The organism is Actinomadura miaoliensis, from assembly GCF_039536785.1.
GTDB classification, from domain to species: domain Bacteria; phylum Actinomycetota; class Actinomycetes; order Streptosporangiales; family Streptosporangiaceae; genus Spirillospora; species Spirillospora miaoliensis.
Map to the genome: position 1 here is coordinate 115,344 of NZ_BAAAZG010000052.1, position 57,219 is coordinate 172,562.

Annotated in this window: 46 protein-coding genes, 1 tRNA gene and 1 pseudogene (2 of these 48 running past the window's edge); 23 read left to right on the plus strand and 25 right to left on the minus strand. The window is 72.3% G+C overall.

The genetic code is table 11. The features are described 5' to 3' along the window. Positions 1-1,506, minus strand: the 5' portion of a protein-coding gene (locus tag ABD811_RS33285) for a SpoIIE family protein phosphatase (protein WP_344955728.1). It extends 225 nt beyond the left edge of the window; 1,506 of the gene's 1,731 nt are visible here — the first part of the coding sequence; the start codon lies at positions 1,504-1,506; the stop codon falls past the left edge of the window. 396 nt (positions 1,507-1,902) lie between these two features. On the opposite strand from ABD811_RS33285, the gene ABD811_RS33290 reads away from it, so the two are divergent. Both ABD811_RS33290 and ABD811_RS33295 read left to right on the plus strand, forming a co-directional pair. Next, the gene (locus ABD811_RS33290) at positions 1,903-2,385 is read left to right on the plus strand and encodes a DUF5994 family protein (RefSeq protein ID WP_344955730.1); all 483 of its coding nucleotides are present in this window, start codon (positions 1,903-1,905) and stop codon (positions 2,383-2,385) included. A 680-nt stretch (positions 2,386-3,065) separates the two neighbouring features. Beyond that, positions 3,066-3,362, plus strand: coding sequence for a hypothetical protein (locus ABD811_RS33295; RefSeq protein ID WP_344955732.1), 297 nt, complete (start codon positions 3,066-3,068; stop codon positions 3,360-3,362). A 71-nt stretch (positions 3,363-3,433) separates the two neighbouring features. On the opposite strand, the gene ABD811_RS33300 is transcribed toward ABD811_RS33295, so the two are convergent. Further along, on the minus strand, positions 3,434-4,075 hold the full coding sequence (locus tag ABD811_RS33300) for a TetR/AcrR family transcriptional regulator C-terminal domain-containing protein (protein WP_344955734.1): 642 nt from the start codon (positions 4,073-4,075) through the stop codon (positions 3,434-3,436). 74 nt (positions 4,076-4,149) lie between these two features. Here ABD811_RS33300 and ABD811_RS33305 point away from each other — a divergent pair, with 74 nt between their 5' ends. Beyond that, on the plus strand, positions 4,150-5,553 hold the full coding sequence (locus ABD811_RS33305; RefSeq protein ID WP_344955736.1) for an FAD-dependent monooxygenase: 1,404 nt from the start codon (positions 4,150-4,152) through the stop codon (positions 5,551-5,553). A 211-nt stretch (positions 5,554-5,764) separates the two neighbouring features. Here ABD811_RS33305 and ABD811_RS33310 read toward each other — a convergent pair. Both ABD811_RS33310 and ABD811_RS33315 read right to left on the minus strand, forming a co-directional pair. Then, a tRNA-Glu gene (locus tag ABD811_RS33310) sits at positions 5,765-5,840 on the minus strand. 63 nt (positions 5,841-5,903) lie between these two features. Further along, positions 5,904-7,502, minus strand: a complete 1,599-nt coding sequence (locus ABD811_RS33315) for a metallophosphoesterase family protein (RefSeq protein ID WP_344955737.1) — start codon at positions 7,500-7,502, stop codon at positions 5,904-5,906. A gap of 34 nt (positions 7,503-7,536) precedes the next feature. On the opposite strand from ABD811_RS33315, the gene ABD811_RS33320 reads away from it, so the two are divergent. Together ABD811_RS33320 and ABD811_RS33325 are read left to right on the plus strand one after the other, a co-directional pair. Further along, a complete protein-coding gene (locus ABD811_RS33320) occupies positions 7,537-7,878 on the plus strand; it encodes a metallopeptidase family protein (RefSeq protein ID WP_344955739.1) in 342 nt (113 codons plus the stop codon). 115 nt (positions 7,879-7,993) lie between these two features. Continuing rightward, positions 7,994-9,418, plus strand: a complete 1,425-nt coding sequence (locus tag ABD811_RS33325; RefSeq protein WP_344955741.1) for an MFS transporter — start codon at positions 7,994-7,996, stop codon at positions 9,416-9,418. 25 nt (positions 9,419-9,443) lie between these two features. Here ABD811_RS33325 and ABD811_RS33330 read toward each other — a convergent pair whose 3' ends face one another. Both ABD811_RS33330 and ABD811_RS33335 read right to left on the minus strand, forming a co-directional pair. Further along, positions 9,444-9,758, minus strand: coding sequence for a PspC domain-containing protein (locus ABD811_RS33330; protein ID WP_344955743.1), 315 nt, complete (start codon positions 9,756-9,758; stop codon positions 9,444-9,446). Between the two features lie 77 nt (positions 9,759-9,835). Next, the gene (locus ABD811_RS33335) at positions 9,836-10,498 is read right to left on the minus strand and encodes a TetR/AcrR family transcriptional regulator (protein WP_344955745.1); all 663 of its coding nucleotides are present in this window, start codon (positions 10,496-10,498) and stop codon (positions 9,836-9,838) included. 67 nt (positions 10,499-10,565) lie between these two features. Here ABD811_RS33335 and ABD811_RS33340 point away from each other — a divergent pair, with 67 nt between their 5' ends. Both ABD811_RS33340 and ABD811_RS33345 read left to right on the plus strand, forming a co-directional pair. Next, positions 10,566-12,017, plus strand: a complete 1,452-nt coding sequence (locus tag ABD811_RS33340; RefSeq protein ID WP_344955746.1) for an MFS transporter — start codon at positions 10,566-10,568, stop codon at positions 12,015-12,017. A 180-nt stretch (positions 12,018-12,197) separates the two neighbouring features. Further along, complete coding sequence (locus ABD811_RS33345; protein WP_344955748.1) at positions 12,198-13,217, plus strand: aspartate-semialdehyde dehydrogenase; 1,020 nt, start codon at positions 12,198-12,200, stop codon at positions 13,215-13,217. Between the two features lie 66 nt (positions 13,218-13,283). Here ABD811_RS33345 and ABD811_RS33350 read toward each other — a convergent pair whose 3' ends face one another. The 5 genes from ABD811_RS33350 to ABD811_RS33370 form a co-directional block, all read right to left on the minus strand. Beyond that, on the minus strand, positions 13,284-13,505 hold the full coding sequence (locus ABD811_RS33350) for a DUF2277 domain-containing protein (RefSeq protein ID WP_344955750.1): 222 nt from the start codon (positions 13,503-13,505) through the stop codon (positions 13,284-13,286). A 107-nt stretch (positions 13,506-13,612) separates the two neighbouring features. Continuing rightward, the gene (locus ABD811_RS33355) at positions 13,613-14,581 is read right to left on the minus strand and encodes a M28 family metallopeptidase (RefSeq protein ID WP_344955751.1); all 969 of its coding nucleotides are present in this window, start codon (positions 14,579-14,581) and stop codon (positions 13,613-13,615) included. A gap of 92 nt (positions 14,582-14,673) precedes the next feature. Continuing rightward, positions 14,674-16,308 carry a M4 family metallopeptidase gene (locus ABD811_RS33360; protein ID WP_344955753.1) on the minus strand — a complete coding sequence of 545 codons (1,635 nt, stop codon included), beginning with the start codon at positions 16,306-16,308 and terminating at the stop codon, positions 14,674-14,676. 512 nt (positions 16,309-16,820) lie between these two features. Then, on the minus strand, positions 16,821-17,849 hold the full coding sequence (locus ABD811_RS33365) for an alpha/beta hydrolase (protein WP_344955755.1): 1,029 nt from the start codon (positions 17,847-17,849) through the stop codon (positions 16,821-16,823). Between the two features lie 61 nt (positions 17,850-17,910). Continuing rightward, positions 17,911-19,392, minus strand: coding sequence for an SDR family oxidoreductase (locus ABD811_RS33370; protein ID WP_344955757.1), 1,482 nt, complete (start codon positions 19,390-19,392; stop codon positions 17,911-17,913). 236 nt (positions 19,393-19,628) lie between these two features. On the opposite strand from ABD811_RS33370, the gene ABD811_RS33375 reads away from it, so the two are divergent. The 6 genes from ABD811_RS33375 to ABD811_RS33400 all read left to right on the plus strand — a co-directional run bounded on the left by ABD811_RS33375 (position 19,629) and on the right by ABD811_RS33400 (position 31,427). After that, the gene (locus ABD811_RS33375; RefSeq protein WP_344955758.1) at positions 19,629-20,303 is read left to right on the plus strand and encodes a vWA domain-containing protein; all 675 of its coding nucleotides are present in this window, start codon (positions 19,629-19,631) and stop codon (positions 20,301-20,303) included. A gap of 70 nt (positions 20,304-20,373) precedes the next feature. Then, entirely contained in the window at positions 20,374-21,750 is a 1,377-nt protein-coding gene (locus tag ABD811_RS33380; protein ID WP_344955760.1) for a protein kinase domain-containing protein, read from the plus strand. Continuing rightward, the gene (locus ABD811_RS33385) at positions 21,747-25,355 is read left to right on the plus strand and encodes a DEAD/DEAH box helicase (protein ID WP_344955762.1); all 3,609 of its coding nucleotides are present in this window, start codon (positions 21,747-21,749) and stop codon (positions 25,353-25,355) included. The genes ABD811_RS33380 and ABD811_RS33385 overlap by 4 nt, the downstream gene beginning before the upstream one ends. Further along, a complete protein-coding gene (locus ABD811_RS33390; RefSeq protein WP_344955763.1) occupies positions 25,333-26,898 on the plus strand; it encodes a hypothetical protein in 1,566 nt (521 codons plus the stop codon). Before ABD811_RS33385 ends, ABD811_RS33390 begins: the two co-directional genes overlap by 23 nt. 64 nt (positions 26,899-26,962) lie before the next feature. Continuing rightward, complete coding sequence (locus tag ABD811_RS33395; RefSeq protein ID WP_344955764.1) at positions 26,963-29,302, plus strand: hypothetical protein; 2,340 nt, start codon at positions 26,963-26,965, stop codon at positions 29,300-29,302. Between the two features lies 1 nt (position 29,303). Further along, positions 29,304-31,427 (plus strand): hypothetical protein, encoded by a 2,124-nt coding sequence (locus ABD811_RS33400; protein WP_344955766.1) that lies wholly within the window; start codon positions 29,304-29,306, stop codon positions 31,425-31,427. A 40-nt stretch (positions 31,428-31,467) separates the two neighbouring features. On the opposite strand, the gene ABD811_RS33405 is transcribed toward ABD811_RS33400, so the two are convergent. The 4 genes from ABD811_RS33405 to ABD811_RS33420 form a co-directional block, all read right to left on the minus strand. Beyond that, positions 31,468-32,079, minus strand: a complete 612-nt coding sequence (locus ABD811_RS33405; RefSeq protein ID WP_344955767.1) for a hypothetical protein — start codon at positions 32,077-32,079, stop codon at positions 31,468-31,470. Positions 32,080-32,100: 21 nt separating this feature from the next. Beyond that, a complete protein-coding gene (hisS, locus tag ABD811_RS33410; protein WP_344955768.1) occupies positions 32,101-33,423 on the minus strand; it encodes a histidine--tRNA ligase in 1,323 nt (440 codons plus the stop codon). 565 nt (positions 33,424-33,988) lie between these two features. Next, positions 33,989-34,828, minus strand: coding sequence for an alpha/beta fold hydrolase (locus tag ABD811_RS33415; RefSeq protein WP_344955770.1), 840 nt, complete (start codon positions 34,826-34,828; stop codon positions 33,989-33,991). Continuing rightward, the gene (locus ABD811_RS33420; protein ID WP_344955771.1) at positions 34,825-35,418 is read right to left on the minus strand and encodes a TetR/AcrR family transcriptional regulator; all 594 of its coding nucleotides are present in this window, start codon (positions 35,416-35,418) and stop codon (positions 34,825-34,827) included. The genes ABD811_RS33415 and ABD811_RS33420 overlap by 4 nt, the downstream gene beginning before the upstream one ends. A gap of 188 nt (positions 35,419-35,606) precedes the next feature. On the opposite strand from ABD811_RS33420, the gene ABD811_RS33425 reads away from it, so the two are divergent. After that, positions 35,607-36,920 carry a hypothetical protein gene (locus ABD811_RS33425; protein WP_344955772.1) on the plus strand — a complete coding sequence of 438 codons (1,314 nt, stop codon included), beginning with the start codon at positions 35,607-35,609 and terminating at the stop codon, positions 36,918-36,920. Positions 36,921-37,012: 92 nt separating this feature from the next. On the opposite strand, the pseudogene ABD811_RS33430 reads toward ABD811_RS33425, so the two are convergent. Then, positions 37,013-37,252: pseudogene (locus ABD811_RS33430) on the minus strand (NADP-dependent oxidoreductase); the annotation flags it as partial. Between the two features lie 211 nt (positions 37,253-37,463). Here ABD811_RS33430 and ABD811_RS33435 point away from each other — a divergent pair. Beyond that, a complete protein-coding gene (locus tag ABD811_RS33435; RefSeq protein WP_344955775.1) occupies positions 37,464-38,255 on the plus strand; it encodes a DUF1963 domain-containing protein in 792 nt (263 codons plus the stop codon). 424 nt (positions 38,256-38,679) lie between these two features. On the opposite strand, the gene ABD811_RS33440 is transcribed toward ABD811_RS33435, so the two are convergent. Beyond that, on the minus strand, positions 38,680-39,042 hold the full coding sequence (locus ABD811_RS33440) for a DUF4267 domain-containing protein (protein WP_344955776.1): 363 nt from the start codon (positions 39,040-39,042) through the stop codon (positions 38,680-38,682). 89 nt (positions 39,043-39,131) lie between these two features. Between ABD811_RS33440 and ABD811_RS33445 the strand changes: the two genes are divergently transcribed. After that, entirely contained in the window at positions 39,132-39,731 is a 600-nt protein-coding gene (locus ABD811_RS33445) for a TetR/AcrR family transcriptional regulator (protein ID WP_344955778.1), read from the plus strand. 21 nt (positions 39,732-39,752) lie between these two features. Here the strand turns inward: ABD811_RS33445 and ABD811_RS33450 are convergent, their stop codons facing one another. Next, positions 39,753-40,460 carry a GNAT family N-acetyltransferase gene (locus ABD811_RS33450; protein ID WP_344955779.1) on the minus strand — a complete coding sequence of 236 codons (708 nt, stop codon included), beginning with the start codon at positions 40,458-40,460 and terminating at the stop codon, positions 39,753-39,755. Positions 40,461-40,543: 83 nt separating this feature from the next. Then, positions 40,544-41,233, minus strand: coding sequence for an AraC family transcriptional regulator (locus ABD811_RS33455; RefSeq protein WP_344955781.1), 690 nt, complete (start codon positions 41,231-41,233; stop codon positions 40,544-40,546). A 219-nt stretch (positions 41,234-41,452) separates the two neighbouring features. Between ABD811_RS33455 and ABD811_RS33460 the strand changes: the two genes are divergently transcribed. Next, positions 41,453-42,373: an alpha/beta fold hydrolase gene (locus ABD811_RS33460; protein WP_344955782.1), complete on the plus strand. Its 921-nt coding sequence runs from the start codon at positions 41,453-41,455 to the stop codon at positions 42,371-42,373. On the opposite strand, the gene ABD811_RS33465 is transcribed toward ABD811_RS33460, so the two are convergent. Next, on the minus strand, positions 42,363-44,717 hold the full coding sequence (locus ABD811_RS33465; RefSeq protein ID WP_344955784.1) for a hypothetical protein: 2,355 nt from the start codon (positions 44,715-44,717) through the stop codon (positions 42,363-42,365). The two genes, ABD811_RS33460 and ABD811_RS33465, sit on opposite strands and share 11 nt — an antisense overlap. A 34-nt stretch (positions 44,718-44,751) precedes the next feature. Next, positions 44,752-44,967 carry a hypothetical protein gene (locus tag ABD811_RS33470; RefSeq protein WP_344955786.1) on the minus strand — a complete coding sequence of 72 codons (216 nt, stop codon included), beginning with the start codon at positions 44,965-44,967 and terminating at the stop codon, positions 44,752-44,754. Positions 44,968-45,195: 228 nt separating this feature from the next. Between ABD811_RS33470 and ABD811_RS33475 the strand changes: the two genes are divergently transcribed. Both ABD811_RS33475 and ABD811_RS33480 read left to right on the plus strand, forming a co-directional pair. Next, positions 45,196-46,410 (plus strand): sensor histidine kinase, encoded by a 1,215-nt coding sequence (locus ABD811_RS33475; protein ID WP_344955788.1) that lies wholly within the window; start codon positions 45,196-45,198, stop codon positions 46,408-46,410. Further along, positions 46,398-47,057 carry a response regulator transcription factor gene (locus ABD811_RS33480; protein WP_344955791.1) on the plus strand — a complete coding sequence of 220 codons (660 nt, stop codon included), beginning with the start codon at positions 46,398-46,400 and terminating at the stop codon, positions 47,055-47,057. The genes ABD811_RS33475 and ABD811_RS33480 overlap by 13 nt, the downstream gene beginning before the upstream one ends. A 69-nt stretch (positions 47,058-47,126) precedes the next feature. Here ABD811_RS33480 and ABD811_RS33485 read toward each other — a convergent pair whose 3' ends face one another. The 4 genes from ABD811_RS33485 to ABD811_RS33500 form a co-directional block, all read right to left on the minus strand. After that, a complete protein-coding gene (locus ABD811_RS33485; RefSeq protein ID WP_344955793.1) occupies positions 47,127-48,371 on the minus strand; it encodes a serine hydrolase domain-containing protein in 1,245 nt (414 codons plus the stop codon). Between the two features lie 165 nt (positions 48,372-48,536). Further along, a complete protein-coding gene (gene dmpG, locus ABD811_RS33490; protein ID WP_344955794.1) occupies positions 48,537-49,574 on the minus strand; it encodes a 4-hydroxy-2-oxovalerate aldolase in 1,038 nt (345 codons plus the stop codon). Then, a complete protein-coding gene (locus ABD811_RS33495; protein ID WP_344955796.1) occupies positions 49,571-50,473 on the minus strand; it encodes an acetaldehyde dehydrogenase (acetylating) in 903 nt (300 codons plus the stop codon). The genes dmpG and ABD811_RS33495 overlap by 4 nt, the downstream gene beginning before the upstream one ends. Further along, entirely contained in the window at positions 50,467-51,255 is a 789-nt protein-coding gene (locus tag ABD811_RS33500; protein WP_344955798.1) for a 2-keto-4-pentenoate hydratase, read from the minus strand. The genes ABD811_RS33495 and ABD811_RS33500 overlap by 7 nt, the downstream gene beginning before the upstream one ends. A gap of 99 nt (positions 51,256-51,354) precedes the next feature. Between ABD811_RS33500 and ABD811_RS33505 the strand changes: the two genes are divergently transcribed. From ABD811_RS33505 to ABD811_RS33520, 4 genes are all read left to right on the plus strand, one after another. Continuing rightward, positions 51,355-52,113, plus strand: coding sequence for an IclR family transcriptional regulator (locus ABD811_RS33505; RefSeq protein ID WP_344955800.1), 759 nt, complete (start codon positions 51,355-51,357; stop codon positions 52,111-52,113). Positions 52,114-52,206: 93 nt separating this feature from the next. Continuing rightward, positions 52,207-55,587: a right-handed parallel beta-helix repeat-containing protein gene (locus ABD811_RS33510; RefSeq protein ID WP_344955801.1), complete on the plus strand. Its 3,381-nt coding sequence runs from the start codon at positions 52,207-52,209 to the stop codon at positions 55,585-55,587. Between the two features lie 135 nt (positions 55,588-55,722). Further along, positions 55,723-56,256, plus strand: coding sequence for a 2,4'-dihydroxyacetophenone dioxygenase family protein (locus ABD811_RS33515; protein WP_344955803.1), 534 nt, complete (start codon positions 55,723-55,725; stop codon positions 56,254-56,256). 13 nt (positions 56,257-56,269) lie between these two features. After that, a protein-coding gene (locus tag ABD811_RS33520; RefSeq protein ID WP_344955805.1) for an MFS transporter crosses the window boundary here: on the plus strand, positions 56,270-57,219 show its 5' portion. The gene runs 319 nt beyond the window's last position; the window shows 950 of its 1,269 coding nt (coding positions 1-950); it begins with the start codon at positions 56,270-56,272; the stop codon falls past the right edge of the window.

Sequence of the window (57,219 nt, forward strand, 5' to 3'; positions counted from 1 at the left end):
GGGCTCGGTGGCGTCCGGACGGCCGTCGCTGCCCAGGCCGGTCCCCAAGAGCAGACCCCGCCCCTGGTCGAGGTACTCGGCGCGTCCGTCTCGGGTGACCAGAAGGGGCGGCGGGTGGCCGGCGTTGGTCCAGCGCAAGCGCCACGGGCCGTTTTCGGGGCCTTCGACGCGGGCGAGGATCGCAGTGGCCATGGGGACGTCGGTGATGCTGGGAATGGCTTCGTCGAGGCGGTCGATGATGGCGCTCGGCGGGCCGGTGCGGTCCCAGGCCAGCGAGCGCAGCGTGCCGTGGAGCTGCGCCATGCCGGCGGCGGCGGTCAGGTCGTGGCCGACGACGTCGCCGATGACCAGCGCGGTGGCGCCGTCGCGCAGGAGGAAGGCGTCGTACCAGTCGCCGCCGACCTGGGAGCCGGCAGGGGCGGGCTGGTAGCGGGCGGACAGGCGCAACGGACCGGGCTGCGGCGGGGGCGCGAGCAGATTGCGCTGCATGGCCTCGGCGATCTCGCGTTGGCGACCGAAGACGCGGGCGTTGTCGATGGCGAGGCCGACGTGGCGGCCGATGTCGCGGGCCAGCGCCAGCTCCGTGGTGTCGAAGGGCCGGGCGGGGTCGGTACGGGCCAGCGTGAGGGCGCCGGTGATCTGCCGGGCGGTGCCCAGGGGCACGACGACGGCGGAGACGGCGCCCATCGCCTGGAGGAATCCGGCCTGGACGGCGGCCAGGGAGGAGTCGGGCGGTGCGGTGATCTCCTGCCGCCCCAGCACGGCGGACTCGCCGCTGTGCAGGACCCGCACAAGCGGGGAACGGGAGTGTTCGGCAGGTGGCGGCAGGGGGCCCTGCCACGCCTCCTGATCGAAGTCCCGGCCTTCGGGGCCGGTGACCGCCACCCTGCGGACCTGCCCGGATTCGATGCGCAGGTCCACGGCGGCCCAGTCGGCCAGGCGAGGCACCAGCAGGCGGCCCAGCCGGCTCAGGGCCTCCTCGGTGTGCAGGGGCTGGGTCAGAACCGAAGTGATCTCCGCGACCAGGGTCAACCGGCCGGTGCGATTCTCCAGGGCGAGCACGTGCGCCGCCCGGTCGGCGCGTGCCGCCTGGCTGGCGGTGATGTCGGCGAACAGGACGGTCATGCCCACCACGCGGCCGTCCTTGATCACGGGAGCGCCGGACCAGGTGACGGGGACCAGCCGTCCGTCACCGCGCGTGAAGCCGTCCGTCTCGGCGTGGGCGGCGGTGCCCTGGGACAGAGCCGTCAGGAGTGGGCACTGCACCCCGGGTGGCGTCGCTCCGTGGGCGCCGCGGTGCAGCAGGTCGTGGAAGTTCCGTCCCAACATCGCCGCCGCGGTGCGGCCCAGCAGTTCTTCCGCGGCGGGATTGACCGCCGCGATCCGGCCGGTCGAGTCCACCACCGCCAGACCCGCGCCCAGGTGGTCGAACACCTCCCGCCAGAACCCGGGCTCCGCCGCCCACCGCAGGCCCTCACCATGTCCACCGGCCGGACGCTCCGCCATGCCGTTCCCCCAGTCAGGTGACCGCGCCGGCTGATACCGGCCCGCACCAGGCGACGGAACAGCAGTCAGCGCCAGCGCAGATCCACCTACCCCGAGATTACGCCTGAGATCGCATCAGGTCTGCTGGGACGGGATGGCGGCCCGGACGGTCCGCCGCCAGCAGGGTGTTGGACGGGCTCTCAGCGCCCGGTCGCTTCCCCTTCGGCCTGACGGTCTCCTCGCCGGTGTCTCTCGGTCGCCTGGGAGGTGGTCAGGTGGCGGAGAAAGCGTTCGCTTTCCGGTGTCATGCGACGTAGGGTTGATTTACCAAGGGTTACTCGAGCGCTGGTAGTCGATGTCAGCGTCACCCAGGGCGATTGTCTATCCGGCTTTTTAGCCGAGGACGGGGCCGATGTCATGGCCCACGACATAAACGATTTCACCATTGCCCCCGAAGCTGATTCTTGGCCTCCTGAGGCGCGGTTGAGGCTGGCGGTGGGCGCTGAGCATCGCGGAGCTCTGGACGGTGGCTGGTGGCCGCGTTCACGTGACGCCCGTGCCGAACTGCCGGCACTGGTCGTCGGCCTGGCCGGGCACCTGGGCAGGGTGACGCATCTCGCCGTCGACACCGGCTACTGGGAGCACGTGCCGGGCGACATCACCGTCGCCGGGCGGAAGGTGAAGGTAGGCGGCCTTCCGGGGCTCGGCCATATGATCATTGTGATCCGGGGCCGGATGGACACCTTCCTGCTGCTGGTGGTGCCGCCCGAGGCGACGCAGGCACGCGCATATGCCGCGCTGAGCGGATCGGCCGCCGGGGCGGCCAGCGTCCGGCCCGAGGAGATCCTGGCCACCTGCGACATCTCCACCGCCCCGGCCGTCCAGGAGCCCGTCACTTAACGCGACGGCACCCACGCGCTGATCCGGACCTACGCAGCCCTGTCCGAATCACTCACGCAGCCGCTGCCACAGGCCCTGACACCAGGCCGGGCCTCTCAGTGACTGACGACGCCATGGCCTACTCACAAAGGACAAGAAGGGGCACCCGTCGCCGCTGGCGGCGAGCATCGCCACCTCACCAGAAAAGCGATAGGAGACCCAATAGGAGAACCAATTGGTATGGGTGTGTTTGACCAAGCTCTCAGGCTGCTCGTCTTGCCCGCCCCGCCGCAGCCCGGCGGCAAACCGTCCCCCGGCATACAGCATCAGAGCCCTACGGCACGCCGCGACCTGGCGCAGCCCCTGAGGCACCCTGCTGCCACCCCGACCGGCTGCCCCACTGGGCGCTGCGACGCGTCACCGGCTGCGCGGCCAGTGGACGGTGGGCGAAAGCCATCGACCAACTGGTCATGGCCCTGTACATGCACGACGCGCGGATCACCTCGACTGAACGCAGCGAACTGCACGCAGTGCTCCACGCCTTCGACATGGAAACCGACCGCGTCGGCACGCTGCCCTGCCGATGACCTAGGGGGCAGTGGCCCGATTTCTCCGCGAACGCCCACCGGGTGGCCGCGTTGACGACGCGGCGGGTGCGTGACCTGGCGGATTGCGGTTCCCGAACCTAGGAGATGATGGTCATGAGTGGAACGGCGACCGATGTGTGGATCGTGGCCCATGATGGTCGCGACATGGTTCGCGCCGATGCGATCGTCCTGATTCGCTTTGACGACACCGGTCGGCTGACCGCGCAGCTCCGGGACGAGGCGCGGGTCACCGTGGCGCTCCTGGAGGGGTCGGCTTCTGGCCGGCCGCCCGGTGATTTCCATCGTCAGCTGATTCGGACGATCTCAGAACTCGCGGCTTCCAGTGGCGCCCACCTCGTCCACGCGCAGAAGAACGACCGTGGCTGGCACTGGGTCAGCGAGACGCTGTAGAACGTGCGCCACTGACTCGCGCGCTACCTACTGCGCCATCACCACCCAATGCCGTTGGCTGACTTCTTGCGTTATCCGCTGACCTTCTGACGAACGGTCTCAAGACCCGCCAACACGATGTGCAGGCCGTACTCGAAATTGTCGTCGCTGTCGACGGCGGAGAGCTCCTTCGTCACGCTCGCCGTCAGGGGATACCGGGTTTCGTCGATGGTCATCTTCTGCGCATAGGGGTTGGGGCCTTCGTAATTCTCGCCCGTGCGCGCTTGTTGCTCAATCGTGAAGCCCACGACGTAGTGCAGGACGGCGGGGAACGCGCGGGCCGCCTCGGTGGTCGAGAAGCCGGCGTCGGTGAGCGTACGCAGAACCAGTTCGAACGTCCGCCCGATGGACGGACCCGTCGAGTAGGACCCGGCAGTGACCCTGGCGCCGTCGCGGTAGCGAAGCATCGCGTCGCGCATTCTGCGTGCGAGGCCGGCGATCCATTGCTGCCAGGTCTCGTTGCGACGGGGGCCTTCGACGCCGTCGGTCGCCTCGGCGATGATCAGCCCGGCCATCAGGTCGAGCAGTTCGTGCTTGTTCTTGACGTGCCAGTAGAGCGTGGGCGCCTGGACGTCCAGCTCCTTGGCGAGCACCCGCATGGTCAGGCCGTCGAGGCCGACGTCGTTCAGCAGCCGCAGGCCGGTCCGGGCGATCAGGTCGGGTGTGAGGGCCACGATTGACAGCCTAGCACCGTTAGAGCTTAATCTAACGTCGTTAGAGATCACTCTACCCTTGTTAGGGAGCGATCATGGAGGACGTAGTCATCGCCGGTGCCGGCCCCACCGGCCTGATGCTGGCGTGCGAGCTGCGGCTGGCCGGGGTGGACGTGCTGGTGGTCGAAAGGCTCACCGAGCCCACGCGTGACTCGAGGGCGGGCGGGCTGCATCCGCGGTCGCTGGAAGTGCTCGATCAGCGGGGGATGCTCGACCCGTTCCTGGCTGAGGGGCGTCCGCTGCCGGGTACGCGCTTCGCCGGACTGCCGCTCGACCTGTCGGGGCTGCCGACCCGGTATCCGTTCCTGCTGGTGATCGTTCAGCGCCGGATCGAGCGGCTGCTCGAGGCTCGCGCCCGGGAGTTGGGCGTTCGGATTCGCCGCGGGGTCGAGGTGACGGGCCTGCGCCCAGGGCCGACGTCGGCGGGTGCGGCGTCGCCGACCGCAGGGACGTTGGCAGCCGCGGAGTCGGTCGTGGTCGAGACCACGGCCGGGTCCGTGGAGACGCGTTATCTGGTCGGTTGCGACGGTGGCCGCAGCGTGGTGCGCCGGCTGGCGGGCATCGACTTTCCGGGCACACCGGCGACCATCACGTCGATCCTCGGGGACGTCGAACTCGCCGAACCGCCCGCGGAGCAGTTTCTGATCCAGCGAACGCCACGGGGGAACTTCTCGGTGCTCGGCTTCGAGGAGGGGTGGCGGCGGGTGATCGTGGAGGAGGCCGGCGCGACCGTCGCCGACTCGACGGCCATCGGCTTCGAAGATCTGCGGGCGATGCTCATTCGAGTGGCGGGCACCGATTTCGGCATGCACAGTCCACGGTGGATCTCGCGCTTCACCGACGTCGCGCGGCAGGCGGCGTGTTATCGCTCCGGGCGTGTGCTGCTGGCCGGGGACGCGGCGCACGTCCACTCGCCGGCCGGGGGTCAGGGGCTGAACACCGGGCTGCAGGACGCGTTCAATCTCGGCTGGAAGCTGGCGCTCGTCGTGCGAGGGAGTGCCGACGAGGAGTTGCTCGACACGTACCACGAAGAGCGGCACCCCGTGGGCGCCCGGGTGCTGTCGAACACGCGCGCGCAGAGCGCGTTGAGCGCCCCCGGCGCGCATGTGGATGCGCTTCGAGCGCACGTGGGCGACATGCTCGCGACACCGGACGCGAACCGGGAGATCGCCATGATGATCACAGGGCTGGACATCTCCTATGGACTCGGATCGCGCGTACCCGACCGGGAGCTGCCCGACGGGACGCGGCTGTTCGAGCACCTCCGCACGGGTCGCCCGATCTTGGCCGATGTCGCAGGCGAGCCTGTGGACAGCCGCCTTGTGAGCGAGCTCAAGGGATCCGGAGAACCGCTGCTGATCAGGCCCGACGGGTACCCGGCCTGGAAAGAGCCGCTCGGCCGTGAAGCCTTGTCCACAGCCCTGCGCCCCTGGCGTTGAGATCGTTCGATCAACTCGATCGGATACGAAGACGGGCTCTAGCCCCTCCCGAGTGCCGACGGCAGCTGGGACCATCCCCGCGTGTCGGCCATGATGCGGGCAATGGTGTCGTGCTCCCCGCGCACGCGGGGAGCACGACCACGTCGAGTCCCGCGGACGGATGACGGGCGAACGATCCTGAGGGTGGGTGCAGGTCTACCTGCGGTTTCTCTGGTACCCCCTACCGGATTCGAACCGGCGCTACCGCCTTGAAAGGGCGGCGTCCTAGGCCGCTAGACGAAGGGGGCCTCCGTGGCGGTGCCACTGGACTGCTCCAGCATAGGGGACAACCTCGCGGGACGCATAAGGGGTTATCCCCCTTGGCGGGACGGGCGGGGGGACAGGGGCGTTGTGGTGGGCCACTCGGAGGGCGGGAGGGACGGGAAGGACGGGGAGACGGTGGGCGTGGCGGGTGGTGAGGGGGAGATGGTGCGGTCGGGGCGGGGTTCCAGGTGGCGTTCGATCTGGGCGGAGGTGAGGCCCAGGCCGCCCAGGCGGAGGTCGTCCCAGCCCTGGAGGCGGTGGTCGGTGCGGCTGAAGTAGAGGATGGACAGCTCGATGGGGGTGGGTTGTTCCTTTTCGAGGCCGCGCATGCCGGCGCCGCCGGTGGAGCCTTGGACGAACAGGCGGGTGCCGGTGGGCAGGATGGTGGTGGAGCGCTGGTGGGTGTGGCCGGACAGGATGAGGGGGGTCGTCCCGGAGAAGCCCGCGGCCTCGTGGGGGTCGTGGACGATCGCCAGGTCGGGGACGGTGCCGGAGGCGCGGAGCTTGGCGGCGAGCTGGGCGCCGCGGGCGCGAAGTTGTTCGGCGCCGACGTCGTCGTCGCGGGTGGTCTTGTCGGGGGTGTAGCGGGGGTCGCCGACGCCGTAGACGCGCAGGCCCTCGATCTCCTGGACGGTGTCGTCGAGGACGACGGCGTTCTTCTGGCGGTCGACGGCGCGCTGGGTGCCGCGCGCGTCGTGGTTGCCGCGGATGAAGACGTACGGCACCTTGAGCGACTCGATCTCGTCGGCGAACCGGTCCTCGGGGCGGCTGCCGTGGTCGGTCAGGTCGCCGCTGTCGATGATCATGTTCACCTTGAACTGGGTGCTGACCGAGCGGATCACCGACCAGGCCGCCGGGTTGAGGTGGATGTCGGAGACGTGCAGGACGCGGATCGTCGAGGGGTCGGGCTCGTAGGTGGGGAGCGTCGAGGTGACGCTGTAGAGCTTGGAGACGTTGCCGACGAGGCGGGCGAGCTGGGCGCGGTAGGCCGAGAAGCGTTCGACGATGCTGCGGGCGTCCCCGACGACCTGGGGGGCGTTGGCCAGCAGGCCGGTGTAGCGGGGTTCGGCGATCGCCTGGGGGTTGAACGTCGTCCAGAACAGCAGGGCGAGGGAGACCAGGCCGGCGACGGCCGCTCCGGTGCCGAGCAGGGCGCGCCGCCAGGAGCGGAAGACCAGCAGGCCCGCGAGCAGGGCGACGACCACGGCGAGGGCGGTGGCGCGCAGCAGCAGGATCATGACGCCGTGCCGGAGCTGGTCGGTGATCTGGTCGGTGATGTCGGACAGGTCGCCGTTCCCCTCGATCAGCGACCGGGCCGATTCGGGGCGCAGGGCGGTGACGCGGGCCTCCAGCGCCACCGGGCCCCAGTGGGTGTCCAGGTGCAGCGCGCCCAGCGGCGGAATGCGGACGATCGTGCCGCCGCTCCAGGCGGGGCGCAGGGCCAGCGACACGTCGGTCGGGCCGACGGCGGTCTCGACCCGGCCGCCGAGCAGCAGGCCGACCAGGCCGCCGGCCAGCCCGACGAGCAGCACCGCGAGGAGGCGGGGCCAGCGGGACGCGGTGATCGCCGCCGGCACGCGGGACGCGCGGACACGGGACCAGGAGGAACGGAACGTCGACGAAACGGCGCGGAGGCGGTCCGGCACCGGGGGCTCCCTTCCGTCGAGCACAATGGGGGTTGTGATCGAGATGTCGCGAGAGGCGTTCGAGGACCTGGTGGGGGAGGCTCTCGACACCATCCCGGCCGAGCTCACCGGGGTCATGCGCAACGTCGTCATCGTCGTTGAGGACGACGCGCCCGAACCCGGCCTGCTCGGCCTGTACCAGGGCGTACCCCTGACGGAGCGGGGCGACTGGTACGGCGGTGTACTGCCCGATCACATTTCGATCTACCGCAACGAGATCCTCGCAATCTGTGAGACGCCCGACGATGTGGTCGACGAGGTGCGTATCACAGTGGTGCACGAGATCGCACACCACTTCGGGATCGACGACGAGCGGCTGCACGACCTCGGATACTGAGGTGGCCCGAGGGGCTTCTGAGGTGAAGTCTTTCTTCAATCGGGTACGGTAGGTCACATAACTGCCACGCAGCGTGAGTTAATAGGGGGGTTCTCCGAACCTTGCTGGAGCGTGTGTGGCGGAAAGGCAGAGCGGCCGGCATCGGCGTCCGCCGGAGGTGCAGGCCACCTACCGCGAGGTCTTCGCGGTCGGCGAGTTCCGTGCCCTGTGGCTCGCGCAGGCGTTGTCGTTCATCGGTGACCAGCTGGCACAGGTGGCCCTGGCGGTGCTCGTGTACGACCGCACCGGCTCGGCGCTGCTGACGGCGGTCACCTACGCGTTGACCTACCTGCCGCCCATCGTGGGCGGGCCGGTCCTGTCGGGGCTGGCCGACCTGTTCCCGCGCCGCACCGTCATGGTGGTGTGCGACCTGCTGCGCGCCGGGCTGGTGGCGTTGATGGCGCTGCAGTCCATGCCGTTCTGGACGCTGTGCGGGCTGGTGTGCCTGGTGGTGCTGCTGGGCGCGCCGTTCACCGCGGCGCGGGCGGCGCTGCTGCCGGACGTGCTGTCCGGCGACCGCTACGTCGCCGGGTCGGCGATCAACAACATCACCCACCAGGCCACGCAGATGCTCGGTTTCCTGGCCGGCGGCGCGATCGTCGCGGCCGTCGGGACCTACCAGGCGATGACGATCAACGCGGTGACCTTCGGGGCGTCCGCGGTGATCCTGGTGGTGGGGATGCGGGGGCGTCCGGCGCCGCGCCGGCGCGAGCGCGAGTCGCTGGCGCTGTGGCGCGGGACGCGGGACGGGGCGCGGCTGGTGTTCGGCGACACGACACTGCGTTCGCTGGTGTCGTTCGCGTGGCTGTGCGCGTTCTACGTCGTCCCCGAAGGGCTGGCCGCCCCGTACGCGGCGACGTTCGACGGCGGTGCGGTGACGGTGGGGCTGCTGATGTCGGCCATGCCGACGGGGATGGTCGCGGGGGCGTTCGTGTTCAGCCGGTGCGTGCGGCCGTCCAACCGCATCCGCGCCATGGGCTGGATGTCGATGCTGGCGTGCGCGCCCCTCATCGGGGCCGCCGTGCATCCGCCGCTGTGGGCGGTGGTGGCGCTGTGGGCGCTGGCGGGGGCGGGCAGCGCCTACCAGCTCGCCGCCAACGCGGCGTTCGTCGCGGCGGTGCCGCCGTCGGGGCGCGGCCAGGCGTTCGGGCTCGCGCAGTCGGGCATCCTGGCCGGGCAGGGCCTGGCGATCCTGATCGGCGGGGCGGCGGCGCAGTTCCTCGGCCCGCAGACGGTGGTGGCGCTGGCGGGCGCGCTCGGCCTGTCGGCGGCCACGATGCTGACGCTGGTGTGGAACCAGGTCCGGCCCGAGGTGATCGCGTCGATGCAGAGCCACGCCCCCGGCGCCGAACCGTCCGCCGGTGACGGCGCAGATCGTGCCAGGCCCGCCTCGGCGGCGCGCGCGGCGTCCAACGGCCGCGCGCAGTCCAACGGCCGTGCCCCGTCCGGCCCGGACGCCGCCGAGGGCGACCGCGCCGCCACCATCCACCCGGCTCCCTGACCGCCGTTCACGGGTCGGCGGGGCGTCAGGTGCGGGTGCGGGTCTTGTTGAGGGAGTCCTTGGCCTTCTGGACGGCGTCCTGGACGGCGGGGGACTCCTGGCCCTTCTTGATCAGGTCCTCGGCGAGGGAGGTGGGCGCGCCCTCCTCGGGGATGAGCAGCCACGCGATCGCGTACAGGAGGACCCCCGCGCCGCCGAAGACGGTGAACACCGCCAGTCCCACGCGGAGGATGTTGGGGTCGACGCCCAGGTAGCGGCCGGCGCCGGAGCAGACTCCGGCGATCATGCGGCCGTCGCGGGTGCGGCGCAGCCGCCGGTCCGTGCTCTTCTCCATGTCCATGCCTCGATCATGCCCAGTGCGCCGCGACCCTTACATAGGGATTTGCCCTGATTGACCCCTGAAGTGCCCCTGGGACGTCAGCGGTGGCCGCCGCGCCACCGCTCGGTGGCGACCCCGGACAGGACGACCTCCACGACGTCCTCGGCGAGCCGCGGCGTGATCGGCAGGTGGCCGAACAGCGCCCGGTAGTACGTGGTGGACGCCAGCATGTCGAGCAGCAGGTCGATGTCGGCGTCGGGACGGATGTCGCCGCGTTCGACGCCGCGCCGCAGGGCGGCGGCCGTGGTGGCGCGGCGCGGACGGAACAGCCGGGTGAAGAACGACTCGGCCAGCTCGGGGTCGTCCCCGAGGTCGGCGATCAGGCCGGGCAGGGTGCGGCGGACCACGGGGTCGCCGGTGAAGGCGTCGGTCAGCGTGCCGATGCCCTCGACCAGGTCGCAGTGCGTGCATCCGGTGTCGGGGGTGGGGGCGGTGCCCATCGTCATGGCGAGGGCGTCCACGATCAGGTGCCGGCGGGTGGGCCAGCGGCGCCGGATGGCGGGCTTGGTGGTGCCGGCGCGGGCGGCGACGCCTTCGAGGGTGAGCCCGGAGTAGCCCGTCTCGCGCAGCGTGTCCAGGGTGGCCCGGCGGACGGCGTCGTCGATGCGGGTGTCGCGCGGCCGTCCCGCACGTCGCGTGCGTTCCCCGCCTGTCGCGTCGGCCGCCGCGGAGGCGGTGGTGCGTCCCGAGCCCTTGACCATGGGGCCAGTCTAGGGGGATATTTCATTCCGATCCGGAACGGAACGTAATAACGGGAGGGGTGGAGGGATGGCCCGGCAGGTGGACGACGGCGTCTTCTCGGCGCGTCATCGGGCGCTGACCTCGGGCGTCGTGCTCTCGGTGGGACTTGTGGCGTTCGAGTCCCTGGGCGTGGCGACGGTGCTGCCCGAGATCGCGGGCAGGCTCGGCGGACTGGACGCCTACGGATGGGGTCTGTCGGCGCTGATGCTCGCGCAGATCCTCGGTGCGGTCGCCGCGGGACGGGACGCCGACCGGCGCGGTCCCGGACGGCCGCTGGCGCTCGGGCTGCTGGTGTTCGCGGCCGGGTGCGCGCTGGCCGGGGCCGCCGGATCGTGGCCGGTGTTCCTGCTGGGACGGTTCGCCCAGGGGCTGGGCGTGGGCGCCGTCATGGGCATGGCCTACGCGATGATCGGCCTGGCGTACCCCGAGCGCCTGCGCGCCCGCATGTTCGCCCTGCTCTCCTCGGCCTGGACCGTGCCCTCGCTCATCGGCCCGACGCTCGCCGCGGTGGTGGCGGACGGCGTCGGCTGGCGCGGCGTGTTCGTGCTGCTGCCGCCGCTGGTCGCCGTCGCCGCCGTCCTGACGCTGCCGGGCGCCCGCGCGCTGCGGCCCGCCGGAGGATCCCCGGCGGGGGAGGCCCCGGCGGACGAGGCCCCGGCGGGCGGCGTCGAACGGCCGTGGTGGAAGGGGCCAGTCGCCGCCAGTGTCCTGCTCACCGCCGGGACGGGCCTGTTCATCCAGGCGCTGCTGCTCGACCGGCCGGTGCCGCTCGTCGTGCTGGCCGTCCTCGGCCTGGCCGTCGCCGTGGTCGCGGTGAGGCGGGTCACCCCGGCGGGGACGCTCACCGCAAGGCGCGGCGTCGGCGCGGGCGTCGCGCTGCGGTTCCTGCTGTGCGGGGTGTACTTCGGCAGCGAGGCGTTCCTGCCGCTCGGCCTGACCGAGCTGCGGGGCGTCAGCGCCGCCGAGGCCGGGCTCGGGCTGTCGGCGGGGGCGCTCACCTGGGTGGCGGGTTCGGCGCTTCAGGCGGGACGGGACGGCGCCCGGCGCGGTGACCGCACGGCGAGCATGGTGCTGGGCTCGCTGGTGCTGCTGGCCGGGCTGGTGGTCATGGCTTTCGGCGTGCTCGCCGGGGCCGTCCCCGCGCTGACGGCCGTGGTGGGATGGGCGATCGGCGGTGTCGGCATGGGCGTGGCGTTCAACGCGGCCACCACCGAGACGACGGAGCGCACGCCCGCCGCCCGGCAGGGCGAGATCGGCGCCGCCCTGCAGCTCGCGCAGACCCTCGCCACCGCCGTGGTCAGCGGCATCGGCGGCGCGACGATAGCGATCGCGCATGCGCACGGCGGGCGGACGCACACCGCGCTGGTCGTCACGTTCGTCATCACCGGATGCCTCGCGGTGCTCGCGACCCTCCTGGCGTTCCGGCTCCGTCCGGCGGGCGGGACGGAGACCGTCTCGCTGGGGGCGGCCCTGGACTGAACGACCCCGTGGGAAGGGGGCACGCGGGCCTGGGCGTTATGGTCGTTTGTGCCCCCGCCGCCGACACCGGGGTCGGTGAAGCCCTGCTCAAGGGAACCGCGAAGGGTTATTCACTGGACGTTGGACGACCTCGTCGGCAGACTCGTTGCCGCAGGTCAAGCGATTAACAGAGGGAGCGGCATGAGAATCGGGATCGTCGGTGCCACCGGGCAGGTCGGGGGCGTCATGCTCAGGATCCTGGCCGAGCGCGGGTTCCCGGTGGACGAGCTGCGGCTGTTCGCCTCCGCCCGTTCGGCGGGGCGCACGATGGCGTGGCGGGACACCGAGGTGACGGTCGAGGACGCCGCCGCGGCAGACTACTCCGGGCTCGACATCGTCCTGTTCTCCGCCGGCAAGCAGACCTCCAGGGAGCTGGCGCCGCGCGTGGCCGAGGCCGGTGCGGTCGTCATCGACAACTCCTCGGCCTGGCGGATGGACCCGGACGTGCCGCTGGTCGTCTCCGAGGTCAACCCGCACGCCGCGGCGGCCCGTCCCAAGGGGATCATCGCCAACCCCAACTGCACGACCATGGCGGCGATGCCGGTGCTGCGGCCCCTGCACGAGGAGGCCGGGCTGACCGCGCTGGTCGTCTCCACCTACCAGGCGGTGTCCGGCAGCGGCCTGGCGGGCGTCGCCGAGCTGCACGAGCAGGCCCGCAAGGTGGTGGAGGGCGCCGACCGGCTCACCCACGACGGGGCGGCGGTCGAGTTCCCCGAGTCGCGGGTGTACGCGCGGCCCATCGCGTTCAACGTGCTGCCCATGGCCGGTTCGATCGTGGACGACGGCCTGGCGGAGACCGACGAGGAGCAGAAGCTCCGCAACGAGAGCCGCAAGATCCTGGAGATCCCGGACCTGAAGGTGTCGGGCACCTGCGTGCGCGTCCCGGTGTTCACCGGCCACTCCCTGCAGATCAACGCCCGGTTCGAGCGTCCGGTCACGCCCGAGCGGGCCCGCGAGCTGCTGGCCGGCGCGCCCGGCGTGGTGCTGTCGGACATCCCGACGCCGCTGCAGGCCGCCGGTCAGGACCCGACGTACGTGGGCCGCATCCGCCGCGACGAGACGGTGGACAACGGCCTGGCGCTGTTCTGCTCCGGCGACAACCTGCGCAAGGGCGCCGCGCTCAACGCCGTCCAGATCGCCGAGCTGGTCGCCGCCGAGTAACCGGGGTAACCCGAGCAACCCCAGTAACCCGGGTGACCGCGCCCGGCGCCGGCGCGACCACCGCCGTCAGGCGGGGCGGCGGGAGCCGCGCACCTCAAGGGTCGCCAGGAGGGCGGCCGTGCTCTGGGCGATCTCTTCGACGGCGCGTTCGAACGCCTCGGCGTTGTGGGACGCGGGCGCGCGGAATCCGGAGATCTTGCGCACGTACTGGAGCGCGGCCGCCCGGATGTCGTCGTCGGTGACCTCGTCGGCGTACGGCGGACGGAGCGTCTTGATGCTGCGGCACATGCGTCCATTGTCGCCCCGAGGTACGACAGCCGGTCACGACGGCAAGCGACGGGACGGCCCCGGCGAGCAGAGGGAGCGCCGGGGCCGTCCTGGGGCGGGGAGCGGGGTCAGGAGCCTCCGGCCAGGGTCCAGATGGCGTGGGCGATGGAGTCGGCGTTGCGGTCCAGCGCCGTGTCGTTGATGTTGCTGGTGGTGTCGCAGGAGCGGTGGTAGCAGCGGTCGAACGCCACCCCGGCCTGGCCGCCCCACAGCTGGGCCTGGGCGGAGGTCTTGATGCCCTCCGCGCCGGTGAACGTGCCGCCCGCCGGGATGCCGACCTGGATGAACGGGCCGTAGTCGGAGCGCCCGTCGAAGTCGGTGCCGCGCGTCGTGACGCCGATGCCGGTGAAGTATCCCTGGATGACGCGCTCGATCTCGGCGGAGCCCGCGGGGCCGGGGCCCGAGCCGACGCCGTCGGAGTTGTCGCCGTCGTAGACGAAGTATCCGGCGTTGGGCGAGCCGACCATGTCGTAGTTGAGGTAGCCCTTGATCCTGGAGCGTTCGGCGGACGTCAGGCTGTTGACGTAGTAGCGCGAGCCGACCAGCCCGCGCTCCTCGGCGCCCCACCAGCCGAAGCGCAGGTGCCGGGACGGCTGGTAGCCGCTGCGGGCGACGGTCAGCGCGGCCTCCAGGACGGCGGCCGAGCCGGAGCCGTTGTCGTTGATGCCGGGTCCGGCCGTCACGCTGTCCAGGTGGGCGCCGGCCATGAGGACCTCGTCGGCGTTGCCGCCCGGCCAGTCGGCGATCAGGTTGTAGCCGGTGGCGCCGCCGTAGCTGAACGGCTGGATGCGGGTCTGGAATCCGGCGGCGTCGAGCCGTGCCTTGACGTAGTCGAGGGACGCCCGGTATCCGGGACTGCCGTGGGCCCGGTTGCCGCCGTTGCTGGAGGCGATGCTCTGCAACTGGGTCAGGTGGGCCTTGACGTTGGTGAGCGAGATGTCGGGTGCGGCCGCCGCCGAGGCGGGGGCGGCGGGTGCGGCGGCGAGCGCCGCCGTCAGGGCGGCGGTGCCGGCCAGCGCGGCCAGGCGCGATCTCATGGGACTCCGCGATCTCATACGGCTCTCCGAGGGGGAAAGGATACGGTCGTGCGGGGCGCCCCGAGTGCCGCCCCGCACGACCGCCTGCGGGGTCAGCTGCAGGTGGTGGGCTCGTTGGCGGCCGCCGGGACGTTGACGGCGTTCCAGGCGTCGCGGGTGCGGGTGAAGTCGGTGCAGGTGGCCTTGCCGACCACGACCAGGTTGAGCACGGCCTGCAGGGACGCCCGCCGCGCCAGCGAGTGCGTCCAGGTGGAGGTCTTCAGGTTGAGCGTCTCCATGAAGATCCGTCCGGCCTTCTGCACGCCGACGCCGGTGACGGTGGCGCCGTTGCACGTCGGGCTGTTGGGACGGCCGTTGGCCGCGTCATTGGCGTTCGACCCCTCGGCCAGCAGGTAGAACCAGTGGTTCTGCACGCCCGCCGCCGCGTGCACCTCCATGCTGGGGACGCTGGAGCTGTAGCAGTTGGGGTGGCCCTTGGCCGACGGGTTGGTCATGTCGCGGATCGGGCCGCTGCCGACCAGGTCGACCTCCTCGCCGACCAGGTAGTCCGGCGGGTCGTAGTTGATCAGGGCGGTGGTGCCGGAGAACTGCTCGCCGACGCGCGGTTCCCGGAGGTACCACTCGGTGAGGGCGCCGAAGATGTCGCCGGTGGACTCGTTCAGCCCGCCCTTCTCGTTGCCGCCGCTGGAGCCGCCGGGCGTGGTCTGGAAGATGCCGTGCCCCAGTTCGTGCGCGACCACGTCGGTGGGCGTGGCCTGGCGGGTGCCGGCGTTGTTGCGGCCGAAGTTGGCGTAGCTGCCGTTCCAGAACGCGTTGGCCTGGTTCAGCCCGACCCGCATGGGCCAGCCGCTGCCGTTGCCGTTCAGCCCGTTGCGTTCCAGCCAGGCGCGCACCATGTCGGACTCGGCCGCGGCGGCGCGCATCGCGTCGACGCAGGCGGTCTCCAGGTTGGTGCCGGACGCGTTGCCCCACACGTCGTCGGTGCCCGAGTACACGGTGCCGCTCTGGTTGGCGCAGCTGATGCCGGGACGGGTGGAGTCCCGCATGGTGTACGTGGTGCCGGACTGGGTGCTGTTGATGCTGGTCGGGTTCTGGCTGCCGCCGTGGTAGTAGCTGCGGTCGTCGTCGGCGTCCTGGACCTCGTCCCACTGCTGGACGACCTTGCCGCTGGCCGCGTCGACGAGCACGTGCAGCCGGGAGGGCCGCTGCCGGTAGGAGCCGTCGACGACCGTCTCGTACACCAGGCGGCCCGAGCCCTCGGCGAGGACGGTCAGCCGCGGCTGCGACACCCCGGTCACCTTGGCGAGCCGTCCGCGTGCGATCGCGGCGGCGCGTTCGGCGGTCAGCTTCGGCGTGGTGGACACCGACAGCGTCCGGTTCTGGGCGACCGAGGTGCTGAGCACCCGGCCGGAGGCGTCGGTGGCGACGACGAAGTCACCGCCGACCACCGGCAAGCCGGCGTAGGTGCGTTCGTAGGCCACGTACTGCAGCCCGCCGGCGCCGCGCGTGACGCCGCGCCGGACGATCGTGTCCTTGGGGGACCGGTGCAGCCGTTCGGGGCCGGACGCCACCAGCCGGTCGGCGGACGCGGCGGCGGCCTGCGGGGACGGGGTGGGCGACGGGGGCGCGGACGCGGCGCGGGTCGTCGCGCCGGTGGCGGGCGCGGACATCGCCACGGCGAGACCGGCGGCGATCGCCGCGGTCCCGAGCGCGGACAGGCGTCTCACTGGGGGGCTCCTTCCAGTGCCGGACGCGGCGGCGCCGTGGAGGTCCTTGTGGGACGGCTCCGCGGCGGACGCGGCGGGCCCGGCGTTGACCGGGGAGGACGGCCCGCGTGGCTGGTGCGCGGATGCGGCGAGCGGGGGCACCGCATCCGCGAGCGTCCGTGGCGGGGGCACGGGGACGCTTGGCGCGGTGGTCGGCCCGCGCCGGGGGAGGTGAGGGCGCGGTGACGGGGACTCCGCGCCGTGGGGGACGGGGGGTGGTGCGCTCATCCGGATGAGCTGACCAGAAGTGCACCCCGGGCGGCGGACGAAGTCAATAAATCCAGATAAGACTGGAATTCAAGGCGTATGGAGTGAATATCCTGAAAATCCGCTATGAGCAGGTCGAACGCCGGGCCTTCACGCGGCCCCGCCCAGACCGGATTCACACGCCCGCGCCCGCCCGTTGTCTCTGCCCCGGGACAGGCCCCCGCCGCCGGTCCGCGCGGTGGGGGCCGTCCAGTGGCCGGTAGCGGTCAGGGGGCGATGCGCTGGCACAACCAGGCCAGCGCCAGCGGGTAGCGATAGTCGATGCCGCCGTGACCGGCGCCGAACAGCTCGAAGCGCACCACGTCCGGAGGGACGCCGATGTCGGTGAGGGCCTGGTGGAACGCCTGCGCGCCGACGTCCAGGTACCACTCGTCGCGGGTGCCGCCGTCGATCCAGATCGCCCGCTGGGACCGCAGCGCGTCGGCGTACCGGGGTGCCATCCGCACCGGGTCGTACACCAGCCACCGCTCCCACGGCTCGGCGCGCAGCACCCCGGTGACCGGGTCGAACGGCAGCTCGGGCGTGCCGTCCTCGCGGGCCGAGTAGCAGGCCGCCATGCCCAGGATGTTCAGCAGGTCCATGTCCTCGGGCTCGGTGAACGGAACCCGGGAACGGAAGGCCTCCCACCAGCGCATGATGTCGCCGTCGTATTTCCGCAGATGCCGCACGCATTTCGGGAATTCGGGGAGGTAGCAGTACTCGAAGAGCGCGTCGCCCGCGTGCGTGGCCAGCGCGCCGAACACGTCCGGCCGCAGCATCGGAGTGATCATCGCGCCGTAGCCGCCGCTGGACTTGCCGGTGATCGCCCGATGGTCGCGGTCGGCGAGCGTCCGGTACCGCGCGTCCACCCACGGGACGATCTCGTCGCACAGGTAGGAGTGGTAGCGGCCGGTGCCCGGCGAGTCCAGGTACTGGCTGCCGCCGTAGGCCGTCCAGGTGTCGACGTACACGACGATCGCGGGCGGCGCCTCGCCCCGCGCGAACACCGCGTCGGCCGTCTCGGGGAACGGCTGCCGGTACGGCGTGCGGTTGCGCCACATGCCGACGTGGCCGGTGAAACCCATGATCACGTAGACGGTGGGGTAGCGGCGGCCGTCGTCCTCGTCGTAGCCCGGCGGCACGTACACCCACAGGGGCCGCTCGTGCGGGTCGCCCAGCGGGTTGTCGCGCAGCAGCTCGCTGGTGACGACATGCTCGTCGATTCGTCCGGCGAGGTCGGCCGACCACGGCAGCATGAGCACCTCCTAGTGATCACACCGAAGGTAACCCATCCGGCGGCGGCCGAGGCGTGTCGCTCTAGGCGGGGAGGACGGGCACGGCCGGGTCTTCGGCGGCGTGGACGACGCCTCGGCACATGCCGCCGAAGACGAGCTCGTGGAACGGCCGGAACGCCCACCAGTAGGCGTGACCGGCCAGGCCGCGCGGGTGGAACAGCGCCCGCTGGGTGTAGATGGCGCGGCCGTCGCGCTCGCCCACGCCCAGTTCCAGCCACGCCAGGCCGGGCAGGCGCATCTCCGCGCGCAGCCGCAGCAGCCGTCCCGGTTCGATCTCCTCGACGCGCCAGAAGTCGACGCTCTCGCCGACGCGCAGCCGCCGGGGGTCGCGGCGGCCCCGGCGCAGGCCCACGCCCCCCACCAGCCGGTCGATGATTCCGCGCAGCCGCCAGGCGAGCGGGAAGGAGTACCAGCCGTGCTCCCCGCCGATGCCTTCGACGACCTCCCACAGCCGCTCGGCGGAGGCGCGCGTACGGCGGGTGCGTTCGTCCACGTACAGGCTGCCGCCCGCCCAGTCCGGGTCGGTGGGCAGCGGGTCGCTGGGCGCGCCGGGGACGGACGCCGACGACCAGCGGGTGGCGACGTCGGCGTCCCGGATGCGGCGCAGCGCCAGCCGCACCGACCGTTCGAACCCGGTCGGCCCGTCCGGCGGCGGCGGGACGTGACGCGCGATCTCCTGCTCGCGGCACACCACCTCGTTGCGGAGCGACTCGACCAGGGGCCGCGCAAGCCTCCCGGGGACGGGCGTGATCCCCCCGACCCACAGGCTCGACAACCACGGGCTCAGCACCGGCACCGGGATGATCACACGTGGCCGCAGCCCCGCCACGGCGGCGTAGCGGCGCATCATGTCCTGGTAGGTGAGCACGTCCGGGCCGCCGATGTCGAAGCCCCCCGACACCTCGGGCGGCAGGTCGGCGCAGGCGACCAGGTAGTACAGGACGTCGCGGACCGCGATCGGCTGGATGCGGGTGCGCACCCAGCGCGGCGTCACCATCACCGGGAGCCGCTCGGTCAGGTACCGCAGCATCTCGAACGACGCCGACCCCGACCCGATGATCACGGCGGCGCGCAGCCAGATCGTCGGGACGCCGCTGTCCAGCAGGATCCGCCCGACCTCGGCCCGGGACGCCAGGTGCGGCGACAGCCGGTCGGCGGGGGTCATGCCGCCCAGGTAGACCAGCCGGCCGACGCCCTGATCGCGCGCGGCGGCGGCGAACACGCTCGCGGCCCGCCGGTCGACCCCGGCGAACCCGCCCCCGCTGCCGATCGCGTGGATGAGGTAGTAGGCGACGTCGACGCCGTCCAGGGCCCGCGCGGTCGCCTCCGGATCGGTGGCGTCGGCCTCGGCGATCTCGACCCGTCCCGCCCACGGGTGGTCGCGCAGCCGCCGCGCCGAGCGCACCATGCACCGCACCCGGTGGCCGGAGTCCAGCAGCTCCGGCACCAGCCGTCCCCCGATGTAACCGCTGGCCCCCGTGACCAGGCACAACCGGTCGCCCAACGCAGCCCCTCCGATCGGCCGCCCCCTACCCGCCGTGGCGTCCGGCACGCTCGCGGCCGCCCGATTTTGCCGGACCTGGAGGCCCGGGACATCGCCTTTTCCCGCCGATTCAGTTGATCAACGGAAGCGTTGCGGCGTGTCCCAGGTCGGCACGTTTTTCTGCCGAATTATTGACACATGAAGTGATCAAGAGCACTCTGAAATGTTTCGCTGCGGGAACCGTGAAAGGGGAGCCGATGGCCGATCCCGTCGTGGCGCGTCCGGTCGCGCCGCCGCCCAGACCGCTGCCCGTGCTGATCCTCGCCGACGTCAGCGGCAGCATGGCGGAGGGAGGCAAGATCGACGTTCTCAACCGCAGCATCGCGACGATGATCCGGTCCTTCGCCGCCGAGGACACGCTGCGGGGCGAGATCGTGGTGGGCGTGGTGACGTTCGGGGGCGTCCAGGCGAGTCTGCACCAGCCCCTGGCCCCGGCGACCGAGGTCGTCTGGCAGGACATGCGGCCCTACGGCCGCACGCCCCTCGGGCAGGCGTTCGACCTGGTGGACCGGCTTCTGGCGGACGAGAGCGTCGTGCCCAGGCGCGCGTTCACCCCGTCGCTGGTGCTGGTGTCGGACGGGCTGCCCACCGACGAGTGGCGCGAACCGCTGGAGCGGCTGCTGGCCTCGCCGCGCGGCGGCAAGGCCGCCCGGCTGGCGGTCGGCGTCGGGCAGGACATGGACGAGGACGCCTTCGACGTGCTCAGAGCGTTCATCCACAATCCGGCCATTCCGCCGTTCCGCGCGGACGAGGCGCACCAGCTGAGCCGGTACTTCTCCTGGGTGACCCTCAGCGTCACCACGCGTGCCCGCAGCGCGCGTCCCAACGACGTCTCCATGTCGATGGACGAACTGGACGATCTCCTCGGCTGACGTTCCAACGGGCACGGGCACAGCGAACGGGGACGGCGGCACGGCGGGCACGGCAGGACGGCGGGGCATCATGACGGGCGCACCAGGCTGGGACGGTACGGGCAGGACCGTCCGGGACGAACACGCGCGGGCCATCAAGCTGACCCGGTTGCTGGGGGCGGGCGGGCAGGGGGAGGTCTGGGCCGCCGGTGACCGGCTGGCGGTGAAGCTGGTGACGGCGCGCACCCCCAGGGCGGCCGAACGGCTGCGGCGGCGGCTGCGCGTGGTGCGGCGCCTGGATCTGGACGGCATCGCCGTGTCCCGGCCGATCGCCATGCTCGCCGAGCCGGCCGTGGGCTACACCATGGAACTGCTGGACGACATGGTGGCGTTGCGGTCGCTGGCGGCCGCGCCCGCGCGGCAGGACCTCGGCGAGTGGTACGCCGCCACCGGCGGGCTGCGGCGCAGGCTGCGCCTGCTGGCCCGCGCCGCCGACGCGCTGGGCACGCTGCATGCGCGCGGCATCGTCTACGGCGACCCGTCGCCCGCCAACATCCTCGTCTCGGCGTCCGTCGAGAACGCCCAGATGATGCTGATCGACGTCGACAACCTCGTGGTCGAGTCGGTCGTCCCGGACGCCTCGCTGGTCACGCCCGGGTACGCCGCGCCCGAGCTGGTGACGGCGCGCATGGGGGTGTCGAGTCTCAGCGACGCCTATTCGCTCGCGGTGATGGTGTTCGAGACGCTGGCCCTCGTGCACCCCTTCCTCGGGGACGAGGTGGAGGAGGGCGAGCCGGAACTGCTCGATCAGGCCTTCTCCGGAGAGCTGCCCTGGATCGACGACCCCGACGACGACTCCAACCGCTCCAGCTACGGGGTGAACCGGCAGGCCGTCCTCACCACAGGGCTGCGCGGCCTGGCCGAGCGCACCTTCGGAGCGGGACGGCTCGACCCGGTGCAGCGGCCGACCGTGGCGGAGTGGCGCACCAAACTGCACGCGGCGGCCGACCTCACCATGAGCTGTCCGCAGTGCCCGCACACCTACCTGGCTGGGGCGCAGAACTGTCCGTGGTGCGGGGCGAAGGCGCCGGACCCGCTGATCGCCCTGGTGCACCTCGCCACTCCCGGCGAGACCGCCCTGGCCTCGGCAGGGGAGGGGCTCGCGGTTCCGCGCGGCAGGTGGCTGTGCGTGACCGCCCGCACGGCGAGGCTGGCCGCCGGGTCCGACCGGCCGGTGGCGTGGCTCCTGTGGGAGCCGGGCGCGCGGCTGGTCACCCGCAACGCCGACGCCGAGCCGCTGTGGCTGACGCCCGCCGGGGGCGGGACGCCGGTGGTCGTGGAGCCCGGACGGGAGCTCGCGGTGCCCGCCTACGCGGACGTCCCCGCGTGGGATCTGCACTTCGGGCACGAGTCGCAGCTGCACCGGGTGCTCCGGTTCCGCATCGTCAAGGGGAGGCAGCGTCCATGAGCACGCGGTCCGGAAACCCGCCGTCCCGTCCGCGCGGAGGCGGAGGGGCAGGCCGGCCCGGCGGGCAGCGCGGCGGGCAGAGCGGCGGACAGGGCGGCGGGCGGCGCGGCTCCCGGCAGCAGGGCCGGTCCGCCGGATCGCCCGGAGGCCGTCGCGGTGACGAGATCACCGATCCGCTCCCAGGGCCGTCGACGTTCGTATGGGTGACCTGGAACGCCAATCCCGACTCCTTCCAGCGCCCCCAAGGAAGCCTGCAGGAGGTGCAACTCGCCGGGTTGCCGTCCGGGCAGGTGGTGGCCAGGACGGGCGGCAGCCACGCGACCGTGACGCCCGAGACCGACGAGGACGGCGAGCGGCTGCGGCACGCCATGGCCAGCCGCTCCCGCGTCGCCGTCCTGTCGACCGTCCAGATCGTCGAGTCGGGCGGGCGGCGGTCCCTGCGCCTGGGCCTCAGCCTGTACGTCTACGAGCAGGCCGAGCCGATGGCCGCGCAGTCGATCGGCGTCGGCGACCGGGTGCTGGCCACCGTCGGCAAGATGAGGTCCAGGCTCCGCGACGACCCCGACCGGATCCTGCGCTGGCTGCGCGACCGCCTGCTGCTGCCGCCGCAGCCGGGCTCGGGCCCCGACGCGCCGGACCGCATGATCGTGTCGGTGGGGCTGAGCGATCCCGGGGAACCCACCGGGTACCGCGTCCACGGACGCGGCGTGATCGCCGACGTGCGGATCGAGGACGGCCGCCTGGTGATGCACCGGCTCCGCCGCACCAGCGGCAACGACCACCGCGGGCCGCTGCGGATGACGCGCTGCGCGGTGACGTTCACCGACGTCTCCAAGGCCGGTGAGCTGCGCGCCGAGATGCGCCAGCAGCTCAGCCGCCTGGCCGCGGGCAAGGGCTTCCTGGCCATGTGGCACGAGTACAACCGGCAGGAGACCCAGTTCGTCCGCCGCCAGGTCCGGCAGGTCGGCTTCGGCCGTTACACCGCCCGCGAGTCCCTGGGCGGAGGGGTGTACCGCTTCCACCTGGACCTCACGGCGCCCCAGGACGGCAACGAGCTGACCCTCGCCGAGCAGGCCCGCAACAGGCTCGACGCGCACGAGGACTTCGAGCTGGAGGCCGCGGCGCAACTGCCCGCCGTGCTGACCGGCCGGCAGGACGACGATGACGGCTGGGCGCTGATCCACGACCGGCTCGACAAGGACACCGTGACCGGCACCGTCGTCAACGCCGACGTCGCCACCGGCACCGTCGACATGCGGCTCGTCGATCTGAAGACCCGGCGGATCGCCGGGGTCGGCGCCGACGAGCAGACGGCGCCCCCGCCGCAGGGCTTCCTCTACCGCTCGTTCCGGGGCGACCGGCGGCAGATGCAGCGGCGCAAGGACGCCTTCGACCGCATCCTGCACGACGGCACCCGCATCCCCAACCTGCTGGCCCTGTTCGAGGGCAAGACGGTCAGCGTCCAGCCGCCCACCAGGGTCGAGCCGGTCAGCGACGCCGTGCGGGAGTGCTTCGTCGGCGGCCGTCCCACCCCCATGCAGGAGGAGGCGCTGCGGGTCGCGCTGAACACCCCGGACATCGCGCTGATCCAGGGCCCGCCCGGCACGGGCAAGACGCAGGTCATCAAGGCGCTGCAGACGCGGCTGGCGGAGCTGGGCCGCGGGTACGCCAAGCTGCGCGGCAGCATCCTGCTCACCAGTTTCCAGCACGCGGCGGTGGACGAGCTGGTCGAGCGTTCCGAGGTGCTCGGGGTGCCCGCCGCGAAGGTCGACCGGATGGGACGCGGCACCACCGTGCGGATGGACCGGTGGCGCCTGGAGACCATCGACGAGCTCGCCGCCGAGGTCGAGGGGGAGGGCAACGCGCTCGGCCGGTCGCTGGGGCTGCTGCGCCGGGTCGCGGCCCGTTCCGCCGGCTACCTGCTCGCCCCGACGGCCCGGGAGGGCACCGTCGCCCTGCTCCGCGACATCGAGGAGGAGACCGCGGGCATGCTGTCCACCGGTCTGGCCGACCGGCTGGGGCGGCTGCGGTGGACGCTGGAGAGCGCGCCGCAGCCCTCGGTGTTCGCCCCCGACGACCGGCACGAGCTGGCGCTGCGCGCCCTGCGCGGGGTGCGCACGGTGCCCGAGTCGTTCGCCGACGACGGGCCGGCCGCCGCCGCCAAGGCGCTGCGCCGCGTCCGCGCGCTGGCCGACCGTTCCGACGACCCGGCGGTACGGGACGCGGCCGCCGGGGACGCCGAGGCTCTGGACCTGCTGGAACGCGCGGCCGGGTGGGACGAGGACGGCGACGCCCCGCCGTTCCTGCCCGACCTGGCCGCCGCCCGCGACCGGCTCCTGGAACGGCTCCAGCCCGCCGCCGGGCCGCCCGTCCAGGCCGCCGCCGACCCCGAGGTCGATCGCCTGCTCGCCGAGATCGTGGAAGAACTCGAAGACCACGTCCGCGACTCCGGCGACGGCGGCCCGGAGCTGGCCATGCTGGACTACCTGGAGGGGCTGCGCGGCGACCCGGTGGCGGTCGAGTGGACGCTGCGCGCCTACACCGCCTCCTACGCCACCACCTGCCAGCAGGCGGCCTCGAACGCGGTCCGCGACGTCAAGCAGGAGACCGACATCGACGACGTCGTCTTCGACACCGTCATCGTCGACGAGGCGGCCCGCGCCAACCCGCTGGACCTGATGATCCCGCTGATCCACGCGGGCCGGCGGATCATCCTGGTGGGCGACCACAACCAGCTTCCGCACATGCTGGAACCGGAGGTCGAGCAGCACGTTGAGGACATCGACCCGGACGCCCGGGGACGGCTGCGCGAGAGCCTGTTCCAGCGGCTGTTCGAGGAGCTGGGGGACGGGCGGTCACCGGTCCGGCGGGTCGTCACGCTGAACACCCAGTTCCGCATGCACCGGGTGCTGGGGGAGTTCGTCAGCCGCAACTTCTACGGCGGCACGATCGACTCGCCGCGTCCGGACGCCGAGTTCGTCCACGGGCTGCCCGGCTACGACGGGCTGGCGGCGGCGTGGTTGGAGGTGCCCGCCCGGCTGGGCAAGGAGATGGGCAGGCGCAGCAGGCGGCGCCCCGCCGAGGCCCGCGTCATCGCCGAGCAGCTCGCCCGGCTGCTGCGGGCCGCGCCGTCGCTCAGCTTCGGCGTCATCTCGTTCTACTCCGACCAGGTGTCGGAGATCTATCGGCAGCTCGCCGCGCACGGCCTGGTCAAGCCCGGCGACCAGGGCTACGAGCCGGCCGAGGAGCTGCGCTACGACCAGCACGGGCGGCGGCTGGACCGGCTGCTCGTGGGCAGCGTCGACGCCTTCCAGGGCCGGGAGTTCGACGTGGTGTTCCTGTCCACCACCAGGTCGTCTCCGCCGGGGCGGGTGCCCGCGCCCGGCACGCCCGAGCACGAGCGGTGGGTGCGCCGCCGCTACGGCCACCTGACGTTGCGCAACCGGCTGTGCGTGGCGATGAGCCGCCAGAAGCGCCTGCTGATCACCGTCGGCGATCCGGCGCTGTTCGAAGGGCCCGAGGCGCCGTCACAGGTCGAGCCGCTCTCGGAGTTCCTGAAGCTGTGCAGGCAGGGGGGTGAGCATGGCCGATTCTTCGCCGCCTAGGGCGTTCCCCGCCAACGCCCGCGTCGTCCAGTTCGCCGATCCGCCCCGCGACCGCGACGCGCGGGTGTGCGTGGCCTTCCCCGCCTGGGCGCACCGCGTCACCGCACCCGTCATGCCGCGCCGCCGGCTGGACCTGTTCGAACGGGTCGTCCTGGGGCTGTGCCAGGCCGGAATCCGCGAGCCGGCGAGCATCGCCGAGCGGATCCGCCTGCATCCCCGGCTGTGCTCGCACATCATGGACCAGGCCGTCGACCAGGGCCTGCTGGACCTGCACGGCGAGCTGACCCACAAGGGCCGGCGGGCGCTGCGGACGGGCGCCCTGGCCGAGGAGGTCACGTGGTCGGTGTGCCACGTCTTCCAGGCACCCGGCTCCGGGGAGCTGTGGCCCCGCACGGCCGAGCAGCTCACCAACGCCCACGTCATCGGCCGCGACGCCGCCACGGTCCGGCTGCAGTTCGGCACCCGGGGCCGTCCCGACACCGCGGAGGCGCTGGTGCTGCGCCCGCCCGAAGACGAGGCTGCCGCGGGGCCGCCCCGGCCGGGCGCGGCGCAGATCATCGAGGTGGCCCGGCTGGACCGCGTCGCCCGCAGGGTCCACCAGGTGCGCGAGTTCGAACGCCGCGAGAAGCTGGCGTCGGCGGCCCTGCCCGACGAGATGTCCGAGCCCGCCGGGGACCCGCGCCTGGCCCCCGACGGCACCGAGGGGCCGGAGCTGAGCCGGGTCGCGTTCGTCGACGAGCCGGAACCGGTGCTGGTCGTCGGGTTCGCCGAGGCGGCGCCCGGCGGGGCGCTGCGGTGCCACGACCCGTTCGGGGCGGGCACCAACGCCATGTTCCAGGAGCTGATGGAGGCGTCGGCCCGGGCCGACGCGGAACTGGCCGACCGGATCCGCCGCGTCACCACCCGGGAGACCGAACAGGTCGCCCATCGGTACCGCGAGGCCAAGCGCGACGCCCGCGCCGGCATCGAGGCCGCCCTGGTCGCCGAGTTCGGCGCCGGGATACGCGACGACCCCGGCGTCCTCGACCTGATCAGCGAGATCGATCTCGACACCATGGAGGGTGAGGGACCGGGAGCGCTGGAGCGGGTGGCGCAGAACTCCTACCGGCTGTACGAGATCCTGTTCCGCAAGCTGGTCGACGCCTATCCCCCGCCCACCGAGCGGCTCACCAACGCGCGCCGCACCGCCGAGTACAACCGGGCCGTCATCGAGGAGTCCGCCCACCGGATCGGGCTGCGGTCCGTCCCGGCCCTGTTCCACACCGATCTGGTCGGCGCCGCCGCCCGGCTGAACCGGCCCGACGCCAACCTGTACGTCAAGGACGCCGCGCCCCTGTGCCTGCTGGCCGCGCACGACAACGCCGACCACCCGCTGCGCCGCCTGGCGGCCCGGCGGCCCGACCTGCTCAGCGCGCTCGCCACGCTGGGCGGGCTGCGCAACCGCGCCGCGCACGCCGGTCGCGACCCCTCCACCCGCCACGACGCGCCATGGTGCCGCGAGCTGGCCGCCCTCGCCGTGCGGGAGCTGATCCCGCTGCGCTGACCCTGCACGTCCGCCCCCGCCCCCCGCCGACCGCCCCGTCCGCCGAGAAAGGATCCCGCCGCCAATGGCCAAGAATCGCTCGAAAGGGCGACGCCAGCAGGCACGCCGTCGGCCGATCGACACCACCGCCAAGCCGCCCGTCCGGCCGAAGGCGCCCGCGCCGGCCGTCAAAGCCGAGAACGTGGCGGCCGAGCTGGCGGAGGCCCTGCCCGAGGCCGTCGCCGCGGCGGGCGGCCCCGAGGCGCTCGACCCGGCGCCCGAGCCGCCGCCGGACGGTGTCGACGCGGCCGCGCTGGAGGCCACCTGGCGGGAGGCCGCGACGCAGCTGGAGACCTTCCGCCAGGCGTCGCAGCGGCTGGCGGACAGGGAACGCGAACTGGCCGACGAGCAGGAGCGGCTTCGCGGGCGCCTGGCCGAGGTGGAGGAGGAGACCGCCCGGTTGGCCGCCGATCGGGAGTCGGTCGTCCGCCGCACCGGCGAGCTGGACGAGCGGGAACAGCGCCTCCTGGAACGCGAACGGGACCTGATCGCCCGCGAGGAGCGGGAGAAGGAGACCGCCCTCGGCGACGCCAGGAAGCTCCTGGAGAAGGCGCGGCGGGAGGTCGAGGCCGAGCAGCGGGCGCTCGCCGAGGAACACGAACGCACCCGCGCCGCCCTGCGGGCCGAGCTGGACGCCCAACGCCAGGAGCTCGCCGAGCAGACCGCCGCGCTGGCCGAGGAACGCGCCCGGCTGCGCGCCCTCAAGGTCGAGCTGGCGGCACAGCAGGAAGACGTCGAAGAGGCGCGGGAACTGCTCGACGAGCGCGTCGAGCACCGGGTGCGGGCGGCGATGGAGGCCGGTGAGCTGCGCCGCCGCGAACTGGAGCAGAGGTACGACGCGCTGCGCGAGCACGCCGAGAAGCTGGAGGAGCAGATCGCCGAGCGGGAGCGGATCGACCGCGCGTTCGGCCGCCGCACCCCCGAGGAGGTGCTCCAGGAGCTGCAGCGGCTCAAGGACGACAACGCCGAACTGCGTATGCAGCGGGCGGTTCCGTCCGACACCCTCGACCGCCTCGCCGCCCTCCAGGAGGCCGAGCTGCGCTGGCGGGAGGAGCGCGCCGTCCTGGTGTCGCGCAACGAGCAGTTGCAGCGACAGCTCTCCGCCCACGAGATCACCGCGCTGGAACTGGAGCGGCTCAAGGTCACCAACGAGGCCCTGGCCGCCTCCGCCGACGCCTACCACCGCCGGGTGGAGGAACTGAAACGCGACTACCAGGAGCTGTCCGAGCGCAAGGAGGGCGACTCGCCCTTCCCCGAGTGCTACGCGATGGACGCCCGCTACGGCGAGGAGCGCGACGACCTGCTCGACGCGCTGCCGCCGCTGGACGCGTTCGTCCGGTGGCTGCGGCACTTCCTGGCGCAGCAGTACCGCATGTACTACTCCGAAACCGACCTGATCATGTTCCTGGGCGGGCTGTCGGCGTCGCGGCTGCACCTGCTCCAGGGCATCAGCGGGATCGGCAAGACCCAACTGCCGCTGGTGTTCGCCAGGGCGGTCCAGGCCGAGTCCGCGATCGTGCCGGTCAGCGCGGACTGGCGGACCCCGCAGGATCTCGTCGGCTACTTCAACGCCTTCGAACGCCGCTACTACGAGTCGCCGTTCACCCAGGCGCTCTACAGGGCCCAGTGCCCGGCCAACGCCGACCGGCCGTTCTTCGTCGTGATGGACGAGATGAACCTGTCGCACCCGGAGCAGTACTTCAGCGAGGTCCTCTACCAGCTCGGCCAGCCCGGGAGCGCCGGGGCGCACAAGCAGTCCCTGGAGCTGATGACGACCGAGGTGCAGCCCGCCCCCAAGGGCCTGCTGGAGGGACGCAAGCTGCCCATCTCCCCGAACGTGTGGTTCGTCGGCACCGCCAACCACGACGAGACGACCGTGTCGTTCGCCGACAAGACCTACGACCGCTCCCACGTGCTGGAACTGCCCGCCCGCCCGGAGCCCGTCGAGGCCGAGCCGGTGGAGCCGCCGCAGGGCCCCTACTCGCTGCGCGCCTTCAGGCGGGCGTTCGGCGACGCCCGCCGCAGGCACGCGGCGGCCGCGCGCGACGTGCACCGGTTCCTCGACGGCGACCTGCGCGACCGGCTGCTCCAGGACTTCCGCATCTCGTCGGGCTCGCGGCTCATGGCCTACCTGGACAGCTTCGTCCCGGTCGTCTGCGCGGCCGGCGGCAGCGAGGGCGACGCCGCCGACCACGTGCTGGCCACCAGGATCCTGCGCAAGCTCGGCGGGCGCTTCGAGATCCCGGTGCGGCGCATCGAGGAGCTCAAGGCGGACCTGCCGCGCCTGTGGAAGCCGTTCGGCACCGAGCCCGTCCGCTCGCTCGAACGGCTCGACGCCGAACTGCACCTGCGTGGGGGCCTGTGACATGGCGGTGCGGATCTGGGACCGGCTCCTGGACCGGGAGACGCGGGCGCCGTCCGGGCGCGGCACCCTCGGGCGGCTGATCTTCGTGCCGGGCACGCGGGCCCTGTCGCTGAACGGGGTGCCCGCCCGTCCGGGCCGGTTCCTGGCGACCGACAACGCCTGGACGCTGTGGGACGGCACCGAACGCCGCAGCACGCAGGGGGAGTTCGGGCACGCCCCCGTGCCCGCCGGCATCACCGCCCACGCCGTCGTCTCGATCGGCCGCAGGCTCGCCGCCCTGATCGAGGAAGGCGCCCCGGCCGACCGGTGGCTGGACGAGACGCCCCTGATGGGCGGCGCCGATATGGACGACCGGCTGGCCACCCGCCGCATCGACGAGCAGATCGCCCTGCGCCTGCCCCACCTGCGGGCGGCCTGCCACCGTCCCGTCACCCGCCTGCGCACCGTGTACGAGGTGGTCCCCGCGTCCCGGGCCCGGCGGATCACCCCGCGCGCGGTCGTGCGCCTGGCCGCGCACAGCGAGGACTGGGCGGGCCTGCGTCCCGACAGCGTCCGCCCCGCCCGGCTGCTCGACCCGGGCCGGGAGACCCATCTCGACTTCTACGAGAACCGGGTGCTGGCCCGCCTGGTCGACCACCTGTGGGAGTACGTTCACACCAGGCTCGTCGAGGTCGGGCAGATCGAGGCGATGCTGGACGACATCGGCCTGTACGCCCGGGACGCCAGCGAACGGCCGTGGCGCGTCAGCCACTACATGTTCCACCTGATCGAAGGGCTCGTGCGCAACGACGAGCGGCGCGAACGCGTCCGCCAGGTGCAGGAGGACCTCGGCAGGCTGCACAACATCCTCGTGGAGCTGCGCGGACCCATGATCCTGCCCGGGGTGCACCGCCGGGTCGACGTGGGCGTGACGTTGCGCGCCACCAACGTGTTCGCCAACGACGACCGGTACCGCAACGTCGCCGAACTGTGGCGCGCGTGGGTCGCCGCCAGGGGAGGCACCGAGCGCGACGGGGAGTCCGCCGACCGGTCTGAGGCGTGGTGCCACGCGTTCACCCAGTACACCGCGCTTCTCCTGCTCCAGGCGTTCGCGCAACTCGACCTGCTGTCGGACGGCCCCTTCCACCCGGACGGCCCCCCGCTGCCTCTCGGCGAGGGCATCGACCTGACCTGGACGAGCACGGGCACGTTCGTCGTCGCCCGCGACGGCAGGGCCGTCCTCCGCGTCGTCCCGATCCCGCACTCGCTGACCGCCTCACGCCGCTCCGAACAGGTGGCCGAGGAGATCGACGCCCTGACGGCCGCGAAAGGGATGTCGCCTCGCACCCTGGTCGTCTACCCGGGGCAGCGCGCCGAGCGCACCGACCTGCCCCTCCCGCTGCGACTGCGCGCCTTCCAGGGCTGTGACGCGCCCGCACCCGTGGCCGGAGGGCCGCTCCTCCCCGTCTCCCCTTTGGAGATCGACAGCGTGACCCGGCTGGCCCGCAGCCTCCGTCACGCCCTCGTGCAGGGCCTGGTGGACGACTACCCGGCCGTCATCGCCTGCCCCGCCGAATACGCCAGGACGATCGCCGAAGGCGTCGACTGGCTGGCGGCGGCACCGGACGGCCTGCGGATGCTGCGCCCGCCCGCGCCCCACGAGCTGGCCACGGCGCGCCGCCGGATCGACAAGCTGGGCGTGACGACGGCCCAGTTCATGCAGCGCGGCGGCAACTCCGACCTCATCGAACGGCTCGGCACCGACCTGTCGGCCGCCGCCGAGAGGATGGCCGCCTTCCTGCGCTGCCCGCTGTGCCGGGCTGTCTCCGCCGACCCGGCCCGCACCCTCCGGCTCCGCGACGACGAGACGTTCACCAGCACCTGCGACGTGTGCGACACCGTGTGGGAACTGCGCCGCTGCGGCTCCTGCGACAACCGCTACCCGGTCCTGCGCGCCGACGACTCCGACGCGTCCCACGTCTTCGACGGTGACGAGATCGACCGCCGGTTCGGCAGCGAGACGCTCAGCGCCCGCTGCTGGACCCGCCCGGCGGTCTCCTACTGCCCCCACTGCGGCGTCTGCGGCGAGGCCGCCAAACTCACCACCACCTGCCAACGCTGCCCCGCCGCCCCACCGACAGGCTGAACCACGCCGGCCACCTGCAGCAAGCCGGACGCGTACTTCGCTAGTCCTCCAGGTAGAGGAGCGCTGTGATGGTCTTCTTGCAGATGTCGCAGTGCATGGGGGCCTCTTCCGAGGCGAGATCGCATTCCACTGTGGTGAGGCGGTCGATGACACCGGTCCTGGCCTCGGCCGTCCAGGCATCGGCCCAGCGACGTGTGTTGCCGAGGAGGTCATCGACGTAGCGGGCGGTCATTTCGTAGAACGCGCGGACGCCATGCCGCTTCATGTAGCGCCAGTTGAACTGGAGCGACATCAGCGCGATGGGGAAAGGATGCTCGACCAGCCCCCGCCCCCATCGGTCGGAAACGTCAACGATGTCGAGCTTGGCGGCGCGTTCGTCCAGCAACCGCCACATGCCGGTCTGGTCGTAGTCGGCCAGGACGCCGTCGAGGAGTCGGCGGGCGGTGAGCAGGTTGCCGGCTTTGCGCTCGAACAGCTCGCTGATGGTGTGGTTGATCTGCTCGTCAGTTCCCTTGCGGGCCTCGTCGATGGCCTGCTTGAGTTGCACCGCGTAGGCGGCCTCCCAGGACAGGCATTCCCCGAAGGTCGACCAGGGGTCGGGGAATCCCCGCTGACTGACCGCGGCGAAGATGCGGTCGCCCTGCACACCCATCAGTGACTCTCCTCTGGTGGATTACCGCGACGTCTCGCACCTCCCGGCGAGATGCGTTACAAGCTCTTCGGGCGGGACCTGGGATTGCTCGCCCGTGTCCATGTCCCGCACCGTGACGACGCCTGCTTCCTTGTCGGCCACCCCGTAGATCAGCGTGAAGCGCGCCTTGCGGTCGGCGGCCCACTTGAGCTGCTTGGCCAGCTTGCGGCTGGACGCCAGATAGACCTCGGTGCGCAGCCCCGCGTCGCGCAGCCGTGCGGCAAAACCCATGGTCTCGGCGGCCGTGTCCGGGCCGATGACCGTCACAGCGACGTCGGTGCGGTCGCTGTCATCGGTGGTATGGCCCAGCAGGCCGATGATGCGTTCAACGCCCAGGGAGCCGCCGCAGGCCGGGACGTCCGGGCCGCCCAAAGCCTCGATCAGGTGGTCGTAGCGGCCGCCGCTGGCGATGGATCCGGGCATGCCCTCGGCCACGATCTCGAAGATGACGCCGGTGTAGTAGTCCAGGCCGCGCACCAGGCTGGGGGTGAACGCCATCCGGTCCTTGCCGACCTTCGGTGCGGCCAGATCCAGGAGCCGGCCGATCTCGTCCAGCCCGGCCCGTCCGGCCTCGCTCACCGCCAGCGCGCTGCGCATGCGCTCCACCGCGTCGAAGGCGGTCAGATCGGCCACCAGTTTCTCGGCGGTGCCGGGGGCGAGTGAGCGGGCGTCGACCAGTTCGGCGGCCACCTTGTCGGGCGACAGCTTGTCGAGCTTGTCCAGGGTGATCAGCACTCCGCCGCCGAGGTCGGACGGGACGCCGTAGACCTCCAGCAACCCGGCCAGCGCCTGGCGTGAGTTGACCAGCACCGTGAAGTCCCGCACCCCGACCGCGTCCAACGCGTCGCTGAGCGCGCACACGGTCTCCGCATCTGCCAGCGGCGAGGAAGAGCCGACCACGTCCACGTCACACTGCGCGAACTCACGGAACCGGCCCTTGCCGGGACGGTCCGCGCGCCACACCGGGCCCATGGCATACCGCTTGTAGGGCGTGGGGAGCTTGGAGCCATAGGTGGCGACCACGCGCGCCAGCGGGACCGTCATGTCGTAGCGCAAGGCCAGGTCGGCTTCGCCGGTGGCCTCGTGCTCGCCACGACGCAGGATCTTGAAGATCAGTTTGTCGCCTTCGTCGCCGTATTTTCCGGTAAGGGTCTCCAGGCGCTCGAACGCCGGTGTTTGCAACGGTTCGAACCCATATCGCTCAAATACCTCGCGAATCCGCGCGAAAACGCGTTCACGCCTCCGTAGGGCATCGGCGAGAAAGTCCCGAGTGCCGGAGGGGGGTTCGAACTGTTGTGAGGACATATCAACTCCTGACCACGGTAACCAGGCTGCAAGATGAGAAGAATCGTGCATCTCGTCCACAATCGGACAGGGCCTCGCTAGGCGACTAGCGAAGCCCCCGTCTGCGATCGTATCGACGCCGCCAAGGAAGGAAGCAGTCGATCCTGAGCACAGGGATGCGATCAAGAGCCCAGCTTCTACCAAGCGCCGGTAAGCGCGAACGGTTGGTGCGTCCTGCCGTGCGCCGCGCCACCGAGCCTCAGGAGGCCGCGCTGCGTTTTGATCGCCCCAACGAGTACGCGACCTTCCAGGTGGGTCTTCACCGGTGCGCTGCTACACGCCCGCAGCGATCCAGCGTGTTATGAGGCCGCGAAGATCTCAAAGCCATCCCGGTCAAGCGGCGGGTGCCTCGGGTGCGCGTGGCCGGGCGTCGTGGCCTGGACGCGGTTCCCGCCAAGGCGCAGCATCTGCCTCGGTGTGGGGTGTGTGGAGCGCCGTCGGAAATTCGCCGTGCTCGTTGGCGCCGCCGCCAAGTCTTTCGGGTACGAGGCCACCCATACGGAGCTGCAGGGGCGGCTTCTGGAGTTCAGGTGGTCAGGACCTTGCGGAGCAGGTTGCCGAACTCGGCGGGGTGGGTGGTGAGACCGGTGTGCCCGCCGGGGAAGTGGACGAGCCCGGTGCCGAACCGTTCGGCCAGGAAGGCGGCGGGACGGTAGGGCAGTTCACCGTGTGAGTCCGTCCCGGCCGCGAGCACGAGCCGGTCCGACAGGGCCTCCAGGCGATCCAGGTCCGGGACATAGGCCATGAAGCTCGGCACGATGCGCCCGAGGAAGTACGGCATGTTCGCCATCGTTCGCTCCGCCCGTGCCCTCGCCTGGGGCGGTAGCTCGGTGGCCGCCTGGGCGGGGACGGGATCGGCGCCGGGGCGTCGCAGGCCCGCCGCGAACTCGGCCACGGCGGGCATCAGGCCGTCCCGGCGCAACGTCTCCTGGACGCGGGCGAGCAGGGCGCGGTGCTCGGCGGCGTCCGGCAGCACCTCCACCACCGGCGGCTCGTGCGCCACGACCCTTTCGATCCGCTCGGGGCGGGCGGTGAGCATGTGCAGCGCGACGATCGCACCCGAGCTGCAGCCGGCCACGCGGGCGGGCGCGTCCGGAGACAGCAGCTCCAGCAGCCGGAACGCGTCGTCGGCATGCTGCGCGACCCGCTGTCGCGCCTGCGGGTCGTCCAGCGGGCTGCGCGACAGGCCGCGTGGATCGTAGGACGCGACCGTGTGGTCGGCGGCCAGCGCGTCGGCGACACCGTCGAAGGAGGCCGCGCCGCCCGCGCCGCCGGGAATCAGCAGCAGCAGCGGGCCCTCTCCGCGCACCTCGTAGTGCAGGGTCGCGCCGTCCACGCGCAGGCGGCCGATGGTCGGGGTACTCACGATGGGTCTCCTTCACGGCGTGTGGGCCAATGCTTCAGCGAGGTGTGCAGGGCGTCGAGGCAGCTCGTCCAGGAGTCCTCCACCGGGCGCGCGTGCGCGAATCCGCCCGCGGCCTCAAGGCTGACGAAGCCGTGAAGCGTGCTGCGCACCAGCCGCACCGCGTCGGTCAGGCCGGGCTCGTCCAGCGCGTAGGCGCGCAGCATGCCGTAGGTCAGCTCGACCGCACGTCGCGGCCCGGGCGCCTCGGCCGCGAGCTCGGGATCGATGCGCATCGGGATCTGCGTCGCCGTGTACCGGCCCGGGTGGTCGTGGGCGTACGCCCGGTAGGCGTTCGCGTACGCCACCAGCGCGTCCTTCCCCGCCCGCCCGGCGGTGGCCTCGGCGATGCGGATGGTCTTCTCGTCCGCCGCCAGCAGCGCGATCCGCCCGCGCAGGTCCTCCAGGCTGCGCACGTGCGCGTACAGGCTCGCGTCCTTCACCCCGAGGCGTCGCGCCACCGCCGACATGGTCACGTGATCGAGCCCGACCTCGTCCGCCAGTTCGGCACCGGCGAGCGTCACCCGCTCCGCCGTCAACCCGGCCCGAGCCATGCCCGCACCCCTCCCTAGAGATATTAAATAGAAACTAGGAGCCCTAGGTTAGACCTAGACCGACAAGGATCGCACTCTTCTTTCACAAGCGCACACGCTCGCGGGGCAATCGTGGTTATCGTGAGTGACGATGACTTAACGGAAGGTGAGCGGGAGGCGCTTGCCGCACGGCATCCATGGAGGCCGACATGGACGACCGGCTCGACGACGCCACGATGATGATCTGCAAGCGGATCTACGCGCGCGTGTTCTCGCATCTCGCGGGCGACCGTCCGAACAAAGTGATCGCTCGTACCGCCGACTGCACCGAGCCGTACATCTCGATGATCAAAAATGGCGAACGCCTTCCGTCCGTGGATATGGCCTACGCGCTCGACAAGTCGATCAACGCCGACGGCTGCCTGTTCGAGGTCCGCCGCCAGATCGAACAGCTCCGGCAGGAAATCGCCGCCTACAGGCGTACCTTGAAAGCAGGTCCCCCAGCCTCCGATAAGGAGCAAGGTCCAGTGAAGCGACGTGATCTCCTGCAGGACGGCGCGAAGGTCACCGCTGGTGCCGCCGTCACTCCCGTTCTGGCGGCCCTCACCCAGGCATGGCAGCTTTCCGAGCCCAAACTCCCCGGCGCGAGCGTTTCCCGATCAATGATCGACGACTGGGGCTCCGCCTACGACGTCCACGCGCTCAGCTTCCGCATCGATCCCCCCGAGGTCGCACTGACCGGTCTGGCGGACGAGTGGGCCGAGATCGCCGAGCATCTGGAGCGCCGCCAGCCCGACGGTGTCCAGCGCGACCTTTCGTATGTCGCGGCCCGCCATGCGTACCTCATCGCCGGGACGTGGCTGCAACTCGGCAACCGCCGTCAGTCGCACCGATGGTGGCTTACAGCACGTGAACTCGCCGACCGGTCAGAGAGTGACCTGCTCTCCGCCCTCACACGTGAGTGGGAGGCGAACCAGCGCGCCACGGACAGCCGCGAGGACCTCACGGATCTGCTGGATCTCACCGAGAAGGCGCTCCAGTTCGCGGGCCCCCGTCCAAGCTATGAGCGCATGGCGTCGCTCAGCGGCAAGGCCGAGTTGCTCGCCCTGATGGGGAGAGACAAGGAGGCGGTGGCTGCCATGCGACAGGCCGAGGACGTCTTCGAGCGGCTGTCGTCTCCCACGCCTTCCCGTGAGGACATCCTGCGTCATGAGCAGAGCTTGGTGTACTCGCTCGTCGGCGACGAAAAGCGCGCCACCGAGGCCCAGGAGGCCGCGCTGCGTTTTGATCGCCCCAACGAGTACGCGACCTTCCAGGTGCGTCTTCACGGTGCGCTGCTACATGCCCGCAGTGATCCAAAAAGTGCGTGCAATGAGGCCGTGGAGATCATCAAAGCCCTCCCGGTCGAGCGGCGGGTGCTTCGGGTGCGCGTGGCCGGGCGTCGTGTCCTGGACGCGGTTCCCGCCAAGGCGCAGCATCTGGCCCCGGTGCGCGAACTACGGAATCTGACGGCCGCCGTCTGACACACCACCGAGCCTCCGGCGGGCTCGTCCGCCGCACCAGCCGGGCCGCAAGGCGGGCGGGCAAGGGCATGGCCGATCTCGGCGACCGAATGCACCCGCAACCGGCCCGCGTCGGCGAGGGCCACCGCCGTCGCGAGGCCGTGCACTGCCAGCGGGTCGGCGCCGGCTCCCAAGGCCGTGTCCGTCCGGTCGGCTGGCGCGCCGTGCGACAGGTGCACACCGTGGGCCGCGGCGGTGAGGTCGGCGGCGATCGTCTCAGCCCTGGCGGGTAAGGCCGCTACGGCCCGTGAGGCGTCGCCTGCTGGTGAGCAGGCCGGCAAGGCTGCCCCCGCCAAGCCCAGCGCCCAGCGGAAGCCGGGGCGGTGCCGGTCAGATGACGTTGCTGGGGTCGTCGAGCCACACCATGTGCGCCTCGGGGTGACGGTCAGCCCGAACCGGGTGATGTCCGGCCGTCCCCACTTCAGCCACTGCACGTAGGCGTGTTCGACCTCGTCCCACAAATCCCGGTCCCCTGGCTGGGAGGAATGTGCTGGGATACCGTGGATGGATCACCAGTCGGAGATCACCTTCATCCGCGCGGTGTGCGTGGAGTTCCTCGGTGAGCACCTGGGCCCTCAGCTGGCCGCGCTGGCCAGACCCGGGTTCGGGCTCTGCCCGGCCAGCGATTCCCGTCCGGCGGCGGGACGCAGTCGACTGGGCGGCCCGGCTCTCCTGGACCCGGGAACGCCGTGGCCGCACGACGACGACCAGCCGCTCAACCTGTTCGCGGTGCTCGACACCGACGAACTCGCGCCGTGGCTCGCGGACGAACTGCCCATTCGGCCAGGTCTGCTCAACTTTTTCGGCATCGACCATCTCGAGGTCTGTCAGATCGTCCCTGCGGACCCGGCGAGAGCCATCGAGGTCAGGCCACCCGGCGATGACTCATTCGCGATGGTTCCGCTGCACGCCGAACCGTGCATGACGCTGCCCGACCCGTGGTGGGGCGCGACGCTGGAGGATTTCATCGAAGGCTTTGGCCTCGACCCGGGCCCTGATCTCGCGAGCATCTGCGACCCGAGCGAGAAGGTGACCGACCTGTTCGCCGGAGACTTCCCGGGCGAGCACTACCCGACGTCGGGCGACCTGGACCAAGCCTTCGGTTGGCCACCCTCGGTACAGCCGGGCGATCCGCTCCCGGACCTCCGGGGCGAGTACACCCACCTTCTCCGGCTCTCCAGCAACCTCGGCGAGTGGGAGTTCGCCGAGGGAGGTTCCCTGCACTTCCTGATCCCCAGGCAGGCGCTTCGCGACGGAGACTTCTCACAGGCGGTCGTCGCTCTGGACGACGGATAGACAAGCAAGCCCGGCGGGGCCAAGTTCCACCCGAACATGAATCCGCTTCACCGGGGGGCCACTTCTCGCTGGAAAGTGAGGCCAGAGGGGGTCCACCGCGCGGACTGCGGCTCGCCGTCCATCGGCAGCGGGACTCGCTCGCTGGCATTGCCGCCCGGTTTTCGGCTGGGGAGGCCGCTTCCGCGCGGATGCTTCGGAGGACCGTCGCGACGCAACCGCAAACAGCGCCCTTGAGGAGAGCGGCCGTCATGCCTTCTGGTTCATCTTGGTTGGCCCTGCGCAAGCGGCGGATGTCGGCGTCGTGTCGGGGAGTGGCGGCGAGCCCGTAAGGCAGGCCGCGGGTGCGGCGACCAGGTGGCCGCGTTCGGCGGTCGCTACCTGGTCGCCGGGCGGCGACATTTCGGCTCCTTCGTGGGTTCGGTTTCTAGAGGGCGAACAGCAGGGCGGCGCTGATGAGGACGACCATGGCGGTCGCGAAGTGGATGCCGAACGCGACCGCCCTGGTGCCGCCGTTGCGCAGCACGATCAGGGTGTCGCCCAGCGGGTTCAGCGCCACGACGAGCATGAACCAGCCCGCCGCGTGGGCGCCGGCGAAGGCCAGCAGGGCCAGGCCGAGGACGCCGTAGCCGAGGTCGCGCAGGCCCTTGACGGTGAGGTAGGCGCTGGGCTGGGACGGCACGCCGTAACCGGCGGCCGCGGGTACCGGCTGCAGCAGGAACCGGGCGCCGATGAACGCGACGAGCAGGTTCAGCAGGATGGCCAGGCCGTACGCGGTGGGAGTGAGCATGAGGGGCTCCGATTGCTAGCAGTGCTAGGAACGAGATCGAAGCTAGCATAGCGGCGGCAAAAATAGCTAGCGATGCTAGAATCGAGGGCATGTCGATACAGGCACGCCGGGAGCGGGAGCGAGCGGAGCGGGAGCGGCTGATCGTCACGGCGGCTCGCGAGATGGCCGAGGCCGACGGATGGGAGGCGGTGACGACCCGCCGGCTGGCCGAACGCGTCGAGTACAGCCAGCCGGTGCTCTACAGCCACTTCAAGGGCAAGGACGCGATCATGGCGGCGGTCGCGGTGGAGGGCTTCGCCGACCTCGCCGCCGAGATGCGCGCCGCCCGTGAGTCGGCGAGCGCTCCGGAGCAGGCCCTCGCCGACGTCGCCGCGGCCTACATCGCGTTCGCCGAGCGGCGTCCGGCGCTCTACGACGCGATGTTCAACCAGTCGGTGAGCCTGCCGTTCGCCACGCCCGACGCGCCGCCCGCCCTGCACGCCGGCTTCGACGAGTTGCGCCAGGTCGTCCGGCCCGTCGCCGAAGACGACGAGGTCGACCTGCTCGCCGAGGTGCTGTGGAGCGGACTGCACGGGCTCGTGACGCTGACGCGCGGCGGCCGCCTCCCACGCGAACACCACGAACAGCGGCTGGCCCTGCTGCTCCGGCGGTTGGCGCGCTGGGGCGACACTTCGCAGGTCAGCGGTTGAGACAGGCTCACAGCTTGTTCTTCAACGTGCGGTCCAGATCCAGCCCAGTGGGGTGAGGCCAAGGGTGCGGGCGACCGACCGGGACGCGTGGTTGGCAGAGGTGGTGCTGTAGAAGAGCACCTCCTTGTTGTGACGCTCGCGCTGGGCCCAGGCCGCTACCACGGCCGGGGCGAGGTGCTTGCCGCGGAAGTCGGGGCGGGTCCAGACGCCTGCCTCCGCGGCGGCGGTGTTCGATGCGGGTGTGAAGCATATGGACACCGGCTCCCGGCCGTGCAGGGCCATGGCCCACTCACCCATGCGGCCGTTGATCAGTTCGTCCCACTCGCCGGGCTGCCAGTTGCCGGGCCGAAGCAGGTGCTGAGCGGTGCGCCGGCCGTCGGTCGTGGAGACGATGATGGGCAACGGGTCTGGGGCCGGGACGGTGAGACGGTCTGGGAAGACGAAACACGGGCCGCCCTCGACGGACACCGTCCGGGCGCCGAGAGATGCGGCCAGGCGGTCGAGTGCGTGGGGTGGCCGGCCGGGGCTGTATTCCTGCTCCGTGCCGTCGATGGGGCCGGGAAGCGTGAGTCCGGGCGCGAGTGCCAGGAAACGCGCCCGAGGGGACCACGCCCACACCGCGAGCACCGAAGGATCGCGCAGGACAGCTCGGGGGGCGTCCGGGGCCGGCGCAAGGCCATATGTCGCGTCGATCTCCAAGGCCAGCAGGCGTCCTTCGTCCCAGCTCATGGCGAGAGGCTAGCTTCGCCGGATGGTGCGGGCAGAAGATTTTCCCCAAGGGGGACAGCGTGCGTGGGGGCGTGGGCGAGGGTTCACCGGCCGGGCCAGGCGAAGTCGTCGATCGCCAGCCATGGCTCCCCGGCGACGGTCGCCGGAGTCACTCCGGTGAACGCCACGACGTCGCGGTGCAGGTGGGACTGGTCGGCGTAGCCGCTCTCCGCCGCGACCCGGGCCGCGCCGTCGCCCGCGGCCAGGCGGTGGGCGGCATGGTCGAAGCGGACCAGCTTCGCGGCGCGTTTGGGCGGCAGGCCGATCTGCGACCGGAACCGGGACCACAGGCGCTTGCGGCTCCATCCGACCTCGTCCGCCAGGCCGTCGACCCGAACCAGGCCACGGCTGGAGACGATCCGTCGCCAGGCCCAGGCCACCTCCGGGTCCACGGACGCCCCCGTCCCACGCCGGCGGGCGAGCAACGCGTCCGTCAACGCGAAGCGGTCCTCCCACGAGGGCACCTCGCTCAGTTGCTCGCGGATACGTGACGCCTCCCGGCCCCACAGGTCGTCGAGCGCCACCACGGCGCCGTCCAGTTCGGCGGGGGAGACGCCCAGCACGGCGCGTGCGACCAGCGGGGACAGGCGCACCTGCACGGCCTCGAAGTACTCGCCCCGCACCCGCAGCGCTGAGCCGAACCCGACCCCGGCGACGAGACTTCCTCGCCGCTGCCGTCCGGCGGCGTCGTCCACGATGAGCGGGCCGTCGCCGAACTCCACAGCCAGCGTCACGCCCGGATGCGGGATCACCCGGTGGCTGGCCGGGGCCCTGCCACGGTCACGGAACCCGGCCATGCTGACACCGGCCACCCGGCTGGGCCGCGCGGGGCGCGCGACGTCCCACACAGGCGCTTCGTGCGCGGCGGACCGCATTCCCACATGCTAAGCGGGGCCGACTGACCGGAACATTCGTTCAAGCCGCCGGGGCGCGGGGACGGCGACAGTGGCGCCATGAACCTTCCAAGGAAGCGCTACGTCATCGCGTCGGCCGCTCTCCTCGCCGTCGTCGGGTTGCTCCTGACGAACGCGGTCGTGGTGTCGCGGCATGACGCCGAGGCCACGGGAGATTCGCTCCTGCCTCTCGACGGCGGAACCGTCCACGTGCGTCAGGACGGTCCCCGCGACGCCCCGGCACTGGTGCTGATCCACGGGCTCGCCGGGTCGACCCGCTGGTGGGACCCGCTGGTTCCGATGCTCGCGAAGTCCCATCGCGTCATCCGGATCGACCTGCTCGGGCACGGCCGGTCGGCCAAACCCTCCGGCGGTGGCTATGCGATCCCGGAACAGGGACGCCGGGTCGGCCAGGCACTGGACCGGCTCGGCGTGAAGCACGCCGTGGTGGTCGGCCACTCCACCGGCGGTTCGGTCGCCACCGCTCTCGCCGAGCAACGGCGCGACCTGGTGACCGCCCTCGCACTCATCGACTCCGGACCCAGTCTGGACGCCTTCATCTCGGACGGTCCCGTCGGCGGACTCCTGTTCGTCCCCGTCGTCGGGCAACTGCTGTGGCGGTTGCGGACCGACCGGATCCTCCGCCAGGGGTTGAGCACCGCGTTCAGCCGCCCCGGCTACGAGGCCCCGCCGCAGCTCGTCGACGACGTGCGCGGCATGACCTACCACGCGCTCACCACGACGTCCCGGGCGGTGGACGACTACCTGGAGCGGCGCACGCTCCCCGCTCGGCTGACCGCCGTCGGCAAGCCGCTGCTGGTGATCTTCGGCGCGGAGGACCGGAGATGGCGCCCCTCGTCCGCCGCCGCCTACCGCGCCGTCCCGGGCGCGAGAGTCGAGCTGCTCCCCGACGTCGGCCACTCGCCCATGCTCGAAGACCCCCCGCGGACCGCCGCACTCCTGCTGGCGTTCACTCGGTGAGGAGGGCGTGGAGGACGCCGTGGCGGGCCAGCAGCGGCACGGATCTGTCCAGGACGGACAGGAACAGCTCGTGTGTGCCGTGCCGGGTGAGGGCCAGGGCGTCGCGGAAGAGGGCCAGGGCCCGGTCCCGAGGCCAGCCGGGGAAGGCGGCGATCTCGGCGAGGACGGCGGCGTCGTCGTGGCGGGCGTTCCGGTAGGTGGTCTCGGCGACGTCCAGGGCCCACGCGGCCAGCGACGGCGCGCGTTCGTGGGCGGCGGTGGCGACGCGGATCCGCCAGCTCACGCGCAGGGACGTCGGGACCAACCCGTCGTAGGTGAGTTCGTGGTCGGGGATGGTGGCGACGTTCAGGGCGGTCCTGAACTTCCCGGCGCGGAGGAGGCGGCGGATGAGGACGTCCGGGTCGACGTTCAGGATCTCGTCGGTGAACTCGGCGGCGCCGTCGGGGGCGCGCAGCAGTTCGGCGGTGTGGCGTTCGCCGTTCCCGACGTCGGGGTTCGGGTCGGCGGCCGGGAAACCGACGAGGGGCAGGTACTCGAACAGGCCGTGATGCTCCAGCCGGCCCGCGAGGTCGCTCGCGATGGACGGGTGGTCGGCGATGACGCGGCGCGCGGCGTCCACGGAACCGGCGTCCAGCAGCGACACGACCATGGCGACTAGGACGTGCGGGTCGGCGCGGGCGAGGGCGACGGCGCCGTCGAGGTCACCGTCCAGGGCCAGGCGGACGGCGGCGGGAGGGGTGAGGCGGCGGCGGATGCCGGACGGCCCCGGCGGCTCGCTCGCCACCAGGTGGAGGGCGACCCGGCGGGCCGCCTCGGTCCGGCCCGCGTCCAGCAGGCCCCGCGCGGCGCGCGTCTGGTCGGCGGCGCGGTCCCAGCATCCGGCAAAGGAGGGGAGGAGGGCGTCGATCTCTTCGTCGGTCCGGGTGCGCAGGACGGCCTGGACGACCACGTCGCCGTGCGCGGGGCCCGTGGCGGTGACGGCGTCCACGGCCTCCGCCGCGTCGGCGGGTTCGCGGGGGACGGGGCCCAGCGGGCTTCCCGGCTCGCCGACCCGCCTGCCGAGCGCCTCGGCCAGGCGGCGGAACGCGGCGGCGCCGCCGAGGACGTTCGCCGGGAGGCCGTCCGCCACGCGCAGGGCGTCGTCAGGCCGGCCCGCGCGAGCCAGCAGGACCGCCGTCTCCTCGCACACGCCCGCCCGGATGGTCCTCCACTCGTACGGTTCGGTGCGGGAGCCGGACCGGCCCTGCGCGGCGTCGTCGACGATCTCCAGGGCTTGGACTGCCGCTTCGGCGGCCACCGCGGGGTCGGTTCCGGTCAGCGCCTCGGCGAGCGCGAGGCGTCCCTCCACCCGGCCTTCGACGGAGGTCACCAGGGCCAGGTGGCGCCGGGCGGCACGGTCGTCGCCCGACTGGGCGAAGGCGATCGCCACGGCGGCGCGGAGCAGGTCGCAGCCCGGGGCGGCGGCCAGCAGCCGGTCCTCGGTCCCGGCGCGGATCGCCTCGTCGGCCATTGCGGCGGCGGCGTACCGGCGCGGGGAGTGCGGGGCCCACCCGGAGTACTCGCCCCACAGGATCCCGGCCCAGTCGTGCGCCTTCGCCATCGGACGCAGGTTGAGGTTCCCCGGGGTGCGCGCCAGCTTCGCCAGCCGGGCCACGGCGGCGTCGAAGCGGCCCACCCTGGTCAGCGCCGCGCACGCGCCCATGTCGTCTCTCTCCCGGGTGGGCCCGCCTGCGGGCTCGGCGTCGGCGAGCAGGGCGAACTCGTCCGCGCGGGCCGGATCGCCGTGGTCGGCGAAGGCGAGGGCGATCTCGCCGAGGGGCGCGCCGCCACGGCGGGCCGTCTCCTCCGCCTCACCGGGCCGCCCGGCCTCGATCAAGGCCCGCACGACCTGGCCGGAGAAGTCCCGGTGACCGGCCAGGATGTCCAGGCCCTCGTCCGGGTGCCCGTGGCGGACGAACTCGGCCGCGATCTCCGCGCGCGCCCACGAGTCGTCGCCGAGGCAGGCGTCGACGGCGGCGCGCGCCTCGTCCGCGGCTCCGGCGCCGAGCAGGTCCCTCACCAGCTCGTGGAGAGGCGAGTGCGGGCCCACCGCCGGGAAGACGGTCCGGGCCAGCAGGCGCCGTGCCCGCTCCCGCTCGCCGTGCCGCCACAGGGCGACGATGACCGTCCGGCACGCCCGCGCCCCCGCGCGTTCGGCGAGGACTTCGGCCCGTTCGGCCTCGCCCGTGGCGACGAGGACGTCCAGCATGTCCACGGGCACGTGTGCGGCCTGCACGGAGGCGTTCACCTGGGCGAGCGCGGCGTGGATCTCCGCGAGCAGGTCCATCTGATCTTCAGGCTCCATCACGGCGGATGGTAGGGCCCGCGGGTGGCCGAGGTCACCGGCGGCGGGTGCGGTAGTGGTGGACGACCAGGGCGATGGCGAAGCCGAGGGTGGCCACCCCGAACGCGATGCCGGCGACCGTGTGGGCGCCGCTGCCGGAGGTCACCATGTTCCCGGCCGCGCTGATGGCCAGCAGCACCCACAGCAGCGGCCGGACGGCCCCGCCGCCGCGGCTCGCGGGTGCCTCGGAGGCGTTCTGGAAATCCGTCATCGCGTGCTCCTCGGTGAGTGGTCCGATCGACGCGTACCACGCTAGGAACCGCGAGGGCGGTGGACGATCCAGCCATTGGGCCGGTCTTCGGTACAGCAGGCTGTACTCCTTGGTCCGGCCCCCTGACACTGCCCGGTCGCTGGCCTAGGGTCTCTGATCTAGGAGGTGCGGATGGCGGCGAACGGGACCGAACCGGCCGGTACCCGGCGTGCTCGACGAGGGGCCGTCGTGGCGCGTGCCCGCGCCGCCCTCGACGCGCTGGAACATCTGATCGGCGGCCTGGGCACGGCCCTGCTGGCGTTCGTCGCCGTGGTGTGGATCGTGCTGGTCGCGTTGTTGTGCGTCACCGGTGTGGGTCTGCTGTTGGCGCGCACCGTCCCGCGTTTGCTGCGGTCCGTCGCGGAACGCGAGCGCGGACGGCTGTCGCGGTGGGGGCCGGAGATCATCGGCCCGGGACCCGCGCCGTCCGGCGTACGCGCCGCCCTCGCGGACACGGCCGTCCGGCGGGAGCTGGGGTGGGTGTTCGTCCATGCCACGCTGGGCCTGTTCCTCAGCGTGGCGGGGGCGACGCTGACGCTCAACACCGTCCCGTACGTCACCTATCCGCTGTGGTGGCGGCTCCTGCCGCCGGACGAGCCCCAACCATCGTTCGTGTTCTGGGACGTCACCGACGATTCCGGCGCCCTGCTGGTCGTGCCGCTCGGCGTGGCGATGGGCGTCGCCTTCCTGGTCGTCGGGCCGGGCATGGCCCGGTTGCAGGCGTGGCCGGGGCGGCGGCTGCTGGCGCCGCCCGCCGACATGGACCTGTCGCTGCGGATCGCGGAGCTGTCCGCCACCCGCGCCGCCGCGCTGGACGCCCACGCGACGGAGCTGCGGCGCATCGAACGCTCGCTGCACGACGGCGCCCAGAACCGGCTCGTCGGCGTCACCATGATGATCGGCGTGGCCCGCCGCGCGCTGGCCCGCGACCCCGCGAGCGCCGACGCCGCGCTGGAACGCGCGCAGGACGCCGCAGAGCAGGCGCTGGCCGAGCTGCGCACGGTCGTGCGCAGCATCCTGCCGCACGTCCTGGCCGACCGCGGACTCGCCGGCGCGCTGGCCGGGCTCGCCGCCGACTGCGGGGTGCCCTGCACGGTGGACGTCGACGTCCCCGGACGGTGCGCCGCGTCCGTCGAGTCCACCGCCTACTTCGTGACGGCCGAGGCGCTCACCAACATCTCCAAGCACAGCCGGGCCCGGCAGGCGACCGTGACCGTCCGCCGCGAGGGCGCCCGGCTGTTCCTGCGGATCGAGGACGACGGCGTCGGCGGCGCGGACGTGCACCAGGGCTCCGGGCTCGCCGGAATCCGCGGCCGCGTCGAGGCGCACGACGGCCGCCTGACCCTGACCAGCCCACGCGGTGGGCCGACGACTCTCCAGGTGGAGCTGCCATGCGGATCGTGATCGCCGAGGACGACCCACTGCTGCGCGAAGGGGTGGCGCTGCTGCTGCGCGCCGAGTCCCTCGACGTGGTCGCCACCACCGACTCCCCGGACGCCTTCCTGGCGGCCGTCGACGAGCACAAGCCCGACGTCGCGATCGTCGACGTTCGGATGCCGCCCACCCACACCGACGAGGGGATCAGGGCGGCGGTGGAGGCGCGGCGCCGCCACCCCGAGCTGGCCGTGCTCGTGCTGTCGGCCTACGTCGAGCAGGCGTTCGCCACCGAACTGCTCGGCGGCGGCGCCGACCGGCTCGGCTACCTGCTCAAGGAGCGGGTGGGCCGCGTCGAGCAGTTCCTCGACGCGCTGCACCGGGTGGCCGACGGCGGCACCGCCATCGACCCCGAGGTCGTCGCGCAACTGCTCACCCGCACCCGCTCCGACAGCGGGCTGCGGCGCCTGACCCCTCGGGAACGCGACGTGCTGTCCCTGATGGCCGAGGGCCTGGGCAACAGCGCCATCGCCGAACGGCTCGTCGTCACCGAAGGCGCCGTCCACAAGCACATCCGCAACATCTTCGCCAAGCTCGACCTGGCCCCCACCGACCGGGCGGACCGCCGCGTCACCGCCGTCCTGCGCTACCTCGAAGAGACCCAACGCCACCCCTGACGCTCTGGACCACGAAACGGCACGGTGGCCGTGTGCGCTCTCGCACACGGCCACAGTGCCGTCTCGGGACTACTTGCAGATGGCGGTGTCCACCAGGTCCAGGACGTGCTGGTGCACCTTGAGCATGTCCTGTTCGGTCTTGGCGACCGCGCCGGGCAGGGCGGTGACGGCCACGGTGACGGCGCGACCGTCCTTGGTGACGCCGCCGCGGGTCTCGTACCCGTTGATGTCACCGCCGTGGCCCCACAGCTCGCCGCCGCACGACAGCGACGTCTTGAACAGGCCCAGCCCGTAGCTGGAGTTGGGCAGGGAGTCCTCCGCCCTGACGGTGGTCGTCATCTCCTTCAGCTCGGCGGGACGCAGCACCCTGCCGCCGATCAGGGCGGCGAAGAAGCTGTTCAGGTCGCGCGGGGTGCTGACGAGCTGCCCGGCCGCCCAGCCCCAGGACGGGTCCAGCGAGGTGATGTCGCCCAGCGGCCCCCCGGGCTGCGCCGCGTCGTACCCCTTGGGGTGCGGGCCGCGGATGCCGCGCTCGCCCAGCCCCGGCCAGTAGGTGTCGCGCAGGCCGAGCGGGCGGATGATCCGGTTGGTGACCTCCTCGCTCACCGGCCGGCCGGTGACCTTCTGGACCAGCAGCCCCGCGAGAACGTAGCCGGTGTTGCTGTACCGCCATGCGGTGCCGGGGGCGAAGTCCGCCTTGTGCTGCAACGCGATGTCGAGCAGTTCACGCGGCTCGGTGTAGGTGTTCCGCGTCTTGAAGGCGTTCTGCTCCATGTACTGCGTGTAATTGGGCAGGCCGCTGGTGTGCTGCAGCAACTGCCGGACGGTTATCTTGCGGCCGTCGATCCCCTCCCCGCGGACCAGGCCCGGCAGGTACCTCTCGATCGGCGCGTCCAGCTTCACCTTGCCCTCGCCCACCAGTTGCAGCACCACCGCCGACACGAACGCCTTGGTGTTGCTGCCGACGCGCACGCGCCCGTTCACCGGCGGCTTCGCGCCGGTGGCGCGGTCGCCGACACCGGCGGTGTAGTCACGGGTGCGTCCGTCACGGCCCTTGACGGCGGCCAGCACACCGGGGAAGCCGTCGTCGCGCACCAGGCTCTCCGCGCCCTTCTGGATGGCGTCGTTGGGCGTGCGTTCGGAAATCCACCTGTCGGCGCTGCTCAGCGCCACGTCGCGTTCGCTGTGGGCCAGGGCCGGCGCGCCGACCGCGACGGCACCTCCCAGCACCGCGAGTGCGGCGATCGTCGTGGAGATCCGGCGACGCTTCCGTGGAGTCTTGGCGGGGCTGGAGTGCTGGATGTGGTCCGACACGGGGGGCTCCTGTCGAGTGGTTTTCGGAACCCTTGAAGCATCTCCGTCCGCGACGCACGGAACGAGCCAGCCTGTACCCCTCATGACAGTAGTGCCAGCACCACCGCCGGTCGCGCTGAGAGGGGCGGGGCGCCGGTGGCGCGCCGCCCCTCGTTTCCGCGTGGGTCAGGTGGTGCGTTCGCGTTCCTCCACCAGGCGGAGCGCGACGTCGATGATCATGTCTTCCTGGCCGCCGACGTAGCCGGCCTCGCCGACGCGCTGCAGGATCTCGTGGGCGGGGACGCCGTAACGCTCGGCCGCGCGCTCGGCGTGGAGCAGGAAGCTGGAGTACACGCCCGCGTACCCCTGGGTGATCGCGGACCGGTCCGCGAACGGCAGGCGCGGCAGGAACGGCTGGACGACGTCCTCGGCCGCCGCCAGCACCCCCTGCACGTCCACCCCGGTGGTGATGCCGAGCCGCTCGAACGTGGCCGCCACCACCTCGGTGGGGGCGTTGCCCGCGCCCGCGCCGAGCGCGCACAGCGCCCCATCGATCTGCCGGGCGCCGTTCTGCGCCGCCAGGACGGAGTTGGCCACCCCCAGCGACAGGTTCTGGTGGCCGTGGAACCCGACCTGCGCCTCGTGACCGATCTCGTCGACCAGGGCGCGCACCCTGGCCTGCGCGTCGGCCAGCACCAGCGCCCCGGCCGAGTCCACCACGTAGACGCACTCGGCGCCGCCGTCCACCATGATCCGCGCCTGCCGGGCCAGCTCCTGCGGGCCGATGCGGTGCGACAGCATGAGGAACCCGACCGTCTCCATGCCCAGCTCACGGGCGGCGGCGAAGTGCTGGAGCGAGACGTCCGCCTCGGTGCAGTGGGTGGCGATGCGCGCCACCGACGCCCCCGCGTCGTGGGCGCGGCGCAGGTCCTCCACGGTGCCCACGCCGGGCAGCAGCAGCACCGCGATGCGCGCGGCGGTGGCCTCGTCCACGGCCGCGGCGATCAGCTTGATCTCGTCCTCCAGCGAGAAGCCGTAGTTGAACGAGGAGCCGCCCAGGCCGTCGCCGTGCGCCACCTCGATCGCCTCGACCCCGGCGGAGTCCAGCGCGTGCACCACGCCCCGCACCTGCTCCTCGGTGAAGCGGTGCGCCATCGCGTGGCTGCCGTCGCGCAGCGTCGAGTCGGTGATCCTAACGCGCTCGGCGCCGTTCTCCTCGGTCATCGCTTCACCTTCTCCCCGGACGCGAGCCGCGCCAGTTCCTCGCCGACGCGCGCGGCGGCGGCCGTCATGATGTCGAGATTGCCGGCCCAGGGCGGCAGGTAGTCGCCGTTGCCCTTGACCTCTAGGAACACCGCGACCCGGGCGTTGCCGCCCCAGTCCTCGCGCGCCTCGTCGAACTGCGGCTCGGCGCGCAGCGCGTACCCGGGCACGTACTCGGCGACCCGGGCGGCCATCTCCGTGACCGACGCGGCGATCGCCGCGGTGTCGGCGTCCGGCGGGATCGCGCAGAACACCGTGTCCCGCATGATCATCGGGGGTTCGACCGGGTTGAGGATGATGATCGCCTTGCCCCGGGCCGCGCCGCCGACCTGCTCGATCGCGCGGGCCGTGGTCTGGGTGAACTCGTCGATGTTGGCGCGCGTGCCCGGCCCCGCCGACCGCGAGGCGATCGACGCGACGATCTCCGCGTACGCCACCGGCACCACCGCCGACACCGCCGCGACGATCGGGATGGTCGCCTGCCCCCCGCAGGTGATCATGTTGAGGTTGGGGGTGCCGGCCAGGTTCGCCAGGTTGACCGGCGGGCAGACGAACGGCCCCACCGCCGCCGGGGTCAGGTCGATCGCCTGGATCCCCGCCTCCTCGTAACGAGGGGCGTTGGCCAGGTGCGCCTTCGCGGAGGTCGCCTCGAAGACGATGTCGGGCAGGTCGTCCTGCGCGAGCAGCCAGTCGACGCCGCCCGCGCTGGCCTCGACGCCCAGGCGGCGCGCCCGGGCGAGCCCATCGGACTCCGGGTCCACCCCCACCATCGAGTGCACCCTGATCGTCTCGGACCGCAGCAGCTTGACCAGCAGGTCGGTGCCGATGTTGCCCGAGCCCACGATGGCCGCGCTCAGCATGCCGCCCCCCGGAAGTTCGCGGTGACGGTGCCCAGCCCGGCGAACTCGGCGGTCACCACGTCACCGGCCGACACGGGCGTCGCCGCGACGATCGCCCCCGGCAGCACCACGTGCCCGGCCTCCAGGGAGACGCCGCGCTCGCCCAGCGTGTTGGCCAGCCACACCAGCGCGTTCAGCGGCGACCCCAGCACGGCGGCGGCCGCCCCGGTGTCCACCAGCTCACCGTCCCGGTACAGCAGGCAGCCGGTCAGCCGCAGGTCCACCGCGTCCAGCGGGACGGGCCGGGTGCCCAGCACCACCCCGCCGCTGGAGGCGTTGTCGGCCACGGTGTCCAGCAGCGTGATCTTCCAGTCCCGCACCCGCGAGTCGATGATCTCCAGGGCGGGCAGCGCGAACTCCACCGCGGCCGCGGCCTCCGCCGCCGTCACGCCCGGCCCGGCCAGGGGGCGGCCGAGCACGAATGCGATCTCCGGCTCGACCCGGGGCTGCAGGAACCGTCCCGCGTCGATCGGCGCCGCGTCCAGGTGGAACATCGAGTCCAGCAGGTGCCCGTAGTCGGGCTGGTCGACGCCGAGCTGGCGCCGCATCGCCGCCGACGTCAGGCCGACCTTGTGCCCCTTGACCCGGGCGCCCTTGGCGCGGAACTCCTCGATCTGGGCCAGCTGGATCGCGTACGCGTCGTCCAGGGTCAGATCGTCGTAGACGTCCGTCGGCGGGTCGACCGGCCGGCCCGATGCATAGGCGCCGATCAAGTCGCCGGCGGCGCGTTTCACCACGTCCACCTGCGAATCCTTTCGTCGTTACCGCCGTCAGCGTGCGCCCGGCCGGCCGCGCGCGGCAAGAAATCCGTCCCGCGTGGCGGGACGCATACCCTGTCGGCCATGACGTCGGCCATGACCCCTCCCCCCGCCGAGGACTCCCTGCCGTCGCGCATCGCGGCGGTCCTCGGCGCGTTCCGCGCGGGAGACGACGCCGTCGGTGCCGCTGAACTCGCCCGCCGCACCGGCCTGCCCAGGTCGACCGTCCACCGGATCACCGGCGACCTCGTGCGCGCCGGGCTGCTGGAACGGCACGGCCGCAAGGTCAGCCTCGGCCTGGCCCTGTTCGAGATCGGCCAGCGGGTGCCGCGCCAGCGCGTCCTGCGCGAGGCCGCCGTGCCGTTCATGTCCGACCTGCGCGAGGCCACCCGCCAGACCGTGCACCTGGCCGTGCTCGACGGCCGCGAGGTCGTCTACGTCGAGAAGCTCACCACGCCCGGCGGGCCGCCGCTGCCGTCCGCCGTCGGCGGCCGCGTCCCCGCCACCGCCACCGGCGTCGGCAAGGCGATCCTGGCCTTCTCCCCGCCCGCGACCGTGGAGCCCCTGCTGTCCGGCCCCCTGCCCCGGCTCACCGAACGCACCATCACCGCACCGGGCCTGCTGGTACGCGAACTGCGCCGCATCCACCGCGAGGGCGTGGCCTACGACCGCGAGGAGTCCGGGCCCGGCGTCACCTGCGTCGCCAGCCCCGTCCTCGGCCCCGGCCGCCAGGCCATCGCCGCGCTGTCCCTGTCGGGCTGGACCAGCCAGATGCGGCCCGCCCGCTACGCCCCCGCCGTCCGCACCGCCGCCCTGACCCTCACCCGCGCCCTGCGCCCCTGACCGGACGCGTGGCCCCGTTCACTTGCTGATCTTGAGCTGGGCGGCCACTATCGGCAGCGGAAGCCAGACAGGAAGAACCCCTCCGGAGGGACCGTGCGCAAGCTGGTCGTGTCGCAGAATCCTCGTCGCGGCTTCCCGAACCTGACCGACGCGCTCCTCGTCCCGGGCGGCGAGCCGCTGTGGATCGGGGTGGAGCCCGGGCACTACCGGATGAGCGACTGCCGCTTCTGGGGCGTCGCCGAGATCGAGGCCACCGGCGGCCCCGGCACCGTGGTGATCGACTGCGGCGGAGAGTACAACCTGCGGGTGGAGGGCCGGGGACGGGTGGTCCTGCGCGGGCTGACCCTGCGCAACTTCCACGAGGGCGGCTCCGCCGTGAACGTCGTGCGCGCCCATCTGGCCGCCGAGGACTGCACGTTCTCCGGCATCGCCGACACGGCCGTCCAGGCGTGGGACGGCGCGAAGCTGTTCCTGCGCCGCAGCGTCGTGCAGGGCGGCGGCATCGCGTGCACCGACGCCGAGGGCGTCATCGAGGCCAGCACGGTGACCGACACGTCCCGCAGCGGCGTGTCGCTGCACCGGGGCAGCCGGTTCACGCTGCTGGACGTCACCGTGCGCAAGGCGGGCGGGTCCGGGATCTGGGTGGACGGCGGGTCGGCCCCGCGCGTCCAGGGCTGCCGGATCGAGGACCCGGCCTCGGCCGGGATCGTCATCGAGGAGAAGGCCGCCGCCGCCGTCGTCGGCACCCGCGTCACCGGCACCGGCGAGGCGGGGCTGATCGTGCGCTCCGGAGCGACGGCGACCGTGGACGACACCGTCGTCTCCCGCGCGGGCGACGTCGGCGTCTGGGCCGCCGCCGGAGGAGCCCTGACGGCGCGCCGCCTGGCGGTCGAGACCGCCGCCATCACCGCGGTCTACGTGTCCGACAACGCCTCGGCGACGTTGGAGGGGTGCCAACTGGAGGAGCCGAAGGCGTGCGGGATCGTGGCGGACGGGCGGTCCACGGTCAGCGTCGCCGACACCTTCATCCTGCGGGCCGGCCGGTCCGGGGTGGTCGCCGACGACGCCAACGTCACGGTGCAGGACACCCTCGTGCGGGGCGCCGGGGAGGCCGGGATGGCGGCGGTCGACTCGGCCAGCCTGACGGCGCGCCGGGTCGCGGTCGAGGAGGCCGGGCTGAACGGCGTCCTGGTGCGAGGGGCGGCGGTCGCGGGACTGGAGGACTGCGCGATCGTCAGGAACACGACGGGCGACGGGCTGGCCGTCGCCGAGGCGGGCACCTGCTCGTTCACCGGCGGGGCCGTCACCGACTGCTCCGGCGGCGCGAGCGTGACCGGTGCCGGTTCGACGCTGACGCTGCGCGGCGCCCGGATCACCGGCAACCGGTACGGCGGCGTCGGGGCCCTGGAGGGCGCCGAACTCGCGGTGCTCGACTGCACGGTCACGGGCAACAAGGGGGCGGGGATCTTCGCCACCGTGGACGTGACGGTGACCGTCGAACGCACCGCCTCCCACGACAACGAGCAGGACGACGAGCTGGACCACCTCCCGTTCGACGGGGACGCAGACCAGGACGTGGACGCGGACGCGGACGGGGACACGGGCGAGGAGGAGTCTGGGTCGGCGACGGCCGAGGCCGCCCCCGCGCCCGATGACGACACCGTCCCCCTGCGCAAGCCGCCCGCGCCCCAGGCGGCCGAACCGGCGCGGGCCACGCCTCCGCCGGATCCGGAGCCCGAGCCGCAGCCGGCGCCCGCGCCCGCGCCGGTGCCCGCCCCCGCGCGGCGCCCGGCGCCCGAGGAGCAGCCGGCGAGCGTGGAGGCGCTGCTGGCCGAGCTGGACGCGATGGTCGGGCTGGCCGAGGTCAAGCAGGAGATCCGCAAGCTGGTGTCGTTCCTGCGGGTCGCCGAGCAGCGGCGGCGGGCGGGGCTCCCCGAGGGACCGCCCATCGGCCGGCACGTGATCTTCTCCGGGGCGCCCGGCACCGGCAAGACGACCGTGGCCCGGCTCTACGGCAGGCTGCTGGCCGAGCTGGGCGTGGTGTCCTCCGGTCACTTCGTGGAGGTGTCGCGGGCGGAGCTGGTCGGCAAGGGGCTCGGCGAGACGTCCGCCAAGACCCGCGCGGTGTTCACCAAGGCGCGCGGCGGCGTGCTGTTCGTCGACGAGGCCTACACCCTGGCGCGCCAGTTCGGCAGCGGCGCCGACTTCGGGCAGGAGGCCATCGACACGCTGGTCAAGCTGATGGAGGACCACCGCGACGAGGTCGTGGTGGTGTTCGCCGGGTACTCGGTCGAGATGCGCGAGTTCCTGGAGGCCAACCCGGGGCTGAAATCGCGCCTGTCCCGGACGATCGAGTTCGCCGACTACAGCCCGTCGGAGCTGGTGGAGATCGTCCAGCGGACGGCCGACCGGTACGGGTTCCACCTCGCCGACGCCACCCGCGCCGCGCTGCTGGCCCACTTCCAGGGCGCCCGCCGCGACCAGCGGTTCGGCAACGGCCGCGAGGCCAGGCGGATCTTCGAGGCGGCGCTGCAGCAGCAGGCGCTGCGGCTTGCCGAGCGCGACGCCCCGTCCGCCCGGGAGCTGGTGGAACTGCTGCCCGATGACCTCGACGGCGTCCTGGACCGCGGTCTCGGCGTCCGGCACGCCGACGGCCGCGACGACGCCCAGGTGGCCGCGCTGCTGGAACGCCTGGACGGCATGGTCGGCCTGACCCAGGTCAAGCAGCGCGTCCGCGACGTGTTCGACATGCTGGCCACCGAGCGGCGCCGCCGGCAGGAGGGCCTGTCCAGCGAGCCGTTCGCCGGGCATCTGGTGTTCTCGGGCCCGCCCGGCACCGGCAAGACCACCGTCGCGCGCCTGTACGGGGAGCTGCTCGCGGCGACGGGCCTGCTGGCGCGCGGCCAGGTGGTGGAGGTGTCGCGGTCGGACCTGGTGGGCCAGTGGATCGGCCACACCGAGGCGCAGACCGCCAGGGCGTTCGAGAGCGCCCGCGGCGGCGTGCTGTTCGTCGACGAGGCGTACGCCCTGGCCCGCGACGGCGAGCGCGACTTCGGCCGGGAGGCGATCGACACGCTGGTCAAGCTGATGGAGGACCACCGCGACGAGGTCGTGGTGATCGTCGCCGGCTACACCGCGGAGATGGACCGCTTCCTGGCCGCCAACCCGGGACTGGCGTCCCGGTTCTCCGGCACCGTGGAGTTCCCGCCCTACAGCCGTGACGAGCTGGTCACCATCCTGACCCGGCAGGCCGCCGACGCGGGGTTCACGCTGACGCCCGAGGCGCTCGACGCCGTCCGCGCCCATCTGGACGCCCACACCGAGACCTTCGCGCGGGGCAACGGCCGTGAGGTCCGCAAGCTGCTGGAGGCGATGCGCACGGCCCAGGCGCGCCGGATCGCCGCCCGCGAACGTTCCGGCGACCCCGTCCCGACCCGGGACCTCGGCCTCCTGCTCCCCGACGACCTGCCCTGACCTCGGTACACCGGCGTCGGGGGCCACGTCGGGCGATGTCCGAAATGCGCAAAAGGGGACGTCGCATTCGGGAAAGACGCGCGGTGGAGTGACGGGGTTCACTCTCGGCAACGTGACCGAGAGGAGAACGACACCATGCCCGAAACCCCAGGCTCGGAGTTCTGGAAGAACCTCAAGCCCATCGCGGACTCCGTCAAGCCCGACGCGCTGCCCGAGGTCTACCTGTCCAAGGTGGCCACCGACGACGACCGCTACTACGTGCCGTTCACCGACACGGTCGGCTCCCGCCCGCTGTGGATCAACATCAAGGACAACACCTGGTCCGACATCCTGCGGGCCAAGGAGGCCGGGCTGGTCAACCGGCACTACCACCCCCACGAGGTCTTCGCCTACACCATCTCCGGCAAGTGGGGCTACCTGGAGCGGCCGTGGACGGCCACCGCGGGCGACTTCGTCTATGAGGCCCCGGGCGAGGGGCACACGCTGGTCGCCTACGACAGCGGTGAGCCGATGAAGACGCTGTTCATCGTCAAGGGCCCGCTGATCTGGCTGGACGAGAACGGCGACCCCGAGGGCTACTTCGACGTCCACGACTACGTCAAGATGTGCCGCGAGCACTACGAGAAGGTCGGGCTCGGCGCCGACCTGGTCGACTCGCTCCTGCGCTGACGAGGCCGTCGCCGTGACACCCCCTCCCACCCCCTCCGCCGACCGGTACGAGAACCGGTTGCTGGTGATGCTCTTCCTGGCGTTCGGCTTCGTCTTCTTCGACCGCCAGGCCCTGGCCTTCCTCGCCCCCTACATCGACGACGACATCGGCCTGTCCAACGCCCAGCTCGGCATGCTGTCCGGGGTTCTCGCCCTCACCTGGGCGCTGGCCGGGATGTTCGCCGGGCGCCTTTCGGACCGCCTGGGCCGGCGCAAGCCCATCCTCATCGCCGCGGTCCTGCTGTTCTCGCTGTTCTCGTCCGCGTCCGCCCTGGCGACGGGCTTCCTCGGGCTGCTGGCCGCACGCGCGCTGATGGGCGCCGCCGAGGGCGCGGTTCTGCCGATGGCGCAGTCGCTGATGGCCGAGGCGTCCCGGCCGGCGCGCCGCGGCCTCAACATGGGGCTGCTGCAGGGCTCCTCGGCGGGCCTGCTCGGCGGCATCGTGGCGCCGATCGTGGTCGTCCGGCTCGCCGAGTCCGTCGGCTGGCGGACCACGTTCTTCGTCACGATCCTGCCCGGCGTCGTGGTCGCCGCCCTGATCGCCAAGTACGTGCGGGAACGCCCGCCCAGGCGCGCCGCGCCCGTCGAGGACGCCACGCCCGCGGAGAGCGCCGCGCCCGCCGAGGGCGGGGTCACCGTCCGGCAGGTGCTCGGGATGCGCAACGTGGTGATCTGCATGCTGATCGCCTGCTGCTACCTGACCTGGTTCGTCACCCTCATCACGTTCACCCCGACCTACCTGACCGAGGAGAAGGGATTCGCGCCGGGGACGATGAGCGGGGTCATGACCTGCCTCGGCGTGGCGTGGGTGCTGTGGGGGTTCGCCACCCCCGCGATCTCCGACCGGATCGGCCGCAAGCCCGCGCTGATCGGCTTCACCGCCCTGGCGGTGTGCTGCCCGCTCGCGGTCGTGTACGTCGGCGA

Excerpts from the sequence above, each read along its gene's own strand:
- ABD811_RS33290 (WP_344955730.1), top strand. The coding sequence starts at position 1,903 with ATGGCCCACGACATAAACGATTTCACCATTGCCCCCGAAGCTGATTCT.
- ABD811_RS33295 (WP_344955732.1), top strand. The coding sequence starts at position 3,066 with ATGAGTGGAACGGCGACCGATGTGTGGATCGTGGCCCATGATGGTCGC.
- ABD811_RS33305 (WP_344955736.1), top strand. The coding sequence starts at position 4,150 with ATGGAGGACGTAGTCATCGCCGGTGCCGGCCCCACCGGCCTGATGCTG.
- ABD811_RS33330 (WP_344955743.1), bottom strand. The coding sequence starts at position 9,758 with ATGGACATGGAGAAGAGCACGGACCGGCGGCTGCGCCGCACCCGCGAC.
- ABD811_RS33335 (WP_344955745.1), bottom strand. The coding sequence starts at position 10,498 with ATGGTCAAGGGCTCGGGACGCACCACCGCCTCCGCGGCGGCCGACGCG.
- ABD811_RS33340 (WP_344955746.1), top strand. The coding sequence starts at position 10,566 with ATGGCCCGGCAGGTGGACGACGGCGTCTTCTCGGCGCGTCATCGGGCG.
- ABD811_RS33345 (WP_344955748.1), top strand. The coding sequence starts at position 12,198 with ATGAGAATCGGGATCGTCGGTGCCACCGGGCAGGTCGGGGGCGTCATG.
- ABD811_RS33350 (WP_344955750.1), bottom strand. The coding sequence starts at position 13,505 with ATGTGCCGCAGCATCAAGACGCTCCGTCCGCCGTACGCCGACGAGGTC.
- ABD811_RS33355 (WP_344955751.1), bottom strand. The coding sequence starts at position 14,581 with ATGAGATCGCGCCTGGCCGCGCTGGCCGGCACCGCCGCCCTGACGGCG.
- ABD811_RS33365 (WP_344955755.1), bottom strand. The coding sequence starts at position 17,849 with ATGCTGCCGTGGTCGGCCGACCTCGCCGGACGAATCGACGAGCATGTC.
- ABD811_RS33375 (WP_344955758.1), top strand. The coding sequence starts at position 19,629 with ATGGCCGATCCCGTCGTGGCGCGTCCGGTCGCGCCGCCGCCCAGACCG.
- ABD811_RS33380 (WP_344955760.1), top strand. The coding sequence starts at position 20,374 with ATGACGGGCGCACCAGGCTGGGACGGTACGGGCAGGACCGTCCGGGAC.
- ABD811_RS33385 (WP_344955762.1), top strand. The coding sequence starts at position 21,747 with ATGAGCACGCGGTCCGGAAACCCGCCGTCCCGTCCGCGCGGAGGCGGA.
- ABD811_RS33390 (WP_344955763.1), top strand. The coding sequence starts at position 25,333 with ATGGCCGATTCTTCGCCGCCTAGGGCGTTCCCCGCCAACGCCCGCGTC.
- ABD811_RS33395 (WP_344955764.1), top strand. The coding sequence starts at position 26,963 with ATGGCCAAGAATCGCTCGAAAGGGCGACGCCAGCAGGCACGCCGTCGG.
- ABD811_RS33400 (WP_344955766.1), top strand. The coding sequence starts at position 29,304 with ATGGCGGTGCGGATCTGGGACCGGCTCCTGGACCGGGAGACGCGGGCG.
- ABD811_RS33405 (WP_344955767.1), bottom strand. The coding sequence starts at position 32,079 with ATGGGTGTGCAGGGCGACCGCATCTTCGCCGCGGTCAGTCAGCGGGGA.
- hisS (WP_344955768.1), bottom strand. The coding sequence starts at position 33,423 with ATGTCCTCACAACAGTTCGAACCCCCCTCCGGCACTCGGGACTTTCTC.
- ABD811_RS33420 (WP_344955771.1), bottom strand. The coding sequence starts at position 35,418 with ATGGCTCGGGCCGGGTTGACGGCGGAGCGGGTGACGCTCGCCGGTGCC.
- ABD811_RS33425 (WP_344955772.1), top strand. The coding sequence starts at position 35,607 with ATGGACGACCGGCTCGACGACGCCACGATGATGATCTGCAAGCGGATC.
- ABD811_RS33435 (WP_344955775.1), top strand. The coding sequence starts at position 37,464 with ATGGATCACCAGTCGGAGATCACCTTCATCCGCGCGGTGTGCGTGGAG.
- ABD811_RS33440 (WP_344955776.1), bottom strand. The coding sequence starts at position 39,042 with ATGCTCACTCCCACCGCGTACGGCCTGGCCATCCTGCTGAACCTGCTC.
- ABD811_RS33445 (WP_344955778.1), top strand. The coding sequence starts at position 39,132 with ATGTCGATACAGGCACGCCGGGAGCGGGAGCGAGCGGAGCGGGAGCGG.
- ABD811_RS33450 (WP_344955779.1), bottom strand. The coding sequence starts at position 40,460 with ATGAGCTGGGACGAAGGACGCCTGCTGGCCTTGGAGATCGACGCGACA.
- ABD811_RS33460 (WP_344955782.1), top strand. The coding sequence starts at position 41,453 with ATGAACCTTCCAAGGAAGCGCTACGTCATCGCGTCGGCCGCTCTCCTC.
- ABD811_RS33465 (WP_344955784.1), bottom strand. The coding sequence starts at position 44,717 with ATGGAGCCTGAAGATCAGATGGACCTGCTCGCGGAGATCCACGCCGCG.
- ABD811_RS33470 (WP_344955786.1), bottom strand. The coding sequence starts at position 44,967 with ATGACGGATTTCCAGAACGCCTCCGAGGCACCCGCGAGCCGCGGCGGC.
- ABD811_RS33480 (WP_344955791.1), top strand. The coding sequence starts at position 46,398 with ATGCGGATCGTGATCGCCGAGGACGACCCACTGCTGCGCGAAGGGGTG.
- dmpG (WP_344955794.1), bottom strand. The coding sequence starts at position 49,574 with ATGACCGAGGAGAACGGCGCCGAGCGCGTTAGGATCACCGACTCGACG.
- ABD811_RS33495 (WP_344955796.1), bottom strand. The coding sequence starts at position 50,473 with ATGCTGAGCGCGGCCATCGTGGGCTCGGGCAACATCGGCACCGACCTG.
- ABD811_RS33505 (WP_344955800.1), top strand. The coding sequence starts at position 51,355 with ATGACGTCGGCCATGACCCCTCCCCCCGCCGAGGACTCCCTGCCGTCG.
- ABD811_RS33515 (WP_344955803.1), top strand. The coding sequence starts at position 55,723 with ATGCCCGAAACCCCAGGCTCGGAGTTCTGGAAGAACCTCAAGCCCATC.